Consider the following 57,671-nt stretch of genomic DNA (forward strand, 5'->3'; position numbering starts at 1 on the left):
CAATTTTTCAGCAAGATGGAAAGCGAATAGCGATCGTACATCCATTGATGAACTTCTCCATTTTGACGATAGTAGCCAATTTTTAGGGCTGTCCAAAATCTAGCCAGAGGTTTGGGCAATAGCTGATGCACCTTGGTGCCAAAGGCTTTAATTTGCTTGACTAACAATTTAGCAGAGCGATCGCTTTGGGGAACTTGTTTTAGTTTGCTGGCTTCCAAACCAAAACGCTCGAAAACAAATTCTTGATTATGAATTTTTGATTGAGCAAGATAGATTGCCATATCACCACCACGACTATTTCTCACCATTTGATCCAGTAACTCTAGTATCATCCATTCGTAATTGGCAGCCCATTCGGCTGAATCAGCAGCTTTCTCTAGGGATGCTAGATAGAAACGAGCAATTTGCTCCAAGTCGGGAACAACAACTCTTAAAATTCCTCCAGGGCGTAATACTCGACAGCATTCTTGCATAAAAGATTTAGCAGCAGCTTGGGAAAAATGTTCTAGTACATGAGAATGGTACACTAATTCAAACGTTTGATCGTTAAAAGGAATACCTTGACCTAAATCGTGTGAAATCACGCCCTTTCCAGTAGCTGCAAAATTTACGTTAGTCCACTTACCGTCAAAACGATATCCGCAGCCCAAATTTAAATATTTAAGGTCACTCTTGACTTGGTTGTATTTCATAGTTAATTATCTATAAAAACTGAGAATTATTAAATTATTTGTAGATTTATATTTAACAAATATTACAACTAAAATTCATTTTTATTTATTATTTTAGTTTAAAACTGTTTTTCCAACTATTTATAGCTGTACAAAGTTAGCGATAGACAATTAGGGTGATCGGCTCTTAGATAACAAGTAATAGGTAATAGATTTTAGTTAAAAAACATCCTAACATTGTCTAATATTGCTATATATTTAATCAAACTTTTGTTTGGTGCAATATCTTTACTTTAGATTGAGCTATATAGTCATTTTTTAACGATTATATAGCTAAAAGTTGGGCGATTTAAGTTAATAAAAAATCAAGACAATTATATTTGATACTATAAATAACCTAGTTGTTTCATAGTATTTGCCCAAAGAAATTCAATTTGTTGTACCACGGATTGAGGTAATTTTACACGACCTTGACCAGAAACAGCTTCGCGAACAAAGGCAATGTTTTGTTTCGTATACTTATTTGGCCACACATCTGTTTGTGTACTTTCTAATTCACGCATTCTTTTGAGCGAACTTTTTTCGATTGCCAAATTAAGATCGGACTCTAAACAATCTAGATGCATAAAGTTAGTAATTTTAGCTAACTGCATAGTAATATCGGTTTGAAAATCTTCGTAGCGTAGCAATAAAAAGTTGTCATGATTTTTATCTTTCATCGCCCCAAGCCAGCTACCTGTATTTTCCGCCCAAGAACCTAAAGGATTGGACTTGCTCACAAAATGATAGTGATTTGATAAAAACCCCTGACTAAACTCTTCTAGAGAAGTTGTTTCAGTAATCCGACCGTATTTAAGAAAATGAAAGTAGGCTGAAAGAGTAATGTCTCTTGGATCTCGGGTAATCAAAATAACTTTTTTGTATCTAGGGTCAAAATATTCATGACTTTTTAAAATACGCGATCGAGAAATTTGTAGTAGTTCGCGGTTAGATGCCAAATAAATATCAGGAATTATGTTTTGGACACTGGCAAAGGTAATATCAACTTCTGGATAAAGTAAATTACTTATCAAGAATCTAATCCAAGTATTACCCGATTTTGGATAGGAAACTAAGAAAACATCATCAGGAAAAACAGTTAATTTTCTACCCACCGAATGAGGCTGAATTCCCAAAGTTTGTTTTACTTTAGTACCGATGTTAGTCTTTAAAGATCTCATAAATATTTGCTTCTAGTTTGAAACTTTAGCTGCTGCATAAGATAGTTTATTTTAAGCTTTACGCTTAACTCAATAAATACTCAGATCAAATTATTTTGACGAGGGTAGTAAACTTTTGAACCTAAATGGTATTAATAAAGCTTTGGTTAACATCCATCCTGTTTGATGCATGGCAGGAAAAATCATACAGCTTAAATAAGAGGAAACAGCATAAGAAATTAGAGTTGCAATAGCTGCGCCGATCGCACCAGATTGTTTAATTAAAAATAGATTCAGAACCACATTGGTTACAGCGCCCATCAGCTGTGTAATTAAGCTCAGACGAGTCATATCTTCGATCACCAGCCAGTTACCACGAGCTACCCCAAAAAAGATAAAAATTCCTGACCAGATATGCAGGAGCAAAATAGTGCCAGCACTAGAGTATTCTGCTCCTAACAGGTTGGTTAAAACATTTTTAGAAGTAAAAGCAACAGCAAGGGCAATACTTAAAGAGAGGAATGACATAAAATCATAAAGCCGCTGCATCTTAGCATAATATTCAACTCTACTTTGCTGTTTGGCTTGAACAATGGCGGGAAATACCGAAGAACAAATTACCGTCGGAATAAAATACCAGACCTCAGAAAACTTGACCGCAGCAGCATAATTACCAAGTTCCTCACTAGTAGACATGTTGCCCAACATAACCTGATCGATATTCATGTTGATTGTCACCATTGCTCCCGATAAAATTAGTGGCCAAGAATTTAGGAGTAAATCAACAGCGATGGATTTATCGAGCTGCCAACGACCAACTAGCTGCTGTTGATCCTTGAGGTATACCCAAGTCATGCCAATTGCCCTAATTATGGTATCAGCGACAAATAGATAAGCAAAGGAAATTAGCGGTAGGTGAAACCAAATAAAGCCCAATTTAGCTAGGGAACTAATCGCAAATTGAATACTTCTGACAATGGCGATCGATTTAGATAATACTTGGGATTGAAACCAAAGATCTAAGATGTCAAAACAGGTGAAGATCATGCTAAATGCAATGATGATCGTCATCCAACGTACTAGCCAATCATCGGTGGAGATGATAATTCCTGCGCTCACAATAAAGAAAGCTAGCACACATCCAATTAGTTTAAGGACAAAAGCTGTACCTAAAATTTTGGCGCTAGTATCTTCCTGTTTAACTAGATTGCGTACGACTATTTCGTCTAATCCTAGTTTAGTAATGGCAAGAAACAAAAAAACAAAGCTGGTGCTATAACTCAGTTTGCCAAATTGTTCGGGCCCTAAATAACGAATTACATAAACCCCGACGATAAAAGACAGCGCCATTCTAATCAAACGCTCAGCAGATAACCAACCGATATTACGAATGATTTTTCTGAATCCTGGGCTTAATTTCTGGTCTGCTGATTTTAATTTATCAAGCATTTTAACCTTCTTGCATTTACCCTGTTAATTTGCTGCCTCAAGGTACTTGCGATCTGGATAATAAGACTCATAACCATAAGATTCATTGTTTAGGTCAACTCCGTTAGCAACAACTCCCAAAACATTAAAGTCTGTTAATACTTCTTTGGCTGCCTCGAGGCTAGCGTAATTCGCCACTCCAGGACGAACCACAAAAAGCAACCCATCGGCTAGTTTACCCAAGATCTTGATATCGGCTAGCCCAACTACAGGAGGTGCATCAATAATAATACAGTCATAGCGATCGCCTGCACTGAGAATAAAGGCTCTCATCATCGATGAATTGAGGAGAGAAATAGGGTGCTTGGGTATATTCCCCGAAGTCATCACATCCAGATTTGGCATCATCTCACTGACAGTATCTACCCAAGCTATTTTCTGCTCTAATACTTCAGTCAAACCTGAAACATTCATCACTTCCCATAAAACATGTTGAGTTGGACGACGTAAGTCGCCATCAATTAATAAAACCTTCTTACCACACTGTGCTTGGGCTACAGCTAAATTGGCAGAAACTGATGATTTACCCTCCCCTGCTATGGCACTAGTAACCAGGATAACTTTGTGAGCTACATTACTATCGAGCAAATTTAACTCGATCTGAAGATTGTGAAAAGCCTCTCTAATGGGTGGCAAAGTCATATTAACCATCGCTAAATTAGTCAGTTTGGCGTTAGCATTTAAGCTACCAGGTAACAGCAATTGCCTGTCTTCATCAATAAGATTAATGTCGGGAATCACACCAGCTAGGGGATAGGGTAATAGACGCTTAAGCTCTTGAGTATCTTTGATCGTTTCATCTCGAAGATCTAGCAGAAATGCTACTGCTAAACCGAAAAATATACCAATGATGCCAGCACCAGCAATAATAATTTTTTTGCGCGGAGCAACAGGGTCTTCAGGAACTTCCGCATCGGAAACTCGACGAACATTACCTATTTTTTGTTGTTCAATAATTCCTGTATCTTGGGACTTTTTCAACAGGGTTTGGAAAGTAGATTGAGCAACCTCTACCTTTCGTTCTAGCTCTCTTTGTTGCTGCTGTAAGCGAGGTAAATCATCAGATTTTTGCTGATAAGTATTTTTAGTGTTAGTTAAAGCAGCGATCTCTTTTTCTAGACCCTCTTTTTGTAAACCTAAATCAGCAAATTCGGCAATCTGAGCCTGTTTAAGTTCTCCTAGACTTAAAATATTTACTTTTGACAATACATTTTCTGACGACGAGCCTAAAGTATTGGCAATTTGTTGATTTAGTAATTGAGTCAGATCAGCTTCTTCTTCCTGTAGGGCAATCACTTGGGGGGCTTGATTAGATAAGTAATTGCGTTTTTGCGCCAGTTTAATCTTGACACCCTGTAGCTGTTCTAAAACTTTTTGAACTCCCAAAGATTGACTCAAAGCGCTAACAGCGGAGGCTTCTTGCCAGGTCATATTTAACTGGGCGCTTAAGCGGTCGTAGCGAGCATTAACGTTTTCTGCTTTAGCGACCACTTCGTCTAGTCGATTGGCAACGCTGCTAATGGAGGTGATGTTCGCGGTGGTTTCTTCCCCCAGGCTGGCAGTTCTATTTTCATTTTTAAACTCTCGCAAGTTTGCCTCTGCTTGGCGCAGGTTTGCTTCCACCTGGGGTAGCTGCTTGTTAATAAATTTTCCAGCAGCAGCACTAGAGGAGCTGTTGTTGAGTGCATCGGCGTTAATATATAGCTCAATTAGTTTATTGACTGCTAAAGCGGCGATTTCAGGATTTTTGTTTTTATAGCTAACTTGTAAAACATCTGTGCCAACTATTGGCTCAATGGTTAAATTTTCAACAATATCTTCATACTTTAGCAACTTGCCTTCATCATCTCGGAGGTTAAGGTCTTTGACTAACTGTTTAACAACTGGTCGAGACTGCAAAATTCTCGCTTGAGTAGTAACAGGATTACTATCAATAGTTAAGCCTTCAATTTTACCTAAGCTATCTTCAAGACCAGTCAGTCTACTAGTGTTGTCGCTTTCGATCAAGAGTTCGGCTTCAGCTTCGTATATTGGTGGTGACAAAAATGAGCCAGCAGTAGCTACTCCAACTACACTGGCAAACGTTACTAACGCTGGCACCCAGCGACGCTTTAAAACCTGCCAATACTTGTAAAAGTCGAGATATTCATCTAAATTTACGTTGGAAGTCATAAAAAGTTTTCCCCCTAACTTGCTTGTCTTGTTTGTCTATTTAAGTTTTGGTTTAATCAGCCACCCTGCTGTCAATAATGGTGTTGATAGTTTACCTCCAGATTAATCAATGTAGATTTACTAATTACATCAACTTATCAAGCTTTATCAGGATCGCATTTAAAACTACTAAAAATTTGCTTAGAGAATATTAAATCTTTAAAATTCAGCTGGATAAATAAAGTTATCGTAAAGATTGGTTAGCTATCAATCAATAATTTCAATCTCGAAAGAATATTACATCTAAATATTTTGACTTGTTTGTTAAGTGTAAAACTGTTTGAGCTGATACTAGCTAACTAGAAAATAATTTATTGCGCAAATTAAACAAGAACTCTTCTATGAGCAATTTGGCGATAAACCAAGGCTCGACCAAATATCTACGCCACAATCTTTTAGGCTCAGTAGCTAAACGATATAGCCACTCTAAGCCGACTTGTCCCATCCAGCGAGGAGGTGTGGCAACTTCTTGGGCAATGTAGTCAATGCAAGCGCCGCTAGGCAGCACAATATTGGTTTTGAGCTGGTCAATATTGGCTAAAATCCACTCTTCTTGACGGGGCATTCCCATGCCAACCATTAAGATATTAGGTTGATAAGAGTTAATTTGGTCGATAACTAGTTGATTTTGACTACTAGACGAAAAATAGCCGTGAGCAGTAGTAATCTTTAGTCCAGGATATCGATCGCGTAAAACTGTTGCTCCGCGCTCAGCCACCCCTGGCTTAGAGCCTAAATATAGCACCCGCCAATTGTCAGCAGCAGCTTGCTCCATCAAAGACCAGACCCAATCAGCGTAGGTTACACGATGTTCTCTTTTAAAAGGAAGATTGAGCAGCTTGCCTAAAAAAATTAACGCCATGCCATCAATATGAATATAATCTACTTTATTGTAGAAATCTTTCATGGCAGAATTGTGATGGAAAATATAGAGACTATTGAGGTTATGATTAGCGACAATCCATTTAGAATTTGATTTAACAGCTTCTTCAATTAATTCATTGAGCTGTATCATACTAAGTAAATTGACTTTCACACCAAGAATCTCATACCACTTAGTTTTCATACTTTAAGATCGATAAGATTGAAAAATAAACTTGAAAATGCCTGCTCTTGATTACTTTATGTATTTGCTAATAAAGTTATGCTTCATAAGTAATTATGAATATATATCTTCTGCACAATACCGCCTAAATTAAAATAATACAACCATTTAAGGTATTCTAGCAGCGAGTAGAAAAATTCTCGCAGGGGCTAATTGTAAATACCAAGGTGTAGCTAATTGCTGTAATTGTTGCCATTTAGCTAGATCTACTTCGGCGATCAGATGATAGTCTTGGCGATAATTAGGAGCAGAATGTAGCTTAAGATTTAGCATCACCCGATCGCTTAATTCTCTAAAAGCAGTTAACCAGACAGGAAAGGTATTGACTCCTTCGGCAGACTCAACCAACTTGAGATGATGGGCATGAATTCCTATATGGGATAGAGTTGCGGGAATAGGTTGCTCAATCTGCAAAATACATTGCCAATCTCCAGCTTTGATTTTTTGGGGAGTAATTGCTTTAGCCTGAGAAAAATTCTGACAGCCAATTAAACGAGCCGTTTGTAGGTTGGGTGGATAGTTGAAAATATTCTGTTTGCTGTTAAAAGCGATCGCCTTACCGCGATCGATAACTAGTAGTTGGGGGCAAAGATCGTAAGCTTCCTGTAAATTATGAGTAACGTATAAAGTCAAGCCTCTATAGCTGTGCAAACGCTGTCGCAGTAGCTGAAGTAATCTCTGTTTGAGGTTAGTATCTAAAGCTGAAAAAGTCTCGTCTAATAGGGTTAGCTGAGGTTTACTCGCTAAAGCCCTAGCTAGGGCGACTCTTTGTTTTTCACCACCTGAAAGTTGTTGGGTTAGGCGCTGCTTGATGGTGATTAATTCTACCTGTTTAAGCTGTCTGTCGATCTCTTGCTCAACTAGCGAACTACTTTGATCGGCAGACATCCCAAAAGCAATGTTTTCGCCGACGGTTAAATGAGGAAATAAAGCATAATCTTGCCACACTAAACTTACTGCTCGCTCTTGAGGTGGTAAATTGATTCCTTTAGCTGAATCAAATAAAATTTGGCGATTAAGTAAGATCACGCCTCGATCTGGAGTTTCCAAACCTGCGATGCAGCGTAACAGAGTAGTTTTTCCTGCTCCAGAAACTCCTAAAATACCTAATGGGTTTTGTGTGCCATCGATCTGAAAAGCAATATTTAATAAGAAGTTTGGTAATTGCTTTTGAATATTTACTTCCAGGTGAATATCTGCTGATGGCTGCTGGTTTTTTTTAGCACTTCGCCCTCGATAGCTTTGACGCCAGTAATTACTTTTTTGCTTATTTTCATAATTTATCCCCAGCATAATAACGAAAGAAATAGCTAGTAAAATAAGCACTAGTCCTATAGCTCTATCCATTGCGCCACTTTGTGATGCGAGATAAATGGCGATGGGAATAGTCTGAGTTTTACCAGGAATACTACCAGCTAACATCAAAGTTGCCCCAAACTCTCCTAAAGCGCGAGCAAAAGCCAGTAAAGTACCTGTAAGTAGCCCTGGTTTAGCCAAGGGAATAATAATTTGCCAAAAAATCGTAGTTTCCGATGCTCCTAAAGTTCTGGCACAGGCAATCAAATTATCGTCAACCTGCTTAAAGGCGCTCAAAGCAGATTTATACATCAAGGGAAAAGCTACTACCGTCCCCGCAATTACTGTGGCATACCAGGTAAAAACCACTCTGATTCCTACAGTATCTAAAAACTGTCCGATCCAGCCATTTTTACCTAAAGTCAGTAAGAGTAAGAAGCCTACTACCGTCGGGGGTAAAACCAAAGGAGCGGTGAAAACCGTCTCCAAAATACTTTTACCTTTACCCTGATAACCACTCATCCACCATGCCGCCATAATCCCCAAACAAAACGTAATTACCGTTGCCGATATAGTCGTTTTGAGAGATATCTCCAGGGGAATCAGAAAGTCAGAATACATAGAAGATTAAATCCAGCTAAAGACAAGAGCATGGATTTAACACTGTAAGCGATCGCTTGTACTCATGGCGAAAGAAGGATAGGTAACCATGACAGACTAATAGGATTAATAAACAAATACCTGTGCTTCATATTCAGGAAGATCGATTGTAATTTGGCGATCGATCGCTTCTAAGTCATAGTTACCAGTCCATTCATGCCAAGTACCATCAGCAGGAAAATTAGGCACGGTATAGTCGGCTAAATATTGGTCGGAAAAGTTGGCTACGACGACAACGCGAGAACCTTCGTCATTCCAGCGAGTATAGGCAATTACCTTCAATTCTGAATCTTCATGGAAAAATTCAATATTTTCCCCATACAAAGCGTGATTATGCTTACGCAGATTAATCAAACCTCTGTAATGAGCGAACAGGTTTTGGTTATGATCGCCTGCTAATAATGTCCAGTCAATCTTTCTGGCTTCTTGACTCAGCGGATTATAGTCGCCAAACTCTTGACCCATCCACAGCATCGGTATACCAACGGCAGTCAGCATTAAAGTTGCCCCTAGTTTAACTCGTTTAAAAGCAGCTTCCCCAACAATACCGCGATTACCCAACTCCACCATTACTCGCTTATGGTCGTGATTGCTTAAATAGTTAACCACATTGGTTGCACCCATAAATCCACTGCGTTTACAGTCCAACATGTTTTTTAATTCTTCTGGGTCATAGCGATCGCCACAAATATAAGCCATCACGTTAGCATAGAAGCTATAGTGCCAACAGCTATCCATTGGCCCATCAAGATTAGTAATCGCTGGATCTTCAGGAATATTTTCCGCAATGTTGATAAATGGCTTCATTCCCGCATGTTCTTTGGCCTGCTCGACAATCCAGTGTAAGAAATCATAATTAGCGATTTGTTTAGTCGCATCATAACGAATACCGTCGATGTGATACTCTTCAATCCAAAACTTGACGTTATCACCCACGTATTTCCAAGCTGGTTTAACATCTAAATGCTCATCATATTTTTCATAATTGAACTCTGGGCCCCAGCTATTATCAGGATCGGTAGGGGAGTGATGATACCAATAATCATGGTCGATTTGGGTTAGCGGACATTCGGTGTTGGAGTGGTTATAAATCCCGTCTAAAATCACTCGGATACCCTTGCCATGACATTCATCAATCAGGTGCTTCAGTTCATCAGTAGAGCCATAGTTCGACTCGGCAGCAAAGAAATGTTGAGGACTATAACCCCAACTGTATTCTCCTGGGTTTTCTTTTACAGGCATAAGTTCGATCGCATTTATACCCAAATCCACCAGATAATCTAATTTATCGATGACATCCTGATATTTACCTCTAGCATCAGCATCATCTTCCCCTCCTGAAAAATCTCCCACATGAAGCTCATAAATAACTAGCTCATGGTCTGCGGGTAAAGGCTTGTCGTCGTGCATCCAGACATAGGTATCAACTATTACTTCACCATCTTTGATCTTTATAGTGCCATTTTGAGTTTCTGGGGCAATATTCACTGCATAGGGATCGACTACTTCTACCCATTCGTCTGGTTCTAAAAACCAACTTAAAGATCTGACTTTGAATTTATATTCATATTCACCATCTTCTAGTTTAACTTTGGTTCTAAAATAACCATCATCTCCTTTCTCCATCGCGATCGCCTGCCAGTCGGAAAAACTGCCAATTACAGCAGCTTCTTGATTGTATGGAGCAAATAATTGAAATTCTATTAATTTAGCCATCTTAATCTTAAAAATATCCCAAAATAAGCGGACTTTTGGGGAATATTTGCAAGTATAAAAAAATTAATAATTGCTCAACATCTATCAAGAGTCTGAATCCTGACAAATTATGAAGAAGTTTTAGGATCGATTCTGGCTTAAAAGCGATATCGCCATTTCTCCTCACAAATTTTGCTCGATTTTCAAACAAGCCTTCCTTATTTAGATAGTTTCATCATGAGCATTTTAACGCTATATTCTAAACTCAGTTTATGAATCCCACTAATGAAAAGCTATAACTGGCGCGCTCAATTCGATCTACCACCTATATTCTGGTTAATTGCTTTAATTGCATTAATCAATGCCATTAGCTTTACGATTATTATCCCGCTGCTCTATCCCTATGCCAAACAGTTTGGTTTAAGCGATCTCCAGGCAAGTTTTCTCACTACCGCTTTTGCTCTGGCGCAGTTTTTTGGTACACCTGTTTTAGGTAGATTATCCGATCGCCTGGGTCGCAAGTATATTCTGATCTTCAGTCTCTTGGGAACAATGGTAGCAAATCTTTTGGCTGCGGTGGCTGCGGTAGCTTGGCTGCTTTATTTTGCCAGAATGTTGGATGGTTTGACTGGAGGCAATACTTCGGTAGCTAGTGCAGTAATTAGCGATATTACCACCCCAGAGCAGCGTCCGAAGGCTTTTGGTATTTTTGGCGCAACTTTCCGTTTGGGGTTTGTAATTGGGCCTGTGTTGAGTTACTTTGCCCAACAGTTACCTACCTTGCCTGGAGTTTCTGCCTTGGGTATGAGCTTTCTCGTTAGTGCAGCGATCGCTGCTTTGGCTGCTTTATTAACACTATTTTTCTTACCAGAGACTACAACCTCAAGCAAAGGAAACTTTAAATTAAGTTGGGATGACTTCGCCTTTGGTAAAATCGCTAAATCGGCAACTAGACCTAAACTAGGTAACTTGTTTATTTTGACCTTCCTCAGCGGTGTTACTTTTACCATTTTTACCTTTGCTTTTCAGCCCTTTTTTCTGTTTGTGTTAAAGCAAGATGCTAAAAGTTTGGCGATCATGTTTGCCCTGATAGGTGTCTTGGGCTTCATCTCTCAGGTGTTTGCTTTGGAGCCTTTAAGCAATAGATTTAATTTGATTGATATCATTGCCGTGTCTATGGCACTGCGTGGGGTGGCTTTTTTACTGATGCCGGCTTTTCCTACCTATGGTGCATTTGTCTTGATTCTCGTGTTCTTTGGTATAGTCAACTCTTTTCCCATGCCTTTAATTGATACGGTGGTGTCGCTCAATACAAAAAATCAAGAACAAGGAGAAGTATTAGGGATTAATTCTTCTTATTTGAGTATGTCAAACGCGATCGGGCCAGTCATTTCGGGTTTGTTGGTCAGTTTAAATTACACTGCTCCTCTATGGATTACGGGAGGATTAACTATTCTGGTTGCTGGCTTTGCTTTTAATTTGAAGTCGCAGTTTAAGTGCAATAAAGCAGTGGTCAATAGTTAATTAATTAAATTAATTAATTAAATTCGGCGATTAGGCTCCCCTAAAGGACTAGCTTCGCGTCGCGCTTACGCTTCGCGATCGCTCTTGAAGCTAGATCTAATGCTAAAAATAGTCGAAAATTTTGACTTGGATTAACTGTTTGTGCCATCTTTTTGCCAAAATTCGGCTAAAGTTGAACTCAGTTTTTAAGTCAGAGAACCATTACAATAATCTACAATGATCTTTAATTTATCGGTTACAAATAATACATAGTTTGGTAATAATAATAGACCAGTACGGAAACTCAACAACCGATGGATAGGGAAAATAAGGTAATGAGCGAGTCGAATGTGGCAGATATTTTAGTACAGTGTCTAGAAAATGAAGGGGTAGAATATGTCTTTGGTCTACCAGGAGAGGAAAATCTCCACGTCTTGGAAGCTTTGAGAGATTCCCCAATTCAGTTTATTACTACTCGCCACGAACAGGGTGCAGCATTTATGGCTGATATCTATGGTCGCTTAACGGGCAAAGCAGGGGTCTGCCTCTCCACCCTAGGGCCAGGAGCGACTAATTTAATGACAGGTGTTGCTGATGCGAACCTTGATGGTGCGCCTCTAGTCGCGATTACAGGACAAGTAGGTACGGATCGGATGCATATTGAATCTCATCAATATCTAGACCTGGTAGCCATGTTTGCCCCCATAACTAAATGGAACGCTCAGATTGTTCGCCCAGACAATACCGCTGAAATTGTACGTAGAGCCTTTAAAGTAGCCCAAGCTGAAAAACCTGGTGCGGTTCATATCGATTTGCCCGAAAATATTGCAGCAATGCCCCTTAACGTCAAACCCCTGTTGAGAGACAATCGAGAAAAGACCTACGCTTCCACTCGTAGTCTGAATGCTGCTGCTGCTGCCATCTCTAAAGCGAAAAATCCCCTAGTTTTGGCAGGAAATGGCGTAATTCGCGGTTCAGCTAGTGAAGCTTTGACTGAATTTGCGACTCAATTGGGTATTCCTGTGGCAAATACATTTATGGGTAAAGGTGCAATTCCCTATACTCATCCTTTATCATTATGGACAATTGGCTTGCAGCAGCGAGATTTAATTAGCTGTGCTTTTGAGGAAACAGATCTAGTGATTGCGGTTGGTTATGATCTGATTGAATATTCGCCGAAGAAATGGAATCCCGAAGGCAATAAACAAATTATTCATATAGATGAAAGTAGATCGGAAATTGATAGCAGCTATATTCCTCAAGTAGAGGTTTTTGGCGATATTTCTGATTCCCTTAACGATATTATGAAGCGTTGCGATCGCTCTGGTAAATCCATTCCTTTGAGAGTTAGCGATCTACGAAGTCAGATTAAAGCCGACTATGAACAATACGCTAATGATGATGGTTTTCCCGTCAAGCCACAGAAAATTGTCTACGATCTCCGCCAGGTGATGGCTCCCGAAGATATCGTGATTTCTGATGTGGGAGCGCATAAAATGTGGATGGCTCGTCACTATCATTGCGATTGCCCCAATACCTGCATTATCTCTAATGGTTTCGCGGCGATGGGTATTGCCATCCCAGGAGCATTGGCAGCTAAATTGGTTCATCCAAATCGCAAAGTCATCGCAGTTACAGGAGATGGCGGTTTTATGATGAACTGTCAAGAATTAGAAACGGCATTACGAGTCAAAACTCCCTTTGTTACCCTGATTTTCAACGATAATGGTTATGGCTTAATTGAGTGGAAGCAGATTAATCAGTTTGGTCACTCTACTTCGATTAGTTTTGGTAATCCTGACTTTGTTAAATTTGCCGAGAGCATGGGATTGAAGGGCTATCGAGTAGAATCAGCTGCCGATCTAATTCCCACCTTGAAAAAGGCTTTAGCGGATGATGTCCCCTCAGTAATTGACTGTCCCGTGGATTATAAAGAGAACCTCCGTTTTTCCCAAAAAGCAGGCGATTTAAGTTGTAAAATTAGGCTTTGATCTCTAACCGAGAGCAATTGCGATCGCAAATTTGATTGATTGCTATGGGGTAGTAGGGAGATAGGTAGTAGGTAGTAGGTAGTAGGTAGATAGGGAAATAGGGAAGTAGGGAGATAATTATTATTACCCCAAATCCCTAAGTCCCCGACGCGAAGGACGCGAGCTTGCGAGCTTATCCGAAGGTGTACCCTTTAGGGAATCCTTTAGGGCTAGTGCTTTAGGGCAAGTCCCCAAGTCTTAAACAACAATCGTTAACCGAATAACAATGTGACTGAGAGTAGGTAAAAGAGAAGTTATTAGTATTGTTAAAACTAAACTAAACTTATCGTTTTTGCTTGGGGTTTGACGCTAGGATTTAGGTATATGTTATATATTCAAGTGATTTAAGAACTAAGTATGCCCCGCACCCAGAGAAACGATAACTTTGTCGATAAAACATTTACCGTCATGGCAGACATTATTCTCAAGGCGCTGCCAACTAACAAAAAAGCCAAGGAAGCTTTTGCTTACTATCGTGATGGCATGTCGGCACAGGGAGACGGTGAATATGCAGAGGCTCTAGAAAACTATGAAGAGGCGTTAACTCTAGAAGAAGATTCTAACGATCGCAGTTATATTCTCTACAACATGGGCTTAATTTACGCCAGTAACGGTAGTATCGATAAGGCAATTGAATTATATACCGAGGCGATCGATCTCAACCCCAGAATGCCCCAAGCTTTAAACAACGTGGCGGTGATTTATCACTACGAAGGAGAGAAAGCCAAAGAAGCGGGAAATGTTGAACAAGCAGAATCTTTCTATGACAAAGCTGCGGAATATTGGAAGCAGGCAATTAGAATTGCACCCAATAACTATTTAGAAGCTCAAAACTGGCTTAAAACTACAGGGCGATCAGAAATGGATGTATTCTTTTAGCAGTAATCAGAACAATGTAGGGTGGGCATCGCAAATAATCAGAATAAAGACCGATCACTTAAGATAATGCCCACCAGTTGATCGGTAATCAGTAATCAGTCCTAAAGGACGTTGTATGCTAAAGCCCTAAAGGACTAACTTCGTGTCGCACTAGCTTCGCGCCGCCCTTGTGGTATAAGCTTCGCAAATAATCAGTAATCAAAATATGATCGATCGCCAAGAAGTCAGAAAAGTAGCAAATTTAGCTCGACTAAATATTACCGAGACCGAAGAGGTGGAATTTACCACCCAGCTAAACAGTATTTTGGAGTACTTCGATCAGTTGAGTGAGTTGGATACAACCGATGTACTACCAACCACTAGAGCTATTGAAACGAGTAATATTACTCGCGCCGATCGAGTAGTTCCTTTTCCTGATAAACAAGAATTATTGAAGGCTGCACCTGAACAACAGGGTGATTTTTTTCGTGTACCTAAAATTATTAGTGACGATGAAGGTTAGAATTGGCGATCGCTATTTAACTTTAACTTTAATCTGAGGGAAGCTAATTAGTTAATAAATATTTACAATATAGGTAAGGTGTACAGTAAACAAGCATGATGAATCTTACTTATTTTGACAGCAATTCCTGGTTAATAGAAATCGATCGCCTGAGAATTTTGCTCGATCCCTGGTTGGTGGGCAAGTTGACTTTTGGCAATCAGGCTTGGCTCTTTGAAGGTAGTAAAAATAACCCCCAGCCAATTCCGCCAAATATTGACCTGATTCTGCTTTCTCAGGGGTTAGAAGATCACGCCCATCCTCCGACGCTAAAAGAGCTTGACAAGAGTATTCCTGTGGTGGCATCCCCCAACGCAGCCAAGGTAGTCAAGGAATTAGGCTATACAAATATTACTGCCCTAAAGCATCACCAGACTTATCAATTAGGACAGGTAGAAATTCAAGCCGTTCCTGGTTCACCAGTTGGCCCTACTCTAGTAGAAAATGGCTATATTATCAAAGGTTTAGAATCTGGCAAAAATATCTACTATGAACCCCACGGATATCATTCTGACTCGCTAAAGGAAGCAGCGCCAATTGATGTGATTATTACACCGATTATTAATCTTAAGTTGCCTTTATTAGGAGCAGTAATAAAAGGGCAGCAAACTGCACTACAAATATGTCAACAGTTAAATCCACAGGTAATCTTAGGTACGGCTGCGGGGGGAGACATTGATTTTAAAGGTGTAATTACCTCGGTGCTTCAAGCGGATGGGACAGTGGCAGAATTTAATCGTTTATTAGAGCAAAACAATCTCTCCACCAAAGCGATCGATCCTCAGTCGGGGCAAACTATTGAACTATGCTTGGTTTAATTAATGTTTAATAGTTGAATTAACGATCCGCAAAATGTCATAAGTTTGACATTGCATTGACATATCTAATTGTTAGCCTATAAATATCTAAACTTCTCACTACACTAACAGGCTGATGCTCACACTATTTAAACCTAGAGCTTTATTTTCTGCTCCAGAAAAACTGTCAGAAACTGCTAACCAAAATTGCACTTTAGTTCAAAATAATAGTTGTAATCAAACTCGTGCCGTCGTTGTCTTTTCTCATCATCGAGATTTAAAAGTAGCATTAGATGAACTACATCATGCAGGATTTTCTAATGATTGGATTACCTTGATTACTCGTAATACCAAACATTGCTCATGGTGTTCTGAATTAATTGCTAATAATTATTTTGAGGCGAAATTTAATTGTAGCCAAGTTGCTCAAAAGTTTTTTCGGCGATTATTTCAGCGAGGAAAATATTTAGTCCTGCTTTCAGGGAGCGATCCTGATGTTGATGCTGCCAGCAAAATTATGTCTCGTCGTCAAAAACATGCAAAAGTTTGGCGCTTTGAGTAATTTATCAAGCAACAATTACATAAATGTTATAAGAAGATAAATAATTAATTTAAGCAAATTCTAGCTAATGTTCCAGGTGAAATAAAAAGTAGTCCCTTGATTTAATGCGGACTCTAACCAAATTTTTCCTCCCTGATTTTCAACAATCTTTTTGACAATTGACAAACCAATACCAGTATTTTCTTTAGTATCTTTAGCAGCTAAAGTCTGAAAGATAGTGAATATTTTTGCTTGGTCTTCTAGGGCAATACCTATGCCATCATCTGCTACGGAAAACTGATAATATTTTTCTTGTTCGACAGCAGCAATTTTAATTGTGCCATCATCGCGGTGGTGATGTTTGATGCTGTTACTAATTAGATTACTAAATACCTGTTGTAAGGGTAGTGCTTCCGTTTGAATAACGGGCATTTTGCTTTGAATCTCAATTTTAAAACTGGGAGCAGGTGCTAAAGAATCAATAATGTCATGTAGTAACTTTTGTACGTCAACAGTAGTTTTAGTTTCCTGATATTTCCCCACACGAGAATATTCTAAAAGTCCGTCGATAAAACTATTCATGCGCTGCACGCGATCGCGCAACAGGCTCATATTCTTGCTAGTATCTTTATCTAGCTTATCTTCGAGATCTTCTTCAATCCATTCAGATAAGTTGGCAATCCCTCGTAAAGGCGCTTTTAAATCGTGGGAAACTATATAGGTGAACTGGTCTAACTCTTGATTACGCTCGTTTAAAAGTTGATTAACAGCAGACAAATTTTGATTAATTTGCGCTAGTTTTTTTGCTTTAAATTCTGACTCTTTTTGAGACTGTAGATAGAGTTTAATGGCTAATCCATAGCCCAAAATAATGGTAGAGGCGCTTATCCCTAAAGCAACATCACTAATTTTCCCAATCTTGGCTATTTTCTCTTGACGAACATTTAATAGCCGCCATTCTTCGTCGTTAAAAGTATCAATTGACTGGCGTATTCGATCCATTTTTACTTTGCCCTCAACTAAAACTGGTGTTAGCTGAGAAGATTTGTTTAAATCTGGTTGAGTTTGTAGTTGGCTTAGAATCTGTACTAGTAAACTTAAGCTGGTTTTGATTTGCTGTTTAGTTTGCTGGAAATGGAGTTGCTGTGAGGGATTGTCGGCAGTTAGTTCTTCTATTGCGCCTAGATGAAGAGGTATTTCTGTCTGCGCTGCTTCATATGGCTCTAAAAACTCAGGGTTTCTGGTGATCATATAGCCACGAATTCCAGTTTCTGCATCTACTATACCTTTCATCAGTAAGCTTGTTTCGCGGATTAACTCTTGAGTGTGGCTAACCCATCCCTGAGCTTCACTTTTAGACTGATATGACCAAACCCAAGTGGCGATCGCTGGAATTACAGAAATGACGGGAATAGCAAAAATAATTACCCCACGATACATCACTGGCAAGTTAGACCACAATTGATTTAGTCCTCTCAAGAGATTGATACCAAGCTAATTCTAATTATATCTAAGGTCAATCAGAGATCGCTTTTAAGCCAACCCAAGCGCCAAAAATAAACAATCAAACTAGTGGCGATCGCTAACATAATCCCTATACATACAGGATAGCCCCAATACCAGTCAAGTTCTGGCATGTTCCAAGGAGAAACTTCAGTATTAAAGTTCATCCCGTAAATCCCTGCCACAAAAGTTAAGGGAATAAAGACGGTGGAAATTACCGCCAGTAGCTTCATCACCTGATTCATTTTGTTACTCACTGCTGAAAGATAGACATCCATTAACCCTGATGCCAGTTCACGATAAATTTCCAGAGTGTCAATGATCTGAACTGTATGGTCATAGCAGTCTTTGAGATATCGCAAGACATGATCGCTAATCAAAGGATGACCGTCTCTAATTAAAAGATTTAAGACATCTCGTTGAGGCCAAACAGCACGGCGTAAAGATAGTAGTTCGCGCTTAATTTGATGAATCTTGCCAAGAGTGGCTTGTGTGGGCTGGGTTAAGACTAATTCCTGTAATTCTTCGATTTTTTCACCATATAACTCTAATACAGGAAAATAACTATCAATCACCGTATCCCAGAGAGCATAGGTCAGATAGTCGGCTTTTTGCTGGCGAATGATACCTTTACATTTTGCTATGCGATCGCGTACGGGGGTAAAACAGTCTTGCTGGGGTTCTTCCTGTACGGTTAAGAGATAGTTTTCACCCAAAATAAAACTAACTTGCTCTAACCAAACGCCTTTGGTATTTAAATTGACCATCTGGGTAATGATCACTAACTGATTTTGATAGTCTTCTAACTTCGGACGTTGAGGAACATTAACAATATTTTCAAGTAACACAGGATGTAAATCAAACACCTCTCCTAGCTTCTCTAAAATCAAGCGATCGCCTAATCCCCCTACATCCACCCAAGATACCGAATCGGTAGTCAGATGAGTAGTACATTCCTCTGGGGTTAAGTTAGTTGCATAATTATGTTGATGCCGATCGTAATCAATTAAAGTAATTTGTGGAGGTTTGGCTCGATCGGCGATCGTCATCGTTCCAGGTATACTACCTGGTTGATTATAGGCGTAATTTAGTGGCATTGATTGATAGGAGTTACCACTTTGATTTCGATGGAGAGAGCTAGTCTTGGCAAGCATAATTAGTAATCATCATGTGCAGTAACTAATTGTCTCTTAACCCACCCTTTTTTAGTCAAACTATTCTCGATCAAATTTCTCTCTATTTAAGTGATTAAATTGTATGCCTTATGAATTAATTGATGTAATGCTATGATTGTCGGAATATACGTACTCTTTAATCAATTTTAATCAACAGTAAAAAATTTTATGACTACAAGTGTGCCTAATTCAGCTACAGACAACTCTCTTTTGGATTTAACTACGTTTACTCAAGCTTTAGATTCCCTGCGCAATGATGCTGATTCATTGCGCCAATCTTATGCAACAGCAAAGCCTTATCCGCACTTAGTAATTGATAATCTTTTTCAACCTGAACTGCTCGATCGCTTAGCGGCAGATTTTCCTAAACCTGACCAGAGAGATTGGTTACTTTGGGACACCCGCAATGAGTTAAAGAGTACTTCTCGGGGTATTGAAGGATTATCAACCTTTACGCAAATATTTTCTCTTTGGCTTAATTCAGTAGATGTAGTTAAAACTATTGAATCAATCGTGGGCATAGACAACCTAGTGGGCGATCCCTCATTCCATGGTGCGGGATTACACGAAATGCATCGCGATGGCTGGTTAGCAATGCACGCTGACTACACCAGACACTTCAGTATGCCTCTGATGCGTCGCATTAATGTCTTGATTTATCTCAACCGAGATTGGGATGCTAGCTGGGGAGGAGAACTAGCATTGCAAGATGCGACCAACGAAGATACTAGAGTTAGTTATCCTTGTTACTTCAACCGAACTATTATTTTTCCTACCACATCCCAAACTTTTCACGGCGTTCCCACTCACCTATCTTGTCCACCAGATCGTAGCCGTAAACTACTTTCAATTTACTATTGGAGTCCTATTCCCATGCCCTTATGGTCAAAAGTGGGAACTCCCTTACTGTGGGCATCAGATAATAAAAACAAACTCAAAAGATTACTCAAAGGAGTCTAAATACTAAATTCTGTTGGTAGACAACATTTGAAAGTTGAGCAAAGATAATAGGTAATGAGTAATGGGTAATAAAATTTCAGCGGATTTAGTCTAATTTTAGGTTTAATCGTGTATTAAGTACTATTTCCTATTTCCTATTTCCTATTTCCTATTTCCTATTTCCTATTTCCTATTTTTTACTTACAAGCCGATTATCTTAAAAAATCTTAAACTTGCTGCTCAATCGCTGCTTTGTATACCTGCCGAATTTTCCGCAAGATCCGATCCCAAGTTGAATTTTTGCAATCTGGGTTGGCAGGATCGCAACTTTGAATTGCTTCAACTAGTTTTGCTTCCCTCACGTCTACATAGCCATCGCTGTAGACCAAAGCGCTAATTTTTTCTAGTAGTTGATGATAATCTTCAGCCGAGTGGTTTTGACCAAAATATTCTTCTAGCCATTGATAGCATTCAGCAGCTTTAACTGGTCGTAATTCTGAGAGTAGAGGTCTAATTTCTGGATCGTCAGCTAATTGAAAGTCTTGGGCTACACGACGCAGGTACGCTCTTTCTTCTGGTTGAATTACACCATCAATCCAGGCAGCAGCAATGATAATTTTAAGAATTTGCTTCATCTTTCTTGTCCTTGTTTCACCCATCTCAACTATCTCGCACTAGTCTCACCATAAAAAATCCATCCATATTAGATTGGTGAGGATAAATTTTAATCCAGCCTTCAGAGGTTCCCCAATTTTGCGCGATCGCATTATTAGGATCTATACTCCAATGCGAATTATTTGTCAAAAACGATTGTACTACTTTTTCATTTTCTAAAACATTAAGAGTGCAGGTGGCATAAACTAACACACCTTTTGGTTTGACGCAAAGTGCTGTCTGTTCGATTAGTTCTGTTTGCAACTCAACCAGTGACTCAACGGCTTGGTTAGTCTGTCGCCAACGGATATCAGGACGTTTGTGTAGTGTACCCAAGCCCGAACAGGGTGCATCTAGCAATACTCGATCTGCGAGATTATTAAAGCGCTCAAGTTTGCGACTGTCTCCTACTTCTATTTTAATTGAGTTTAACTGTAACCTCGCTGCATTTTCCCTAACTTTATTTAAGCGTTTAGCAGCGCGATCGCTAGCAATAATTTGACCATTATCCCCCATTAATTCGGCTATATGAGTGGTTTTACCACCTGGAGCCGCGCAGGCATCGATTATCATTTCCCCAGGCTGTGGATCGAGCAAATGCGTGACTAACTGAGCGCTACTATCTTGAATCATCCACCATCCCTGCTTATAGCCAGGTAAATCGGTGACAGCTCCTGGGTTTTCCAGTCGTAATCCTTGAGGTAAGTTGGGTATGCGCTCAACAGATATACCCGCATCGCTCAAAGCTTTTTCTACCTGTTCAATGGAGGCTTTTAGCAGATTAACTCGTAAATCAATTTTGGGCGATCGATTAAACCAAGCCAGTAGTTGATCTACTTCTTCCATCGGTAACTGTTCTAACCACGTCTCGACAATCCAATCGGGAAAACTGTGCTTGATTCCCAAGCTGCTAATGGGATCTGCTGGTAGCTGTAAGGGATCGCCCAATTCTGCCTGACGGATATAGCTGCGCAATAAGCCATTAACCACGCCTCCTAGTTTAGATATGCCATTTTCTTTAGCTAATTCGACGCTGGTATTAACTGCTGCTGAGTTGGGGATGCGATCGAGATAGCGTAATTGATATAAACCCAAGTGCAGAATAATCCGTAAATCTGGGGGTTGCTGCGCTGCTTTTTTCTTTCCCAGTAAATCGATCAACGTATCTAAGGTACGCTGACGGCGCACAATACCATAGACTAATTCACAGGCAAAATTACGGTCTGTTTGACTAACTTCTAGGGATTTATCTACCGATTTAAGGACACGGTTGAGCGCCATATCTGTATAGGCTTTCTGTTGATAAACATTTTTGAGGGCGAGGAAAGCCAAAGAGCGAGAATTAGGAAGGGATACCATGCACAAAAGAGAAGATTGCCCTATTTATCTTACAGCGATCGCCTTGTAAGTAGGAAATAGAAAATAGGAAATAGGAGGTAGGGAATTAGGGAATTAGGGAGAGATAAATAATTCCCACCGCATAAGTATGATTATTCTTCAACAGTGAGTTCTAAAGGACTAGCTTCGCGTCGCACTTCGTTATCAATTGTTCAATGATCAGTGATCACTGATCATTGATAGCTTCTACCCCGCCAGGAAGTCGGTTTTTTCAGAGAAGATAAGAAGATGCGCAACACTGCTAGTTGGTCTGCCAAGGGGGATAACCAGAAGAACCAAGACAAGCTGGAATAGGAAGGAGCGATCGCTATTAACATACCGTAACGCAATAAAAGCAGAAAAGCGTTTAAACTAAATAAAATAAATATGATGGGGTCATTATTGCCCAAATACAGCAGATAGCCAGTCAATAGCAATAAAGGTAGGGGTAAAGCCTGAACACACAGCAAAAATAAAACATCTCCCCAAACTTGAGCAGGATTAGCTGCATCTTTAAGATCGAGCGATCGCCCCCATTCATTCCAGGTTTCTTTCGCCCCCTCATACATTCTGACTTTAATTACTTTTGAGCCATCAAAAAAGCCAACTTTATAGCCAGCAGCTGCAATATTGCGCGCTAAGGTAACATCATCGCAAAATGAACCCGCAGCAGAGGTATAACCATCAAGTTGCTCCAATACTGCACGGCGACATAAAAAGCATTGTCCATTTGCCATTACACGACTCGGACTGACAGCATCTACCCCTGCTGAGTCAAAACGATACAGCAACGTCATTAGTAAGGCAGGTTGTAGACACCATTCTCCAGGGTATTGCAGAATAAACTGGGGTGCGAGGGACACCATGTCGTAGTTTTCTGCTGCTGCCACCTTAACCAAGCTAGCAATTAAACCAGACTGAGGTTCAGTATCCGCATCAATACCTAAAAACCACTCACTATGGGCAGAAATATGCAAATATCCTGTATGTAGCGCCCAAGGACGACCAACCCAGCCAGTCGGCAAAGGATCATCAGTAATCAGACGTAACCGAGGATCGCTTTGCCTGGCAGCTTTAACAATGTCTGGTGTGCCATCTTGAGAATTACTATCGACGATAATCGCTTCCCGTAGTTCATAGCTTTGCTGACTCAAGCCTGTCAGACAGGGCATAATTCTCTCTGCTTCGTTAAGAGTAGGCACAACCACACTTACTTTACCCATAAGATCGGGTTCTGCTGCTTGGGGTAGTAAAGGCGATCGCCTTTTAGCTCCTTTGAGTAAACGAGATAATAAAATTGCGGTAGCTACTATCTGGGAGATTAAAATCCCCAAAAAAAAGCCGTAGAAAAACTCCAAGTTCACTCTTTAAATTAGCTAATAGTTAATTATTAATTAGTAGTTGCTAGAGTGTTACCTTCAGTAGCCTTGTTTTGATTGGTGGCAATCCAGTAAAGAACTAACAAAGGCAAAATACCAAGCACAACACCTAACAATACAGGAATATAGAAACCTGCTGCCAAACTTAATACAGCAGCAAAGACAAAATTAGCTAGATAAATGAACACGGGAAGCTTGAGATCTTTACTATTAATGGTTAACGGTTTCACCTTCCACAGCAAAGTAGCTACCGTCATAAATAGTACTCCTGTCCCCATCCAGCCTGCAAAATTTTGATAAGGCATACCGAAAAATGCTCCAGGCTGATCCCAAACCCAAAAAGGAACTGGTGCTTGACTCATAGCAGGATCGAGTACAAAATCCCAGGAGGTAAGACATAGTGAACCACAAATAATTGCCCCTAGTTCACATAACCAGTTGTTAATCTCCAGTCTTTTCAATCCAGCCAGCGCAATAATATAGGCACTGAAGCCGAGATAAAACCAAGATAGAGGAATAGTAAACGGTACTAACCCAGCAATTTTATAACCCAATCCACTCAAATAACGATATTCACCAAAGGGAAACCCTGTGCTAGTACCCAATAATTCACTACCCAGGGATAAAGCGATCGCTGGAATCATAAAGCTTAACCAATGCCATACTCCTAATGTACGATAGGCATACAAAGCTACCGCAGCCGTTGCTAACAGCATATAAACCACCCCGCCACCAGCCATTGACCAGCCAAAAATCTGAGAACCCCAGGCAAATTCAGCTAGCTTTGCCTGAAACTCAATATTGGGCAATACCAGTACAATTCCCGCTAGGCCAAATGCCATCGCTAAAACGTGACCGATCAGTAAGTAATTTTCTGTTTTGGATGCTCGCTTCATAAATTAACTACTGTAAACACTTATTGTATAAAAATTAGACTCATAGATCAGTTTACAAATATTCATCAAAAAATGTATAGCAAAACCAGGAATTAATTCTTAATTCAAGCTATCTTGCCAAAAAAGCAGTTAAAAATCATCAGTAAGCAAGGGTGTCTCCTAAAATAGTACAGTGATGATAAGTATGGTTAACTCTAAATTATTAAACATTATCTAGTTGCCAAGAGTGACCAGAAAAAGGTAAAACAACTAAGTCTTAGTAGGTATAAAAGAAGGGTAATTTGATGTACCAAGGAAGTATAACAGAGTTACATCAGCAGTTAGTTAACAAAGAACGTTCGGCAGTAGAAATTGCCCAGGCTACTTTAAAACAGATCGAAGCAGTAGAACCAAAAGTAAAAGCGTTTTTGGCGGTAACTGCCGAATCAGCACTAGCCACCGCTAAAGCAGTAGACGATAAGATTGCAGCAGGTGAAACCATTGGCATACTTGAAGGTATTCCTGTGGGAATCAAGGACAATATGTGTACTAAGGGGATTAAAACCACCTGCGCCTCCCAAATTTTGGCTAATTTTGTGCCTCCTTATGAATCTACCGTTACGCAGAAGCTCAAGGATGCAGGCACAGTAGTCGTCGGCAAAACTAACCTTGATGAGTTTGCTATGGGGAGTTCGACGGAAAACTCTAGTTATCAAACTACAGCAAATCCTTGGGACTTAGAACGAGTACCAGGAGGTTCTTCTGGTGGTTCAGCCGCAGCCGTAGCCGCAGGAGAATGTGTCGTTTCTCTCGGTTCAGATACAGGGGGATCGATTCGTCAGCCAGCCTCTTTTTGTGGGGTTGTGGGGTTGAAGCCGACTTATGGTTTAGTGTCTCGTTTTGGCTTAGTAGCTTATGCTTCTTCCCTAGATCAGATTGGGCCTTTTTCTCGTACCGTGGAAGATTCAGCGATTTTGTTAAAAGCGATCGCTGGGTATGATCCCCATGATTCTACCAGCCTGAAGGTAGATATTCCCGACTATACTCAATATCTCCAGCCTGAACTCAAACAAGGCTTAAAAGTAGGCATTATAACCGAAACCTTTGGCTCAGGATTAGATCCAGTAGTCGCCGAGTCGGTGCAAAAAGCGATCGCTAAATTAACAGAACTTGGTGCAGAAGTCCAAGAAATTTCTTGTCCTCGTTTCCGCTATGGTCTACCTGTCTACTACATGATTGCTTCTTCTGAAGCCTCGGCTAACCTTGCTCGTTACGACGCGGTCAAATATGGGGTACGCGAAGCATCAGAGAACTTGCTAGAAATGTATACCAATACTCGTGCTGCTGGCTTTGGTGCAGAAGTTAAGCGTCGAATCATGTTGGGTACCTATGCCCTCTCGGCGGGATATTATGATGCTTATTATCTCAAGGCGCAAAAAGTACGGACTTTAATCAAACAAGACTTCGATCGAGCATTTGCCGACGTAGATGTTCTAGTCTGTCCAACTTCTCCTTCGACGGCTTTTAAAGCAGGGGAGAAAACTGATGATCCCCTATCAATGTATCTTTCTGATTTAATGACTATTCCCGTTAACTTAGCGGGTTTACCAGGAATTAGTATTCCCTGTGGTTTTGATGCTCAAGGCTTACCGATTGGCTTGCAGCTAATTAGCAATGTGCTAAGAGAAGATGTCTTGTTTCATACTGCTCATGCCTACGAACAGGCGACACAATGGCATCAAAAACAACCAAGTCTGTAAACAAAATCTTGTAGGGGCGAACGGCTATTCGCCCTTACGTCTCAAATTTCGTCGGGAATCACCCATTTCGGCGGTTCAGATATCTTCTTCATGCGGGCTATTTCCGCCATTTCTAACATCTTGTCTAACGAAGTATCTTTAATAAAATTAGCAGCCTGGTTTTGATACTCTTTATGCGGACAGCGATCGCCTAAAACACAGCCTTGAGCGCAATCTACCGCACAGTTTACTTGATCGGGATTCATGTTCTCATTTTAAAACTCATCTTTAAGTATTTTAAGCGATCGCAACTAGATTGATCTTCAGGAAACTTAGCACCTACCAATCCTAAGCTAGATGAGACTAAACACAGATCGAGATTCATTTCATTTCATCAGAGAAATCAAAGCGGGTACAATAAGCCAATAAAACCATTAGCCCAATAAATTTTGCGAAGTATCTCTAATTCAATAGTTATAAATAGAGGCTCATGAACCTGACACCAATTTGGGGTTCTCTAACCGTATTTATTGTTTGTCCTTTGCTGGGTGGGTTGCCCTTAATTGACTGGCTGACCTATGCTCTTACTGGTCGTCAATTAGGCAAACTAGGCACTGGGAATATTTCAGTATCCGCAGCCTTTTATCATGGCGGTAAAGTAGCTGGTGTGTGCGCTGTACTCTCCGAAGCAGCCAAAGGAATTACTGCGGTTTTCCTCACTAGAGTATTTTTCTCGACAGGTTCAGCTTGGGAAATTATCGCCATTATTGCCCTGGTGATGGGACGTTACTGGATTAGTAAAGGTGCGGGAACAACCAATGCTGTCTGGGGCATTGTGGCTCATGATCCGCTCTCAGCAGGATTAGTCTGGTTGATTAGTCTAGTGGGATTTACAATTATTCGCGATCGCCTCATGGGGAAATATGGTGCTTTAGTATTATTAGTGGTGATGATTGGCTTGCGTCATCCTTACCAACCAGAATATGCTTTTGCTACTTTTGGCTTGGCCTGTTTATTGGGCTGGATCTATCAAAATATCCCCGATGATTTAGATTTGGCTGCCACTACCGATAAATCTAGTCAAAGCAAAATGTTTCGTTTTTTTCAGGGAGACAAAAATATTATTAGTCTAAATAGCAAATTAGATGCCCGCGAAGTCGGGGCAAAAGCGGCCAACTTGTCTCGGCTCAAACGTCAGGGATATGATGTAGCTGAAGGCTGGATCTTACGTCCTGGAGACGATCTAAAAGCCTTGATCCAAAAGCTCGAACCCACAGTTCAAACGCCCCTAATTGTACGTTCTTCAGCAATTGGCGAAGATTCTGAATCAGCTTCCGCTGCGGGACAGTATATTAGTATTCTCAACGTTACCAGTAAAGATCAATTAGAATCAGCCATTATTGATTGCCAGGCTTCCTATCTAGACAGCAGTGCGATCGAGTATCGTCGCCAAAACCAGCAACAAGAGTCATCGATGGCGATCTTAATCCAGCGACAGATTGAGGGTCAATATAGCGGGGTGGCATTTAGTCGCGATCCTGTAAATCAGTTACGAGATACAGTAGCGATCGAGGCATTACCAGGCAAAGCAACCAAAATCGTCTCAGGTAAATATACTCCTCAAAGATATCAGGTGGAGATTTCTCAGACCTCTTCGGCAACTTCATTAGAAGAGCAGACAATTACTGTGATTGCCGAAAAGTCACAGCAGAGTAACGTTATTCCCCAGCACATTATTGAATCGGTAGCACTTTTAGCCAGGGAAATGGAGGATTTATTTGAGGGAATTCCCCAGGATATTGAGTGGACTTATGACGGCACTAGACTATGGCTATTGCAGGTACGTCCTATTACAACCATGCAGCCGATTTGGACGAGACGCATCGCTGCGGAGGTGATTCCTGGCAAAATTCGTCCCCTAACCTGGTCGATTAATCAGCCTTTAACCTGTGGTGTTTGGGGTAAAATCTTTACAATTGTCTTAGGAGATCGCGCTAAAGATTTAAACTTCGAGCAAACTGCTACCCTACACTTTGCTAGCGCCTATTTTAATGCCTCTTTGTTAGGTACGATTTTCCGTCGCATGGGTCTGCCACCCGAAAGCCTAGAATTTCTGACCAGAGGAGCAACATTTAGCAAACCACCCTTGAGTTCGACCGTGAGAAACTTGCCTGGACTCTGGCGACTTTTAAAACGAGAATGGCGCTTAGACACTGACTTTGAGAGCGATCGCGTCAAGCTTTTTCGTCCCATTCTGGCGGCAATTGCCAACCAACCAACCACAGAATTATCATCGACAGAAATTATTGAAAGGATTAATACAATTCTGGGACTACTGGATAAAGCGACCTATTACAATATTCTCGCTCCTCTCAGCTTTGCTATTCGCCAAGGCATGTTTAAAGTTGCCGAAACTGAATTAGATAATAGTCAAGCGCCAGAAGTCATGGCAGTAAGTTATTTAGCCGAAATAGCGACTGAAGCCCGTAAACTTTTAGCCACCGAACAAATCACCTTTGACTCCAGTGCCTCCTTATTTGCTCATATTGCCGAAAATTCCGAAGGGAGCAGCGTCATGGAGCGATTCAATCTCTGGCTAGATCAATATGGCTATTTAAGTGAAGTAGCGACAGACATTGCCGTACCGCGCTGGCAAGATAAGCCTGGTATTCCGCGACAGATGTTTACTCGGTTTTACTTTGATGTCCACGGTGCCAAAATTGCCCAAGCCAAATCTAGTATTTCTTCACAGTCTTGGCAGGCAAAATTAGTCCAAAAAAGATTAGACCTTAAAAGTCAGGTAGGAGAAATATACAACAGACTATTAGCACAATTGCGTTGGGCTTTTCTAGCTTTAGAACAACAGTGGCTGGATTGCGGTTTAATTGCTGAAGCAGGAGACATTTTTCTACTCAAGCTAGAGGAAATTACTACTCTGGTAAACAATAGCGCTCAACATCACCCACTCAAACAAGATTTACCCGAACTAATTCAAACCAGAAAGCAACAGTGGCAAGCAGCAGTAAAATTAAATCCTGTCCCTAAATTAGTTTATGGCAAACCCCAAACCATTACCTGGCAAGCGCCTACAATTAACCTACCCAATCAGATACAGGGTATTGGTAGTAGCTCTGGTCAAATTGAAGGAGTAATCAAAGTTATTTCTAGTCTGCAACAAAGCGATAGCGAAGCGTGGGCTGCGCCCAATCGCATCAATCGCCAAACCATTATCGTTGTTCCCTACACCGACGCTGGCTGGTCACCTCTTCTTGCCCGTGCAGGGGGGTTAATTTCGGAAGTGGGAGGTCGTTTGTCTCATGGTGCGATCATCGCTAGAGAATACAATATTCCTGCGGTTATGGACGTAGATAATGCCATGAACTTATTTCATGATGGCCAATTAGTCAGACTAGATGGTCAGACAGGAATTATCGAAATACTTAACTAATCCTACAATGAACTTAAAGATCATCCTTTGGATACCGTGCCAAAGTGAATAATGATCATGCTTATTTCTCTTTTTGAACTATATTAAAGATTAACTATTATCTTGTTATATGCTTTCTCTGATTATCGTTGTCGCCGTGGTCTTATCTGGTTCGGCCTTTTGTTCTGGGGCGGAAGCGGCAATACTGTCTATTTCGCCGATTAAAGTTAGGCAATTAGCTCAATCTAAAAAACCAGCAGCTTTAGCTCTGGCAAGTATTCGTTTGCATATTACTCGACCCATAGCCACGATTGTTATTCTCAACAATATTTTTAATATTGTTGGCAGTATTCTGGTTGGTAGTCTGACTACGAAGATATTAGGCCTTAAGTGGTTAGGACTCGTGTCGGGAGTTCTCACGTTTTTAATTATTATCTTTGGCGAAATTACACCTAAAACCGTAGGTCAACGCTATGCTGAACCAATCAGTTTATTTGTCGCCATTCCTGTTAAGTTTTTAACCATAATTTTTACGCCCTTAGTGTGGCTAGTTGAACGTGCCACTTCTCCTCTGGTTAAACGTCAGAGCCTACCCACTACTGATGAGGCTGAAATTAAATTTTTAACTAACATCGGTTATCAAGAAGGGGTGATCGAAGACGATGAAGCAGAAATGATTCAGCGAGTATTTCAGCTAAACGACCTCAACGCTTCAGATTTAATGAGTCCGCGTATTATTGTCACTTATCTAAAGGGCGAACAAACCTTAGCTGAATGTCAATCCGAAATTATCAAATCTCAGCATACTCGCATCTTAGTAATTAACGAAACTATTGATGATGTTACGGGTTTGGTGCTAAAAGACGAACTTCTAACCGCTATGATTGAAGGACATGGCGATCGCCAAATTAATACTCTTCAGCGTCCCGCCCATTTTGTTCCTGAAACTAATCGTGCCGATAAACTTCTTAAGGTATTTCAAGAAAACCGCGAACATTTAGCAGTAGTCCTCGACGAATACGGTGGAATGGCAGGAGTTGTCACCCTGGAAGACGTTTTAGAAGTGCTGACAGGAGAAATTGTTGATGAGACTGACCGTAATGTAGATTTACAAGAGATTGCTCGTAAGAAGCGTCTACGCTTACTTAAATCCAGAGGAATTAACAACGAGTCATTAACTTAAACTTACCCTGAATTAGCAATCCCGATAAATAATAAGCAAAACAATTACTTAATTGGCGATCGCCAGCTATATTTCAGCTAAATAATCTGGCGAATTGTTAATCAGAAACTTTTAAGATCTTAATCTAAAAAGTTTTTAAAAAAATCGATTACCTCTAGTAGTAAAATTAATATTAATCTTAGATAAATTTAAGATAAAGATTAGTTTAATTTATTTTTGATGACTTTTATAGATGCTCTTTTGCCATTATGATTATAAAAGTTTTGTTACTACTTATATAATTTAACTTTTAATAAGTAAAATCAAAAATTTTAAACTTTTTTAAGATTTTTTTAACTCACGATCATGTATAGACCCGATCGAGTTCTTACTCAAGAACAGCAAGATCTTTTGCCCACAGAAGAAGATGTTTGCTTTTATGAGTCACACGGCTGGTATATCTCCCCCCCCGTAATTCCTGAAGTCGTAATCGATCGGGCGATCGCTGGTAGCCAAGCATTTTATCAGGGAGCTAGGGATGGAGTGCTTCCCATCGCTACAGGCTATAGCAACTGGAAACCAGAAGACGGCGATATTATCCGCAACAACGAATTTGTCTCACTGCAAAAAGCCGAACTAAAGCAGTTAGCACTTCAACCAGTCATTGGCGCGATCGCCGCTAAATTAGCCAGGACTAGTGAGATTCGGATTTTAGACGATCAACTAGTCTACAAACCTCCTGCTAAGTCGTCGGCAAGAGTTAGTAGCGCGGTGGGGTGGCACAGCGATCGCGCTTACTGGAGTACCTGTAGTTCAGATAATCTTTTGACTGCCTGGATTCCTTTCCACGATTGTGATGAAGCAAGAGGCCCTTTAGTAGTTTTAGACCAAAGTCATCGCTGGCCTGGTTTACAGTCAATGCGCCATTTTAATAATGCTAATTTAAGGGAGCTAATCCAAGAGTTACAAGCAGCAGGCAAACAAGTAGTTGAAATCCCCATGACTCTTAAAAAAGGTCAGGTTAGCTTCCATCACTGCTGGGCAATCCATGGCAGTTATCCTAATCATAGTCAACAGCATCGACAAGCCTTGGCAGTTCATCTTCAGGATCGAGATAATTGTTATCAACCCTACACCAATCCACAGGGCAAAGAAATTCATATTTTCGATGAACAACTCTGTCGTAAGCTAGCCAACGGCGATCCTGATTTTAGCGATCCCCAAGTATTTCCTGTGGTTTGGGTTGCGCCGTAACAGCTGTTTAATTAGACCTCGATGTTAGCTCAAATCAAGCTGAAGCTTATAAAATTTGTAATTTTAAGACCAATTATTATATTAATATCATTTGATCGGCAATGGACATAGTTACTTTAGATGTAAATCATCCTTTGTGGTTGGCAACCCTCGAACAATTGCCTCACGATGTATATCATCTACCAAACTATGTTGCCTTAGATGCTCGACGTACAGAGACTCTTCCCGAAGCATTTCTCTTACAGGATGACGATAAAATATTTTTTGCCCCCTATTTACTCCGTTCTTGTACTGATATTGCAAATTCTTTTGGGGCAGAAGTTTATGACATTATCTCTCCTTATGGTTATCCTGGCATCTTAATGAGTGATGCTGCTGCTAATCATCCAGAATTCCCTGATTTTGCCCTTCAGCAGTTTCTCCACACTTTACAGACCAGAGGAGTATGTTCAGCTTTTCTGCGATTACACCCAATCTTGGGAGAAAATTTTGCCAAAGTTTTTCTGTCAAATCCTTTAATCGAAAATGGTAAAACTGTCTCAATTGATTTGACTTTAGATGAAGCTAAGATTTGGGCAAAAACTCGTAAGGGACATCAAAGTACAATTAATAAATGTCTAAGATTAGGATTTAGTGCCAAAACAGTATCCTTCACCGAATATATCGATGAATTTATTTCTATCTATGAAGAAACAATGAATCGGGTTAAGGCAATAGATATTTATTACTTTAGTCGTGATTACTTTGAAGGGTTATTAAAATTAGGCGAGAAAGTTCACTTAGGGATAGTTGAACTGCAAGGAGAAATTGTCTGTGCTTGCCTATTCTTTGAATCATGTGGCATTGTTCAGGCTCATTTAGGTGGCACCAAGAGTGAGTTTCTCAAGCAGTCTCCTTTTAACTTACTACTACATCAGATGCGACTTTGGGCAAAAGAAAGGGGAAATAAGTATCTACATATTGGCGGTGGCGTAGGTGGCAAGCACGATAATCTCTATACTTTTAAGTCAGGCTTTTCTAAACAGAGACATGAGTTTTTTACATTGCGCTCAGTGGTAGATTTAGAAAAATATAACGACTTACTACAGTTTAGGGCTAAGGCTATCAATAAATCTGTAGAAGAGCTACAGCAGTCCCAGTTTTTTCCCGCCTATCGTGCCAATTAGTAAATAAAGATCCTCCCACGATCCTAATGGTAATTAATTTTTGTAAAGTATCATTGCGACAGGTTTAGTTTTCTGGCTTGATAGGAGTAGCCAAATATCTATCGTGTTTTATAGCTCCTGTATATTTAGCTGGAGCTAAAGATAAGCAAAATTCGATCGCAGTCTTTTAACTAAGGATGAGCTAAATACTTTTGAATTGGGATATCGCACCACCCAAAAACAATTTTTCAGCCAACAAAAGACGATCGACAATAATTATCTTGATTTAGCATCGATTCTTTAGTCTTATTAATAGGAGTAAATCTACACCATGCAAATGCTTAAAAAAATATTCAATTCTGACAATAAATATTATTTAGAATTAGATGAACTGAAAGATTCTGAAGTAGTCCAATCGGCGTTAAAAACGGCGGAAAAGGCAACAGAAGTAGTTAAGGAAAAGGCGGTAGAAATAGCCAAATCTGAGCCAGTACAAGAGGTGGTAAAAACGGCTGAAGAAGCGGTGGAAACTGCCCAGAACAAGCTAGAATCAGCGATCGCTACTCAGGGTAAGCCTGCTCAGACTAAATCTACCAAAGCTACTACCGCCAAGGGAAAAGCGTCAAAAAATGGCAAAGTGACTGAGTCTCAAGCAGTAAAAAAAGAGGTTAAGACTACCCCTCAAAATGGTGCATCATCATTCGAGCCTCCATTTTGGGTTGCAGCAATGAGCAAGACCAACTCAACAAATAATAGTAATGGTCAAATGGCGGAAGCAACCTTTGCTGCTAGCGATAACTTAATGCCTATTACAACTAAATATCGTCGCCGTCCTGGGGGCAGTTTAGCTAAGTTTAAAGCTATGGCTAAAACAGCTAAAACACCCAGAAAATAAGCAGTTATTATTATCAAATTGTTAGCTTCGTTGCTCTGTTATTTGATAGTTAAACAGCGATCGCCGAAGGAAGAATTACCTGCCTCAAGGTATTCTTCCATTTTGATTTTTTCATTAATGATCTTTTGACACGAATTAAAATTCGGGAATTTTCTATCTTTAAGTTTTGCAGGGTAAAGCAATTGCCAGATTAGCGACAAACTTTGTCCCCCTTTCCGATAAGATGAAAGTTGCCGCTTTTTTATTGAAGCTAGCGCTTAGTTTAGTTAGGAAACCCGTCTAATTTAACTAGGCTTTTACATAGTTTGAAACGGGTTATTTAAAAGGAAAAATCAATGAATCAAGAAATTTTTGAAAAAGTAAAAGGCATCGTCGTCGATCAACTAGAAGTAGAAGCCGATCGCGTTACTCCAGAGGCGAGCTTTGCTAATGATTTGGGTGCTGATTCTCTAGACACAGTAGAATTAGTTATGGCTTTAGAAGAAGAATTTGATATTGAGATTCCTGACGAAGCAGCAGAACAAATAGATACCGTCGGCAAAGCAGTTGAGCATATTGCTACAGAGACTGCCGCAGCTTAATTCTCGTCATTCTGTTTAAGGGTGTCGATCGAGGCTGCCAACTTTATTGAAGTAATCGTCAAAAGTGTTCCAGCTTAATCGAGGATGAACATAATCAAGGGCAGCCTGAATCAATAAGTGCTACAGCAAAAGCGTATTAAAGAGCAAAAATGACAAATAGGCAAAACAAGCGGGTTGTAATCACGGGCTTGGGTGCAATTACCCCCATTGGTAAAAATCTAGCGGACTATTGGGATAGTTTATTGCAGGGGCGAAGTGGAGTAGGTGCAGTAACTCTATTTGATGCCTCAGAACACGCCTGTCAAATTGCTGCGGAAGTTAAGAACTTCGATCCTCACGAGTATCTCGATAAAAAAGATGCCAAACGGATGGATCGCTTCGCTCAATTTGGTGTTTGCGCCAGTATACAAGCGATCGCCGATGCCCAACTGGAAATTAATGAGCTTAATGCCGATCGGGTGGGAGTCCTAATTGGTACAGGGGTGGGAGGTCTTAGAGTAATGGAAACTCAAAATGAAAATCTGCTCACCAAAGGGCCCAAAAAAGTAAGCCCCTTCACAATTCCCATGATGATCGCCAATATGGCAGCGGGTTTGACGGCAATTCATACGGGAGCTAAAGGCCCCAATTCTTGCACGGTAACGGCCTGTGCTGCGGGTTCTCATGCCATTGGTGATGCTTTTCGGTTAATTCAGGGAGGCTATGCCGAGGCGATGATTTGTGGAGGCGCAGAAGCGGCAGTGACTCCTCTTTCCTTTGCTGGTTTCAGCTCGGCAAAAGCACTTTCTACTCGTAACGACAGCCCAGAAAATGCTAGTAGACCATTCGATCGCGATCGCGATGGTTTTGTCATGGGGGAAGGTTCGGGGATTTTATTGCTGGAAGAACTCGAACAAGCGCTTAAGCGTGGTGCCAGAATTTATGCGGAGATTGTCGGCTATGGTATGACCTGTGATGCCTATCACATGACCTCTCCTGTACCTGGGGGACAGGGTGCTACTAAAGCGATTGAGCTAGCGTTAGCAGATGGAAATTTAAATCCTAATCAAGTTGATTATATTAATGCCCACGGTACTAGTACTCAGGCTAATGACTCCAACGAAACTAAGGCCATTAAAAAGGCGTTGGGAGAAAGAGCAAGTCAAATCACAGTTAGCTCTACTAAGTCGATGACTGGTCATTTATTAGGTGGTTCTGGGGGAATTGAGGCCGTGGCTACAGTAATGGCGATCGCCAATAATCGAGTTCCACCCACTATTAATCTAGAAAATCTCGATCCAGATTGTGATTTAGACTATGTACCTAATTCTAGTAGAGAGCAGGAAGTAAACGTTGCCCTATCAAATTCCTTTGGTTTTGGCGGTCATAACGTTACTCTAGCTTTTAAAAAATATAGCTAAATCATTCAAATTTATTTTAAGCACAGATCGACGAATTAAAACTCTATAGTTTATGTTTTAATAGCCTCAAGCTAATAGTTAAGCAATTAAATTATTGATTGGCTGCTCACGGGGTGATGAGTCGATCTAAATTTTAAAATTTTAAAAGTGTTGGAACTTGCTAGCCGTTCCGATAGGATGAGAAGATAAACACAAGACTTGACATCAGAACCTTAAAATCTAGTCTGAATCAAAGCTCCTTTAGTAGTGTCCAAGCATACCCAAATTTTTTGTTTGCTCAGTAGTTTATTTATATAACCAATATGGTAGTTGCCACCCAATCAACTAAATCAGTTGAAGAACTTTGTATTAATTCGATTCGTTTTTTGGCAGTAGATGCCATAGAAAAAGCTAGTTCTGGACATCCAGGATTACCGATGGGCGCAGCGCCGATGGCTTTTGTGCTGTGGGATAAGTTCATGCGTTATAACCCGAAGAACCCTAAATGGTTCAACCGCGATCGCTTTGTACTTTCTGCTGGTCATGGGTCGATGTTGCAGTATGCTCTACTCTACCTCGCAGGCTATGATAGTGTCTCCATCGAAGATATTAAGCAGTTTCGTCAATGGGGTTCAAGTACCCCTGGACACCCCGAAAATTTTGTAACATCTGGGATCGAAGTTACTACAGGGCCATTAGGTCAAGGTATTGCTAATGGTGTTGGCTTGGCGCTAGCAGAAGCTCATTTAGCAGCGAAATTTAATAAGCCCGATGCCACTTTAGTCGATCATTACACCTATGTAATTGTGGGTGATGGCTGCAACATGGAGGGTATTTCTGGAGAAGCTTGCTCGTTTGCGGGACACCAAGGATTAGGTAAATTAATTGCCTTTTACGACGACAACCACATTTCGATTGATGGATCGACAGATGTAGCCTTTACTGAAGACGTTTCTAAGCGTTTTGAAGCTTATGGCTGGCACGTATTGCATGTTGAAGATGGGAATACAGATCTAGATGCGATCGCCAAAGCAATTGAAGAAGCTAAATCCGTCACCGACAAGCCAACTATGATCAAGGTGACGACCATTATTGGTTATGGTGCGCCAAATAAGCAAAATACTGGTGGTATTCACGGTTCTGCTTTAGGTGAAGACGAAATCAAGCTCACCCGCGAAAACTTAGGCTGGAACTACGAACCATTTGAAATTCCTGACGAAGCTCTTAGCCATATGCGCAAAGCAGTAGAGCGTGGTGCAGCAGATGAGCAAGCTTGGAATCAGGTAATGTCTGACTATAAAGCTAAGTATCCCCAAGAAGCAGCAGAATTTGAGCGTTTCCTTAGTGGTAAATTACCCGACGGTTGGTCAGATGTCTTACCAACATTTACCCCCGAAGATAAAGGATTGGCAACTCGTAAGTATTCAGAAGGTTGCTTAAACAAATTGGCTCCTGTGGTTACCGAATTGATCGGTGGTTCGGCAGATTTAACCCACTCTAATTTGACTGAGTTAAAAGGCTTTGGCGATTTCCAAAAAGGTGCTTATCAAAACCGTAACATTCACTTTGGTGTACGGGAACATGGAATGGGTGCAATTTGTAACGGAATGGCGCTACACTCTTCGGGATTAATTCCTTATGGTGCGACCTTCCTCATCTTTACCGACTATATGCGGGCGGCAATTCGCCTTTCTGCATTGTCAGAAGTAGGAGTAATTTGGGTCATGACTCATGACTCCATCGGTCAAGGTGAAGATGGGCCAACACACCAACCCATAGAAACTATCGCTTCTTTAAGAGCTATTCCCGACTTGACAGTTATTCGTCCTGCGGATGGCAACGAAGTTTCAGGAGCGTATAAAATTGCGATTGAATACGCTAAACAAAACAAACCAACATTGCTTGCACTATCTCGCCAAGGCGTACCCAACCTAGCAGGTAGTTCCATCGAAAAAACGACTAAAGGTGCTTATGTTCTTTCCTGTGGTTTTGCGCCTGAAGAATTAGATCTAATTTTGATTGGTACTGGTAGTGAAGTACAGCTTTGCGTTGGTGCTGCCGAAAAACTAATTGCTGATGGTAAGAAAGTGCGGGTTGTCTCCATGCCTTCTTGGGAACTGTTTGAAGCTCAAGATCAAGCCTATCGAGATTCAGTACTACCTAAAGTTGCTGCCAAACGTCTTTCTGTGGAAGCGGGAACTAGTTTCGGTTGGCAAAAATACACTGGTAGTGAAGGTGGCTCCGTCAGTATTGAGCGCTTTGGCGCATCCGCTCCTGGTGCTACTGTGATGGATAAATTTGGTTTCAGTGTTGATAATGTCGTCGCTAAAGCCAAAGAAATTATTGGTTAGTTTGAACCCAGTAACATTAGTTTGATTAATTTGATTATTTAGCCCTGTGATTACACAGGGTTTTTTGCTGATTATTTCTAATTATTTTTTGGTTATTTGCCGATCAGTGAACCAGCGCGAGCAAAAGGATAAAATCGCTGAGTAGCCTTGCCGATAATATTCTGACGGGGAACAAACCCCCAGTAATGGCTATCATAGCTATTATTGCGATTGTCACCCAAAACGAAATAAGAATTAGCTGCAACTACTTGAGTTTTGTATTCATAGTTAGGCAAATCTTGAATATAATTTTCCTGTAATGGCCGATCATTAATATATACTTTTCCGTCCTCGATCTGGATTTTATCCCCTGGTAGCCCAATAATGCGCTTAATAAAAGCTTCGTGGTAGTCTTGCTGCTGTAATGCTTCAGTTGGTGAAAAGATAATAATATCTCCTCGTTGAGGTGGACTAAATCGATAAGCCAACTTGTTAATGATCAGGCGATCGTTAACTTGCAAAGTTGGCAGCATTGATTCTGCGGGAATGTATCGAGCTTCAGCGATAAACCCACGGATAAAGAGCGCCAAAAATAGGGGATACAAAAAGATAGCGCCAATTAATCCAGCGATAAATCCGACGATGATTTTTCGCGATCGCTCTCGACGCATCGGAGCAGAAGCATAAGCGTGATATGGAGCAAAGAAGATTAAAAAAATCTGCAATAAGGCTGCAAGTATAGTAATAACAATTGGTATCTGCGGACTAGATACAAAAAAAGTGGCGATAAAAGCAGCAACAAATAGACTACCCAGCAACCATTTTTCGAGATAAGCATGTCCTAATCCAGGAATAAATCCCGATAAAAAAACCCCTAACCAAGCATCTTTATTTTGCTTGCGGGCAGATTCAAACTCTCGCGAATTTCTTCTTCTCGCCGTCTGATGGGCATCAAATAAATTCCAGATTGGTAAGATTGCTAAGGCAATTATTAAGACAGCAATACCGAGCCAATAGTTACCCTTGGAGTTAATCAGCAGCAAAATAGCGATGACGAGCAAAAGAAAATAGCTGAATAAAATAATGTATCCTTTAAGAACCTTTCCCGCATAAATTTGCCCTATACCTGGCAAAAGCTTGGATAAATTAACGGCAAGCCACGGTTCTTTATTGTTTGTTTCTTGAGATGAAGGTTGTTGAGATTGATTCATAAACTCATGCTTATTTAAACTGAGCTAAATTTTATCAAAAAGATTTTAGCTTTTTGTCCAATAAACTTATCTGAACCTTAGCAGTAGCAAGACGTGACGAAAGAGAAGAAATTAATCCTGTTTCTAGTTTGCGATCGCTATTATCAATCATTACTTGGTATAAACTAAAACTGAAAACGGCTGTAAAACTTTAATAGCGCGATCGCACAATAACCATAATCAACCTGAGCTTAATCAGTGATACCCCAACAAGTTAGTAAAAAAGCATACTCAAAAGCAGTTTCTTTAAGTTGTTCGTAACGTCCCGATGCACCGCCATGTCCTGCATCCATGTTGGTTTTTAGCAGTAGTAAATTATTGTCGGTTTTAAGATCGCGCAATTTGGCCGTCCATTTAGCTGGTTCCCAGTAAGCAACGCGAGGATCGTTCAAACCAGCAGTGATTAATAAATGAGGATAGTTTTGAGCTGTGACGTTATCGTAAGGGGAATAGGATTTCATGTAGTCATAGTCAGTTTTTTGTTGGGGATTTCCCCATTCTTCCCATTCAATCACCGTCAGAGGGAGAGATGGATCGAGAATAGTAGTAACTACATCTACAAAAGGAACATCGGCGATCGCAATTTTAAATAAATCGGGACGCATATTCAGCACAGCACCGATTAATAAACCACCTGCACTACCACCATTGATGGCAAGATGTTGGGGAGAAGTCCATTTTGATTGGATTAAATGTTCGGCACAGGAAATAAAATCGGTAAAAGTATTTTTTTTATGTAATAGTTTGCCCTCTTCGTACCATTTGCGTCCTTTTTCCGAACCACCTCTAATATGGGCGATCGCATAAACGACACCGCGATCTAGTAAAGATAGACGAATTGAAGAGAAATACACGGGATAATTTGCCCCATATGAACCGTAAGCAGTTAAGAAGCAAGGATTTGTACTATTTTTCTCCATCCCTTGTTTGTAAACTAGAGAAATAGGGATAGAAGTTCCATCAGAGGCTGTGGCATAGACTCTTTCGCTGACATATTGGGTGCGATCGTAACCTCCTAATACGGGAGTTTCTTTTTTTAATTCTCTTTCTTTGGTATCTAAGTTGTAATCAAAAATAGAGTTTGGAGTTATCAAAGAAGTGTAGCTAAAGCGAAAGATATTGGTGTTGTATTCGAGATTACCCGCATCACCTGCTGAATAAATCGGTTCGGGAAACGAGATATAGTGTTCTTCCCCTGTAGAAAATTTATGTATTCTAAGTTTGGGAACTCCTTCTTCTTGTTCGTAGATAATTAAATGGTCGCTAAAAGCACTAACACCTAAAAGATAAATTTCTTCTCGATGGGGTATTACCGTCTGCCAATTTTCTTTACTAATATTATTAACTGGGGTTTTCATTAATTTAAAATTAATTGCCCCTTCGTTAGTGGTGATGTAAAAATATTCACCGTGATGGGTTAGAGAATATTCAATTCCAGTCGATCGCGGTTGGAAAATTTGGAAAGAACCTGTCGGTTGATTGGCGTCGAGATAATGAACCTCGGATGTCACCATGCTACCCAAACTGAGAATGAGATAAGCATCACTGGCGGTTTTATCAACAGCTAGAAAGTAAGCTTCATCTGTTTCTTGATAGATTAAGACATCATTGTCAACAGCATCTTCTAAGGAATGACGAAATAAGCGATCGGGTCGATTGGCACTATCAACTTTGATATAAAATACAGTCTGGTTGTCATTTGCCCAAACGAAAGAATAATAAGTGTCGGGAATACTTTCGGTATAGACTTCTCTGGTATTTAAATCGAGAAAATAGAGAGTATATTTTTCTGCCCCAGTAGTGTCTATCGAGTAGGCTAAAATTTGATGGTTGGGACTGACAGAAAGTACTCCCACAGCAAAATATTCATGTCCTTCGGCAAGTTGATTTTGGTCGAGTAGTATCTCTTCTGGCGCGTCCACACTACCTTCTTTGCGGCAAAAAATCCCATAAGCTTTGCCTTCTTCTGTACGAGTGTAGTAATAATAATTATCCTTGCGCGAAGGAACAGAAAGATCGGTTTCTTGGATGCGAGATAGCATTTCTTGATAGAGATCTGCTTGCAATGACTCTGTATGTTTCATCATTGCTTCTGTATATTGATTTTCCGCCTCCAAGTAAGCAATGACTTCAGAATTTTCGCGCGTACGTAACCAGTGATAATCGTCGAGCCTTTCATCTCCATGAATCGAGTGGATATGAGCATGTTTTTGGGCGATAGGTGGGGAAAGTTGCTCTCGATCGGTCATTTTGATAGAGTTTTAATTTTTACGAGTTTAATGCGGTCAATTTTTAGTTTAACTCTTTAACTCTTTAGCTCTTTAACCATAAACAATAAGATTCACGGACGATAGAGCCACAGTGGTAAACCATTGGTAGATAGTTCAAATTGAAGTTCATCGATCGCCATACCGATACCTGAGTTGGCTTGACTTCTACCAGGAATCAAGCGATTAATCAAAGGCTTAGGTTCTTCAATATTAAAGCATTCAGTTTTATCGGGGTCTAAGCCAGCTAATTCTGCTGCCCAACGACGGGCATCTTCTTCTGTACCTAAGCGGTCTACTAAACCCAATTCTAGAGCCTGTTCTCCCGTAAATACTCGACCATCAGCAAAGCCTCGGACTATCTCTTCGGCTAACCCCCGTCCTTTAGCTACGGTAGCCACAAACTGACTATAGCTCACATCAATTAGCTGTTGGAGAATTTGTTCTTCGGCTTCAGTAGTCTGGCGATCAAATGCCAGGATATCCTTATAGGGCCCAGACTTAATTACTTTGAAAGAGACCCCCACTTTATCCAAAAGCCGTTCTAAATTATTCCCCCGCAGAATTACGCCAATACTGCCTGTAATTGTGCCTGGATTAGAAACAATATGTTTTGCCCCCACACCAATATAGACTCCACCTGAAGCGGAAATATTACCAAAGCTGGCAACGACCTTAACGTCCTTATCTGACTGTAGTCGTTGCAAAGCGGTAAATATCTCATGAGAATCTGCTACTGTTCCGCCAGGAGAATCGATTCGCAATAGTAGAGCAGGAAACTTCTTCTCTTCAATAGTTTTGAAAGCTTTGAGGACTTGTTTGCGGGTCTCTGAAGCGATCGCACCAGTGATTTCAATGCGCGCAATTTGTTTTTTGGTTTTGTTAAACGGCCAGATCATTAAAAGCTATCTACTGTTTTAAGTTAAAAGGGGACAAGATATCAATACTAACTTAGTCTTGATCTGCCTCCCGTTGAATTTTAACTGATTATTGATTACCTTTAACTGTTGATAATCTAAGTAAGTAATTAGTACTAATCAGCAGATCTTAAATTAAATTATAAGGCGATCGCGATCGCGGTTTACCTATTGTAATCTGAACAGTTTTATATTGCTTTATATTGCCCTACTTCACTAAATCGTTTACTGCTATGCCTAACACAGGAACATTAGAAATTTTTAATTGCTCGACGGCTTTAGTCAATAATGTTGTGTCTATTTTGCCCAAACCTGTAACCAGAATAACTCCATCTGTTTTACCTGCTAAGAGATTAACATCGGCATAGCCAACCAAAGCGCATAAATCATAGATTACTAGATCATAATTACTTTTTAGCTCTTCCATTAGCTTATACATTCCACTAGATGCCAGCAAAAGACTACTTTCATAAGACATCAGTTCATTAAAGCCAGAACTCAAAACAAACAAGTTATCATCAAAGGGTGATTTTTGAATATGTTCTGAAACCAGACTCGGATCATGTTGACTGAGGATGTTTTTTAAACCAATTGCAGATTCTAATCCCAAACTTTCAGTCAAACGTACTTTACTCCGCAAATCTGCATCAACCAATAATACCTTTCTACCCATAGATGCTGTTGCTCGGGCAAGATTAAGGGCAACAGTAGATTTACCCTCTCCAGATACGGCAGAGGTAATGGCAATAGATTTTAAGCTGGTGTCAAATTCTGAATACTTTGACTCAGCAGTAAAATTTAGTAACCCTAAATTGGCTGCAAAAGAACAGAATGCTTCGGTAGAAGAGGAAAGAAAATCTGGAAAGGCTAAGTTGCTTGTATTGTCTGGGTCACGATAGATATCTGAAGCTGGTAGTCGCTTGAAATTTGTTGAACCTTTTGTCGCAGCAAATAACGATAGCTGTTTTCTTTTAGGGGTATAAGGGATATGACCTAAAACAGGTAAATTAGTTATTTCTTCTATTTTGGCAGAAGAATAAATAGTCTTTTGTGTCTTGTCTAGCATTAAAGCTAGACCCACACCTAACAATAATCCCAAACTAGAGCCAAGCAATAAGCGATTGTTAGGACTAATATCGTTGTTTTGTGGTTCTTCCGCAGGTGCTAAAAGTTGCCAGGGAGACTGCTGTTTTGCTGCATCGATCAATAGAGTTTCTTTCTTGCGCGTAAATTCATTAAGCTGAGTTTTAGCTATATCTAGCTCTTGCTGAAATTTAGTATAGTCATTAGAGACTGTTGACCAGTTTTTAAGTTGCGATCGCAACTTAGCTGATTCACTTTGTGCCAGTCGCTGGCGATTTTCTAGAGTTTGAATATCATTAACTAACTTTTGTTGAATTATTTCTGCCGCTTGTTCAATCAAACTAATAATTCTCTGTCTTTCTTCTTTGAGAACTTGAATTTCGGCATTCTGGTCGGAATAAATAGTAGATTTTTGGCTGAGTTTAATGTCAATTTCTCGCAGCTGATTCAGCAGACCTTGATACCTCGGGGTTGCTAAATCAATTGCTGTTGGAGCAGTAGTCGGCTGAGTTGATAGTTCACGTTCTAAATTGCTCAGTTTTAGGCGCATTTGCTGTAATTCGCTGGTTACTCGATCTTGCTCTTGATTGATCAACTGAGTGCGCTCGGCTATTGGCGTGAGAGATACATCAGGATCGATAAAGTTATATTCGTCTCTCAAGCGCTGCATCTTATTTTCTAAGCGCTCAACATCTTTACTGACTTTAGGAATTTGCAAATCTAGGACATCTATTCCTCTTTTGATACCTTCGGAACGGGTATTGGCACTGTAATCTAAATAGGTTTGAGTTAAAGCTTTAATCACGTCCGACACCTGCTGTTTATCAGAATGCTCATAGCTTACCGATAAGACATTTTTTTTGTTTTGGCTATCTCGAATAAATTCCACAGTCAAGTTTTTAACTAACTCTTGATAGTTAAGCTGAGGATATTTTGCCTGCAAAGATTCAACTGCTTTAGACATAGTACTAGGACTTTTAAGGATTTTAAGTTGAATATCGTCAAGCTCAACCTCAGTAATCTTTTCCCGATCTTTAATATAATCGATAGATGTTACTTTGGTTTCTACATTAATTGTTTCTGGTAATAGCTCAAAGCTAGCAACATAAACTGGGGGAAAGAATCTAGGTTTGAAAAAAGCTAAAGCTGTCATTGAAATAGTAATGCTAGCAATAAGAGGCAATCTTCTGACAACCGTAGTAGTTAGGTCAAAATAATTTAAACTTCCTTCAGTATTTTCTACAGTAGGAGAACTTTGAAGATAATAACCTTTTTGATTTTTAAAACTCTGATTCATAGCTTTTATTTATTCTATATTTCAGTACTATTATGTTAATTATTAATACAATTGAATTATATTGATATATTCTATGGCTTTTATTATTCTTTAAAAAGCTATTATTTTGATAGTATTTTTAAAGTTATTACTATAGTAATTAAAACACAAGTTTTTTTAGATGTATATTCATTGATAGTTTATTATTGATAATTAAGCAATAACTTATGTACTATCATATTATCTGTAAATCAATAGAATATATTAATTTGTACTCGTATAACTACGTAAATTTAAGATAATCTAAAATAAACTTTTTGTGATTTTAGATCATTTATATTGAGCATATTTTCAACTAATCTTTATAATTAACTAGCTTTTGATAAATTTTTTGTTGAGTTTGAAACTGGAAATTGACGCTCAGATAAAAAAAAACTATTATCTTAGTTAATGCAAGATTAAAGCATTGTATCTAAGTAATAATCTTGATTAAGATTATTCATAGTATTAGTTTTAAAACTAATTTTGTAAGAACTATTTTTCATTTTGGGCTATTAAAGATAAGTACAGCAAAACTCATCTTATTTACTAGTTATAAAAAAATCAGAAATATTATGATACCGAAGAAAGAAGTAATTGATATTGGTATTACTTGCGTACCTTTCGATGAACAAATGATGCTTATTTTGCGTTGGGCAAAAAGTAGAGCAAGCAAAGCTGTTTGTCTAGCAAATGTTCACATGTTGATGGAGGCACGACGAAATCCCTGGTACCAAGAAGTACTTCATCAAGCTGATTTAGTTACTCCAGACGGTAAGCCTTTAGTAATGATGTTACGTGGCTTGGGAATTATGGAGCAAAACCAAGTTTCTGGGATGAATGTTTTTGAACATCTCTGTGATTCAGCAGAAAAAGCAAATATATCCATTTATTTTTTGGGTTCTACCCCAGAAATTCTGGACAAGATGAAACAGAGAATCTCTAAAGATTATCCTATTCTCAAAATTGCTGGGATGAAATCTATTCCTTTTATGTCGGTTGATGAAATTCGCACCTCAAAAGACGAAGAGCTGATCGAAGAAGTCAACAATAGTGGTGCAGGAATTATTTTTGTCTGTCTGGGGTGTCCTAAACAAGAAGTCTGGATGTCTCAATATAAAGGCTCAATTAAAGGTGTGATGATTGGCGTAGGTGCTGTGTTCGCCATGTATGCAGGAATTACTCCCCGCGCACCCCATCTAGTTCAGGAGGCGGGAATGGAGTGGCTATATCGTCTGGCTCAAGAACCTAGTCGTCTCTGGCATCGATACAGTTCAACTATCCCTCCGTTTATGTATCTTGCTGCTAAGCAACTATTGAATCCAGGTAGTGTCAAGAGTATATTTTCTCAAGCAAATCTCTCTTTAGATATTGAAAATCTAGATTTTTCTCCAGAAAAGATTGGCAAAATTCTCCAAGAGCAAAACCTGTTAAGTACTCAGGAATTAGACCAAGCTTTACTACTACAACAACTAAACCCTAATCTAAAGCTTGGTGAGATTTTAGTCCGCAATAATTCATTGTCTTTACCTCAACTTAAGTTTTATTTAAAAAACCAAAATGTCAAGCTTGGTCAATTATTAGTAGAGAAAAAAATATTGAAAGAAAACAAGCTGCAAGAACTTTTATTATTACAAAGTACTACAGAGCGAAGACTGGGAAGTATTTTAATAGAAAAGAACAATATCTCTAAAGAACAGATAGAGGATATTTTGATTGAACAATATCTAAGACGTAAGGGCTTATTCTTAGCAGATTTAGTAGATTAGATTAATAAAATATGACTAGATAAAAAATTTATAGTACTTTAGCTTACCTTGATTAATTATGGCATTATTACCAAGCAAATAGTAATTCAATGGATTTTTTAGCTTGAATACTTAAAATAATTATGTGCCTAAATTTAAAACTACAGATGTTTAGCTTATCAAGAAAAATAGTTTTAATCAAATTTGAGCAATGAATTTAAAATTTTAAATATATTCTTTCGAGATATTAAAACAATATTTTTATTTGTTTTGATATTAATTAATGCTGTGCCAACTATTTCTCAGATTACATTTTACTATTGAATATTTATTATTTATGATTGCAAACAACATTAAATCCCCTAAAGTTAGTATTGGTATACCTGTATATAACGGAGAAAAATATCTTAAATTAGCTATTGATTCATTAATTAAACAGTCTTTTCAAGATTTTGAGATTATCATTTCTGACAATGCTTCAACAGATAAAACAGAAGAAATTTGCCGTTTGTTTCAATCTCAGGATAAAAGAGTTGTATATCATAGAAATCCTGTCAATATAGGAGCAGCAAGTAACTACAAGAAAGTATTTGAGTTGGCAAAAGGAGAATTCTTTAAATGGATGGCTCACGACGATAAATGTTCTCCTAACTACCTAGAAGAGTGTGTAAAAGTTCTAGAAGATGATCCTAACGTTGTGATGTGCTTTCCTAAATTCGTGCTTATTGACGACAGAGATAACCCTTTTCCTCTGATTGAAAAGAATACTTATATTACTCCAGGAAAAAGGATTATCACTACTAACTTGCAGCGCAATTTTATGTCAGTCCATCCAAGTGAGCGCTATTGGGAGGTTTTGTACCAGACAACCGAATGTTATGAGTTTTTTGGTTTATCTCGTAGAGACATAATTGAAGAAACTTCTCAACATGATGCTTTTTATGGTTCAGATAAAGTGCTTCTTTGTGAACTTGCAGTGATGGGTAAACTTAAGGAAGTTCCGAGTGCGACTGGCTATTTTAGAATTCATAATGAGCAGTCTCAATCACTTAAAAGCTCGAAAGAACGTGCCGAGTGGATTTCACCTAACTTAAACTATGGTGCATTTATGTCCCGGCTTAAATGCCTTCAAGGATATTATCACAGTATATTCGCTTACTCTATTTCTTTGTCTGAAAGAATTAAGTGTTTATGGATATTAATAATATGGTCAATTAATTTAAATAATTGGCAGTCGATACTTTATGAGGTATTACGATGGGACTTCAATACTAGGAAGTCTTTACAAGACACTGTAGGCAAGGCATAAAGCTCTACATCAGCTAAAACGTAACTAGAAAAAGAAAAAGAGGGAGTAGCAAGCTAAATGTATCTGATTTAGTACTCCCATTTTTTGCTTAGGTTAAGCGATAACCTTAAGGAATAGCCTGTTTACACTAATTGAGTTTGAGGGCAATTGTAGCAAAGGTTGGGAGCGTTCTACAAAAGGTTCTGTTGGAAAAAATTGAATTAAACTTTGCGCAGCTAAATTATCAAGGTTATAACTGAAATATACTATTTAATCATAATCCATATTAAGCTTTTTAATCAAAATATTATTTATTTGATTGGTAATTTTGCTAACAAATAAAAGATTGAAATTACTTAAACAAAAAATATTAAAAGGCTTGAATATCTAGTTGATAATTTTGTAAATATGAATGAGTTTATAGCTAAGTTTTTATATGTTACTACAGGAAAACATCGAGCATTGTTAATAATGTTTGGATTGTTTATTATTAGTTCATTTTTAGAAATGGTTGGATTAGGATTAATTGGCCCTTTTTCAGCAATGGTGACCAAGCCAGACTATATTAGTAGTAACGTTTGGCTGCAAAGCTTATATGTCAAATTTTCGATTAATTCATCGGAAATTTTCATACTTTATTTTGGCATATTGACTATTCTTATTTTTTATTTTAAAAGCGCATTATCGTTTTTTACTCAAAAAGCTATTGCCGAATTTTCTCATAGTTTAAAAGGCGATTTATCTTCTAAGTTAATGAAGTCATATTTATCTGCTCCTTACACACTTCACTTAAGTAGAAACTCCGCCGATTTAGTCCAAAGTATCGTTACATTTACGGATCGATTTTGCATTGGTTTAGTTTTATCTTTGCTAACGGCGCTATCAAATGGAGTAGTAATAATTGCTCTAGTTGCTCTATTAGTATCAACTAATGCGGCTGCCTCGTTTGGCATTACGGTGGTACTTTTTATCTCTTTGTTAGTCTTAAATCCCTTAAAAGATAAGTTGGCTTATTGGGGTAAACAGGGGTTTGATGCTGAAGCGGAGATAATTAGAATTCTCAACCATGGGCTAGGTGGACTGAAAGAAACTAGAATAATTGGTTGTGAACCCTACTTTGAAGCTCAAATGAATTGCGCAGCGAAAAAGTATTCTACTAATATGGGTTTGGCTTCTGGTTATTCTAACCTTCCTCGCTACATTGTCGAAGCTGTAATTATTAGCTTTTTGATTGTATTTGCCTTTTTATTTGTTACCTTCAATCAGGATGATAGTCAAAATATTACCTCAATATTTGGGATTTTTGCGATCGCCTCGATTCGTTTGCTACCAGCTACTGGCAATACCATTTCCTGTATCAGCGTGATTCGCTATAACATTCATTCTCTTGATTCTCTATATGCTGAACTGAAAGAAGCAAAAGATTTTGAATTGCAAAACGAAGAATTAAATACTTTGTCTGCACATCATTCTCAACTACAGTCCAAGCTTGCTTTCCAATCGCAGATCACGATTAAGAATTTAGTATACAAATATCCTAATGCCCAGAAGGATACCTTAGATTCCATTAGCTTAACTATTGAAAAAGGTCATTCTATCGGTTTGATTGGTAAGTCAGGATCGGGCAAGACAACTTTGGTAGATGTGTTAATGGGTTTGCTTTCTCCCCAAAGTGGAGATATTTTGGTGGATGGGATTTCGGTTAAAAATCAAGTAAGGGCTTGGCAGAACTTAATTGGCTATGTTCCTCAGTCGATTTTTTTGATTGATGACACTTTAGAGAGAAACATTGCCTTTGGTGTCCCCGATAATCAAATCGATCGCCAGAAAGTTCAAGCAGCGTTACAGGCAGCTCAACTAACCGAGGTAGTTGAAAGACTCCCTATGGGTCTAAATACTGCTGTGGGAGAAAGAGGAGTGTTGCTTTCTGGGGGTCAACGACAAAGAGTGGGGATTGCTCGGGCGCTATATCACGAGAAAGAAATTTTAGTCTTTGACGAGGCAACAGCTGCTTTGGATAACGAAACTGAAAATTTAATTACCGACGCCACTAAGGCGCTTTCAGGCAGTAAGACAATTATTATCATTGCTCACCGCTTGAGTACCATCGAACATTGCGATCGCATCTATCGTTTGGAGCAAGGCTGCATCACCCAGTCGGGTAATTATCAAACCGTAATTTTAGATCAGTAGCTTAGATCTTTTGCAACATCATGGTGCCAAAAATAGATTTTTACCCTAAATCTCCCACAGACCCACCTGAAGGAGCTTATTTTCGAGAATTAAAGGATCTGCAACAACTTCAAATAGAGGCAACTTTATCAAAATGACCCCCAATATTTTAGTTAGCATAATTATTAATAACTACAATTACGCTCGCTTTTTAGCCGAGGCAATTAATAGTGCCTTAAATCAAAGTTATGAGCAGATTGAGGTAATTGTTGTCGATGATGGTTCTACGGATAATTCTCGCCAAATTATTGCCGAATATGGCGATCGCATCATTCCTATTTTACAACCTAACGGTAAGCAAGCGGAGGCTTTCAACAGTGGTCTTGCTCGTAGTCAAGGGGAAATTATTATCTTCCTCGATTCAGATGATTATCTGTTTCCCCAAGCTGTGGCGGAGATTGTTAAAGTTTGGAGACCCGATCTAGCGAAGGTACATTATCGCTTAAACGTCGTGAATGGTGTGGGTGAATCTCTCGGCTATTCATTACCCCAGGGTACGATTCCTCTTACTCAGGGAAAAGTTTGGCAAATGCTGCTAGAAACTGGCAGTTACATTAGTACACCTACCAGCGGCAATGCTCTAAGTCGTCAGGTGTTAAGCAATTTGTTTCCCATTCCCAAGGAATACAAGCTGAGCGCTGATGATTACCTATCTTTTCAAGTGCCATTTTACGGTGAAGTAATGGCGATTGACCATGCTCTAGGCGTTTATCGAGTTCACGATAATAACCAGTGGGCATTGTCTACGGTGACAGGCGATCGCTTTTTACGGTTTGTCCGTCATGATCTCCAAAATTTTGCTTTGCTAACCAACAAAGCTCAAGAACTGGGTTATCAGGTTCCTCCAGACTTAGAGCAGCGTTCTATTGGTCGGCTGTGGTCAAGAATTATTTCCTTAAGGCTCAATGCCCAGACTCATCCTGTGCCGAGCGATCGCTCAGTAAAGCTAATTTATCAAGGAATCAGAAGTCTTTGGAAATATTCTAACTTTAACTTGCCTAAGCGCATCTTTTATAGTCTTTGGTTTATTTGGGTGGGCTTAATGCCTTTAACCCTAGCCAAGCCAGCTATTTCCTGGTTGTATGCTCCCCAACATCGTCCAAAATTGATTAGCTGGACGACTACTAAACTTCGAGCTTTAATCAGTTAAAAACCTTGGCAACATTTGTCAGAGCTTTATCTTGGGGATATTAAGCAAATGTAAATGAGATCTGATCATAGATGAGAACGATTCTAATTGCAATAGTTATATGTAACTGTATCGATTATGTTTAATAGTGCCGAATCAATTAGTAAAAGGTCGAAAGAGAATTTAGCTGGGGCAAATAATACTAACTTCATCATTTTTGCTTTTTGCCTTGTTTTTTATGGGCGAATTTTTATTACTTTAACTTCGGCTCCACCAATTTTGATTCATGCTCATTTTGTCATTGTTCCTCTGGTTCTGGGAATTGCTTTAGCTACGGCAACTGCCAAAAATCCACAGCAAACTATACTAGTACGTTCTTTGCTCTGGGGCATGTTGATTTTTCTGGTCACAATTTTAGTTAGTGCCATCTGGAATCGAGCTGGCTTTATCAACGCCGTTGTCAGCTTCATGATGCTGGGGGAGCCAATGATGTTTTTAGTGGCTATTGTCTGTATTCCAATGTCAGCAAGATTTTTTAGGCGGCTTAAAAGCTGGTTTATGGCATCGGTAGCGATCAACTTTTTGCTAGCTGCGGGGCAAAAACCGCTGATTGATGGCGGAAAAATTGATGCCCAAGGATTTGATGGTACTGATGGTTGTGGTGGAGTATTTTTTGTCTCAGGCGCGGGTAATTATGTATCGGCATCGGTATCTATTGCCTTTGCTATTTACTTTTTGGCAAACGGCAAAAACTTTCCCCTTTGGATTAGAGTTACGACGATTTTGGCAGCGTCTTGGCAACTACTATTTTCTGATTCAAAACAGCTGATCTTAGCCTATTCTTTAGCCTGGATAATTCTAATTATCTTTAATTTTCAAGACGTGGGTAAAACCATCAAGCTGCTACTGGGCATTATGGTTACTGGGTTGATTTTCTTCTGGTGTGTGCAAAATTTAGAGGCGTTTAATGCTTTTACCGCTTGGGCGAGACCAGAGTTGTATGGAAAAAATGGCGATGCTTGGTTCACTAAATTTTATTCCCTCAAAGCAATCTTGGCTGAGTTTAAATCTCCAGCCAACTGGCTATTTGGCTTGGGCCCTGGTCATACTGTAAGCCGTTTGGGAGCTTGGTTTATGCAGGACTACAGCCTGATTCTTGAACCTTTAGGGGCAACTAGCACCTCTATTGGGATAAGGTCTCGCGAGTTTATTGATAGTTTTTGGTTAGCTACTGGTTCTAGTCTATTTAGTCCTGTTTTTAGCTGGGCGGGAATTTGGGGTGATATTGGACTATTGGGTCTAGGAGGCTATCTGTATTTAGCCTATGTAATTTGGCAATCTTTTGGCTTAGATAATTCCTTAAAAATTACTTTACTGGCGACTCTGGTTTTAGGGTTTATTTTTACTCAGCTTGAAGAACCTGGCTATATGCTGTTTCTTTCGATGTTGCTGGGGCTAGCCTGGCATGAAAGACGGCTGAAATTTGAGCAGCAGGCGCAAGTTTAAATTTATTAATATTTTATCTTCTTATGTCTAATACTATTAAGCTCCACAATGACCCAAAGCTTGAAAAAGCTACTCCAGCAACAAAATTACGGGTTTTGTTTATCAGCCATACCTACGTAGTAGGAGTTAACCAGGGTAAGCTAAAAGCGATCGCCGATACAGGAGTAGAGGTTGCTTTGCTAGCTCCTAGTAACTGGCAGGCTCTGGAATGGAAACGTGTCATTAAGCTGGAAACTCCCTTTCCTGAAATCAAAACTTACTCGGCACCAGTTTTGTTCTCTGGCAGAGTCGGAGCGCATATTTATAACCCCTGGAAGATTTGGCAGGTAATTAATGACTTTAAACCTGATGTGATCCAGGTGGAAGAAGAGATTTTTTCGCTATCTGCTCTGGAAGTCGCTTTTTGGGCTAAGTTATGCCGTAAGCCGATGGTGGTATTTGGCTGGGAGAATCAATTGCGCTCTTTATCGTTCCTGCGTCGTGGGATACGGAACTTTGTCATGGGGGCGACCAACCTCTATCTAGCTGGTAATCAGGATGGTGCTGAGGTGATGCGAAGCTGGAATTATCAGGGACAAATTGAGGTCATGCCGCAAATGGGAGTGGATACGGAGTTATTTACTCCCCCTGCGCAAAAATCGCCAGAAGATCGGGATCGGGTAAATATTGGTTTTCTGGGGCGATTAGTTCCCGAAAAAGGGCTAGATATCCTATTGGCTGCCGTGAGCCAGCTTCAACAGCAGGATTTAGATTTTCAGGTTACTCTGTGCGGTTCTGGCCAGAGCGAGGCAGACTTACGTGAGGCAGCTAAAAATCAGCAGATTGCCGAGCGGTTAACCTGGCGTGGTGCTGTACCTCATGAAGCGGCACCCATTGAGTTAAGCAAATTTGATGTTTTGGTATTGCCTTCTCGTACTATTGCTACCTGGAAAGAACAGTTCGGTCACGTAATTATTGAAGCCATGGCTATGGGTATTGCCGTAGTAGGCTCTAACTGTGGAGAGATTCCCCATGTAATTGCTAGGGATGACTTGATTTTTCCTGAAGGAAATCCAGTAGCTTTAGCCGAAATTTTAAAACGGCTCATTTGTGATCGCAATTGGCGCGAGGAAATGGGGAACTATGGAATAGAGAGAGTAAAACAACATTATTCTCACGAACGAATTGCCCAAAGATTAGTCGAGCAGTGGCAAAAATTAATTCCCGCATTAAAGTAATTTATGAGCGAAACATCTAGAGCAGCAGGTATCGATCTGTGTCGTGGGTTAGCAGCCTTCGCCGTGATTTTAGTCCACTCAGGAGATGAAACTTGGGGAGTCCCAATCAGCGATCGCGCTATTCAATTTCGCCATTTATTTTATTTTGCCGTACCGTTTTTTTTGGCAGCATCTTTTTACTTTAGTACGAAAAGAACGCCGTTAAAGATTAATCGTGCTTTTTGGCAAAAAAAAATCCAGCGGATCGTCGTGCCATATCTATTGTGGAGCTTACTTTATGTTGTGGTTAAATTGGCGATCGCTTTTCTAACTCAAGAAACAGCACAAATCCCGCAATTACTAGCAGATCCTGTAGCGATTGTTTTCCTGGGAGGCGCTTCTTATCATTTATATTTTATGCCTCTTTTAATAGCTGGGACGACGCTGTTGTATCTGGCAAATTATCTTAGCCAGGTAAAATATTCAGTTTTTCTGCTGTCGTTTTTGACTACAGTCAGCATTTTGCTCTATCAGCTGTTGATCGTCTCTAAAAATGACTTTAATCTTGGTGACTATAATGCTTTTGCGCAGTTATTTCCAGTTCTTGGGGATAATATTTTGGCTCAAATCTGGAGATGCATTTTAGTTAACCTGGCGTGGTTAATTAGATGTTTTCCTTACTTGGCGATCGCTCTATTGCTCCAGGCAATCTTGAGCAAAGATCGGCAGTGGCTCTATCAACCAGCAAATGTAACTGCAATATTTTTGGTTTTTTTACTAGTTGATATTCTGGGTGCTAAGTATTTACCTGATGCTTTGAGTGAGCTATTAATTGCTTACTCTTTGTTGCTGTTTGGGATTGCGGTTTCTCAATTTATTTCTAACAGCAAGTTAATTACTAATCTCGGCTTGTGTTCTTTTGGGATTTACTTGATACATCCTCTGGTCAAAAGTGTAGTCGAGATTTTACTGGCAAAAATACCGCAAGTTACCCAAAGCGTTTCGATTGTATCAATGTTGATTTACGCTATCTCTAGTTTTTTACTTAGCTGGCTGGCGATCGCCTTAATGCAAAAAAATAAGCTGATTGCTCAATATATCTAGCATCTCTAGATTTGATTTTGGTAGTAAAAATAAAGGTTTTAAATTATTGAGGAGGATAAATGAGGATAGCGATTGTCAGACGAGAGCCAAAAGTTGCTTTTAGTATGGATGTTTATGCTGATAACTTGGTTGCTGAACTAAAAGAGCTTAGACCAGATTGGGAGATTCTAGAAATAGCTCCTCAACCCTGGAGTAAGAATCTAGAGAATCTTTGGCGTACAGGCAATCCTATCCGCAAGTATTATGAGCGTTTTTACCATCATCCGAAAGCTGTTAAACAAGTAGATGCCGATTTGTTCCACATTATCGATCACTCTGATGCTCACATTGCTTATGGACTAAAAAAGATCGGCAAGCCTGTGGTAGTTACCTGTCACGATTTAGTGCAGTTTATCTATCCTGAAATTATGAAAAATCAAGCTCGCTTTCCCGCCTTCAGCCTGGCGGTTTGGCAATATTGTGTCAAGGGAATTACTTTGGCCGATCGCACTATTGCTGTTTCGAGTAACACTGCCAAAGATGTCGCTCATTGGTTAAACATCGCTCCAGATAAAATCGCGGTCGTTCCTAATGGTGTGGATACAGTATTTGATCTAATAGACAAGAAAGTATTAGCTGACTGGAAGCAACAACATACTAAATCGCCAGACGAGATTTGTCTGCTGCATGTAGGCTCTAATCAACAGCGCAAAAATATTGAAACGGTCTTAAAAGTAATTAAGGCGATCGTCGAGCAAGATATCCCTGTTCGTCTGTGGAAAGTTGGCGGGGATCTTTACCCCGAACAGGAGCAATATATCGCAGCTAATAATTTAGGCGAACATATTACTTTGGTCAGCAATCCAGAACCACAGACTTTGATTAACTTTTACAATGCTGCTGATGTTCTAGTCGCTCCTTCTCTTTATGAAGGTTTTGGGCTGACTGTTTTAGAAGCCATGGCTTGCGGTACACCGACAATTACTAGCAATGTTTCCTCAATCCCTGAAGTCGCAGGGGATGCCGCCGTTTTAGTCGCTCCTACCGACGTTGTTGCCATAACTGAAGCCGTATTGCGCATCAATCGAGATCGGGCTTTTCGTCAAGATCTCATTGACCGAGGGTTAGCCAGAGTAAAAGAGTTTAGCTGGAAAAAAACCGCTGAGCAAACAGCCCAGCTATATGAGCAGGTCGTTAAATCAAAAAGTAACGCACTTATGGGTTAGATCGACAAGTTTATTCTTATTTACAGCGAATTTAAATATTAAACATTATTAAACATTTATTGTTACTGCCTAAATCAAATGAAAGTCTTATTATCAGCATATTCATGTGAACCAGGAAAGGGGTCGGAACGAGGAGTTGGCTGGAATATCGCCAAGGAAGTGGCGAAACATCATCAGGTCTGGGTTTTGACTCGTCCAGATGAGAGTAAAGACGCGATTGAGGCAGAGTTAAAACAAAACCCCATTCCCAATCTTCAGTTTGTTTATTTTACTCTCCCCTTTTGGCAAGATAGTTTACGCTGGGGGCAATCTGGAGCGATACAGCTACACTATTATCTCTGGCAAATCCAGGCATACTTTGTCGCACAAAAACTACATCGGCATATAAACTTTGATCTGGCTCATCATATTACCTTTGTCCGCTATTCCGTTCCCAGCTTATTGTCTTTATTGCCAATTCCCTTTGTTTGGGGGCCTGTGGGTGGTGGAGAATCAGCTCCCGCTAAATTTTGGGTTGATTTTAGTGGCAAGAACAAGCTTTACGAATATCTGCGGCTAATTTGGCGTGGTATTGGTGAACTAGATCCCCTGACTCGCTTGACCGCTCGCAAGAGTGCGATCGCTTTTGCTACCACTAAAGATACGGCAAAAAAACTCAGTAAATTGGGCGCACCACAGATTAAACAAGCTGCTGATACGGGAATTGCTCAGATAGAAATTGAACGACTCAGGCAATGTCCTTCCCCCACAGTTAATCCCAGTCGATTTATTAACGTTGCTCGTCTGCTGCACTGGAAGGGAATTTATTTAGGGTTGCGAGCCTTTGCCGAAGCTAACTTAACCGATGCGGAGTATTGGATAGTCGGGGAAGGGCCAGAACAGAAAAAGCTTGAGCATCTGGCGCAAGAGTTAAACATTGCCGAACGAGTAACGTTTTTTGGCCTGTTGGATCGCCAAGAAGTTTTAATCAAGCTGGGACAGTCTTCTGCTTTAGTTCATCC

General features: G+C 39.8%; 43 protein-coding genes (2 of these 43 cut by a window edge). 25 read left to right on the forward strand and 18 right to left on the reverse strand.

Going from position 1 to position 57,671, the window contains the following annotated elements:
* The 7 genes from KME09_14865 to KME09_14895 all read right to left on the reverse strand — a co-directional run.
* On the reverse strand, positions 1 to 692 hold the 5' portion of the coding sequence (locus KME09_14865; GenBank protein MBW4535214.1) for a methyltransferase domain-containing protein. 169 nt of this gene lie to the left of the window's left edge; 692 of the gene's 861 nt are visible here — the first part of the coding sequence; its start codon is at positions 690 to 692; its stop codon lies off the left edge, out of view.
* A gap of 365 nt (positions 693 to 1,057) precedes the next feature.
* Positions 1,058 to 1,891 carry a sulfotransferase domain-containing protein gene (locus KME09_14870; GenBank protein ID MBW4535215.1) on the reverse strand — a complete coding sequence of 278 codons (834 nt, stop codon included), beginning with the start codon at positions 1,889 to 1,891 and terminating at the stop codon, positions 1,058 to 1,060.
* Between the two features lie 90 nt (positions 1,892 to 1,981).
* Positions 1,982 to 3,319, reverse strand: a complete 1,338-nt coding sequence (locus KME09_14875; protein ID MBW4535216.1) for a flippase — start codon at positions 3,317 to 3,319, stop codon at positions 1,982 to 1,984.
* 24 nt (positions 3,320 to 3,343) lie between these two features.
* Positions 3,344 to 5,530 carry a polysaccharide biosynthesis tyrosine autokinase gene (locus tag KME09_14880; protein MBW4535217.1) on the reverse strand — a complete coding sequence of 729 codons (2,187 nt, stop codon included), beginning with the start codon at positions 5,528 to 5,530 and terminating at the stop codon, positions 3,344 to 3,346.
* A 334-nt stretch (positions 5,531 to 5,864) separates the two neighbouring features.
* Entirely contained in the window at positions 5,865 to 6,635 is a 771-nt protein-coding gene (locus KME09_14885) for a WecB/TagA/CpsF family glycosyltransferase (GenBank protein MBW4535218.1), read from the reverse strand.
* A 147-nt stretch (positions 6,636 to 6,782) separates the two neighbouring features.
* Positions 6,783 to 8,591 carry a molybdate ABC transporter permease subunit gene (gene modB, locus KME09_14890; GenBank protein ID MBW4535219.1) on the reverse strand — a complete coding sequence of 603 codons (1,809 nt, stop codon included), beginning with the start codon at positions 8,589 to 8,591 and terminating at the stop codon, positions 6,783 to 6,785.
* Positions 8,592 to 8,696: 105 nt separating this feature from the next.
* On the reverse strand, positions 8,697 to 10,346 hold the full coding sequence (locus KME09_14895; protein MBW4535220.1) for an alpha amylase C-terminal domain-containing protein: 1,650 nt from the start codon (positions 10,344 to 10,346) through the stop codon (positions 8,697 to 8,699).
* A gap of 264 nt (positions 10,347 to 10,610) precedes the next feature.
* On the opposite strand from KME09_14895, the gene KME09_14900 reads away from it, so the two are divergent.
* The 6 genes from KME09_14900 (at position 10,611) to KME09_14925 (ending at position 16,637) form a co-directional block, all read left to right on the forward strand.
* Positions 10,611 to 11,849 (forward strand): MFS transporter, encoded by a 1,239-nt coding sequence (locus KME09_14900; GenBank protein ID MBW4535221.1) that lies wholly within the window; start codon positions 10,611 to 10,613, stop codon positions 11,847 to 11,849.
* A gap of 314 nt (positions 11,850 to 12,163) precedes the next feature.
* Positions 12,164 to 13,819 (forward strand): acetolactate synthase large subunit, encoded by a 1,656-nt coding sequence (locus KME09_14905; protein ID MBW4535222.1) that lies wholly within the window; start codon positions 12,164 to 12,166, stop codon positions 13,817 to 13,819.
* A 396-nt stretch (positions 13,820 to 14,215) separates the two neighbouring features.
* Complete coding sequence (locus tag KME09_14910; protein ID MBW4535223.1) at positions 14,216 to 14,737, forward strand: photosystem I assembly protein Ycf3; 522 nt, start codon at positions 14,216 to 14,218, stop codon at positions 14,735 to 14,737.
* A gap of 205 nt (positions 14,738 to 14,942) precedes the next feature.
* Positions 14,943 to 15,239: an Asp-tRNA(Asn)/Glu-tRNA(Gln) amidotransferase subunit GatC gene (gatC, locus tag KME09_14915; protein MBW4535224.1), complete on the forward strand. Its 297-nt coding sequence runs from the start codon at positions 14,943 to 14,945 to the stop codon at positions 15,237 to 15,239.
* 98 nt (positions 15,240 to 15,337) lie between these two features.
* Positions 15,338 to 16,096, forward strand: coding sequence for an MBL fold metallo-hydrolase (locus KME09_14920; protein MBW4535225.1), 759 nt, complete (start codon positions 15,338 to 15,340; stop codon positions 16,094 to 16,096).
* A gap of 115 nt (positions 16,097 to 16,211) precedes the next feature.
* Complete coding sequence (locus KME09_14925; GenBank protein MBW4535226.1) at positions 16,212 to 16,637, forward strand: hypothetical protein; 426 nt, start codon at positions 16,212 to 16,214, stop codon at positions 16,635 to 16,637.
* A 60-nt stretch (positions 16,638 to 16,697) separates the two neighbouring features.
* On the opposite strand, the gene KME09_14930 is transcribed toward KME09_14925, so the two are convergent.
* A complete protein-coding gene (locus KME09_14930) occupies positions 16,698 to 17,618 on the reverse strand; it encodes a GHKL domain-containing protein (protein ID MBW4535227.1) in 921 nt (306 codons plus the stop codon).
* A 518-nt stretch (positions 17,619 to 18,136) separates the two neighbouring features.
* Positions 18,137 to 19,273 carry a magnesium/cobalt transporter CorA gene (corA, locus tag KME09_14935; protein MBW4535228.1) on the reverse strand — a complete coding sequence of 379 codons (1,137 nt, stop codon included), beginning with the start codon at positions 19,271 to 19,273 and terminating at the stop codon, positions 18,137 to 18,139.
* A 189-nt stretch (positions 19,274 to 19,462) separates the two neighbouring features.
* Between corA and KME09_14940 the strand changes: the two genes are divergently transcribed.
* Positions 19,463 to 20,254 (forward strand): 2OG-Fe(II) oxygenase, encoded by a 792-nt coding sequence (locus KME09_14940; protein ID MBW4535229.1) that lies wholly within the window; start codon positions 19,463 to 19,465, stop codon positions 20,252 to 20,254.
* A gap of 206 nt (positions 20,255 to 20,460) precedes the next feature.
* Here KME09_14940 and KME09_14945 read toward each other — a convergent pair whose 3' ends face one another.
* The 4 genes from KME09_14945 to KME09_14960 form a co-directional block, all read right to left on the reverse strand.
* Complete coding sequence (locus tag KME09_14945) at positions 20,461 to 20,868, reverse strand: TerB family tellurite resistance protein (GenBank protein MBW4535230.1); 408 nt, start codon at positions 20,866 to 20,868, stop codon at positions 20,461 to 20,463.
* A gap of 25 nt (positions 20,869 to 20,893) precedes the next feature.
* Positions 20,894 to 22,246 carry a 16S rRNA (cytosine(967)-C(5))-methyltransferase gene (locus tag KME09_14950; GenBank protein MBW4535231.1) on the reverse strand — a complete coding sequence of 451 codons (1,353 nt, stop codon included), beginning with the start codon at positions 22,244 to 22,246 and terminating at the stop codon, positions 20,894 to 20,896.
* 212 nt (positions 22,247 to 22,458) lie between these two features.
* Positions 22,459 to 23,628, reverse strand: coding sequence for a glycosyltransferase (locus KME09_14955; protein ID MBW4535232.1), 1,170 nt, complete (start codon positions 23,626 to 23,628; stop codon positions 22,459 to 22,461).
* 26 nt (positions 23,629 to 23,654) lie between these two features.
* Positions 23,655 to 24,539 (reverse strand): carotenoid biosynthesis protein, encoded by an 885-nt coding sequence (locus tag KME09_14960; protein MBW4535233.1) that lies wholly within the window; start codon positions 24,537 to 24,539, stop codon positions 23,655 to 23,657.
* A 284-nt stretch (positions 24,540 to 24,823) separates the two neighbouring features.
* Between KME09_14960 and gatA the strand changes: the two genes are divergently transcribed.
* The gene (gatA, locus tag KME09_14965) at positions 24,824 to 26,278 is read left to right on the forward strand and encodes an Asp-tRNA(Asn)/Glu-tRNA(Gln) amidotransferase subunit GatA (GenBank protein MBW4535234.1); all 1,455 of its coding nucleotides are present in this window, start codon (positions 24,824 to 24,826) and stop codon (positions 26,276 to 26,278) included.
* 41 nt (positions 26,279 to 26,319) lie between these two features.
* On the opposite strand, the gene KME09_14970 is transcribed toward gatA, so the two are convergent.
* Positions 26,320 to 26,523, reverse strand: a complete 204-nt coding sequence (locus KME09_14970; protein MBW4535235.1) for a hypothetical protein — start codon at positions 26,521 to 26,523, stop codon at positions 26,320 to 26,322.
* 224 nt (positions 26,524 to 26,747) lie between these two features.
* On the opposite strand from KME09_14970, the gene KME09_14975 reads away from it, so the two are divergent.
* The 8 genes from KME09_14975 (at position 26,748) to tkt (ending at position 38,451) form a co-directional block, all read left to right on the forward strand.
* On the forward strand, positions 26,748 to 29,705 hold the full coding sequence (locus KME09_14975; GenBank protein MBW4535236.1) for a glycerol-3-phosphate acyltransferase: 2,958 nt from the start codon (positions 26,748 to 26,750) through the stop codon (positions 29,703 to 29,705).
* Positions 29,706 to 29,814: 109 nt separating this feature from the next.
* The gene (locus tag KME09_14980; GenBank protein MBW4535237.1) at positions 29,815 to 30,867 is read left to right on the forward strand and encodes a hemolysin family protein; all 1,053 of its coding nucleotides are present in this window, start codon (positions 29,815 to 29,817) and stop codon (positions 30,865 to 30,867) included.
* Between the two features lie 345 nt (positions 30,868 to 31,212).
* A complete protein-coding gene (locus KME09_14985; protein MBW4535238.1) occupies positions 31,213 to 32,100 on the forward strand; it encodes a phytanoyl-CoA dioxygenase family protein in 888 nt (295 codons plus the stop codon).
* A gap of 101 nt (positions 32,101 to 32,201) precedes the next feature.
* Entirely contained in the window at positions 32,202 to 33,266 is a 1,065-nt protein-coding gene (locus KME09_14990; GenBank protein MBW4535239.1) for a GNAT family N-acetyltransferase, read from the forward strand.
* Positions 33,267 to 33,576: 310 nt separating this feature from the next.
* Positions 33,577 to 34,140 (forward strand): hypothetical protein, encoded by a 564-nt coding sequence (locus tag KME09_14995; GenBank protein ID MBW4535240.1) that lies wholly within the window; start codon positions 33,577 to 33,579, stop codon positions 34,138 to 34,140.
* A gap of 335 nt (positions 34,141 to 34,475) precedes the next feature.
* A complete protein-coding gene (gene acpP, locus KME09_15000; protein ID MBW4535241.1) occupies positions 34,476 to 34,721 on the forward strand; it encodes an acyl carrier protein in 246 nt (81 codons plus the stop codon).
* A gap of 149 nt (positions 34,722 to 34,870) precedes the next feature.
* Positions 34,871 to 36,121: a beta-ketoacyl-ACP synthase II gene (fabF, locus tag KME09_15005; GenBank protein MBW4535242.1), complete on the forward strand. Its 1,251-nt coding sequence runs from the start codon at positions 34,871 to 34,873 to the stop codon at positions 36,119 to 36,121.
* A 302-nt stretch (positions 36,122 to 36,423) separates the two neighbouring features.
* Positions 36,424 to 38,451 carry a transketolase gene (gene tkt, locus KME09_15010; GenBank protein ID MBW4535243.1) on the forward strand — a complete coding sequence of 676 codons (2,028 nt, stop codon included), beginning with the start codon at positions 36,424 to 36,426 and terminating at the stop codon, positions 38,449 to 38,451.
* A gap of 92 nt (positions 38,452 to 38,543) precedes the next feature.
* On the opposite strand, the gene lepB is transcribed toward tkt, so the two are convergent.
* The 4 genes from lepB to KME09_15030 form a co-directional block, all read right to left on the reverse strand.
* Entirely contained in the window at positions 38,544 to 39,101 is a 558-nt protein-coding gene (gene lepB, locus KME09_15015; protein MBW4535244.1) for a signal peptidase I, read from the reverse strand.
* A 770-nt stretch (positions 39,102 to 39,871) separates the two neighbouring features.
* A complete protein-coding gene (locus KME09_15020) occupies positions 39,872 to 41,929 on the reverse strand; it encodes a S9 family peptidase (protein ID MBW4535245.1) in 2,058 nt (685 codons plus the stop codon).
* 92 nt (positions 41,930 to 42,021) lie between these two features.
* Entirely contained in the window at positions 42,022 to 42,846 is an 825-nt protein-coding gene (sppA, locus tag KME09_15025; protein MBW4535246.1) for a signal peptide peptidase SppA, read from the reverse strand.
* 226 nt (positions 42,847 to 43,072) lie between these two features.
* Positions 43,073 to 45,244, reverse strand: coding sequence for an AAA family ATPase (locus tag KME09_15030; protein MBW4535247.1), 2,172 nt, complete (start codon positions 45,242 to 45,244; stop codon positions 43,073 to 43,075).
* Between the two features lie 593 nt (positions 45,245 to 45,837).
* Here KME09_15030 and KME09_15035 point away from each other — a divergent pair.
* The 9 genes from KME09_15035 to KME09_15075 all read left to right on the forward strand — a co-directional run.
* A complete protein-coding gene (locus KME09_15035) occupies positions 45,838 to 47,031 on the forward strand; it encodes a WecB/TagA/CpsF family glycosyltransferase (protein MBW4535248.1) in 1,194 nt (397 codons plus the stop codon).
* Between the two features lie 316 nt (positions 47,032 to 47,347).
* Complete coding sequence (locus KME09_15040) at positions 47,348 to 48,319, forward strand: glycosyltransferase (GenBank protein MBW4535249.1); 972 nt, start codon at positions 47,348 to 47,350, stop codon at positions 48,317 to 48,319.
* A gap of 387 nt (positions 48,320 to 48,706) precedes the next feature.
* Positions 48,707 to 50,491 carry an ABC transporter ATP-binding protein/permease gene (locus KME09_15045; protein MBW4535250.1) on the forward strand — a complete coding sequence of 595 codons (1,785 nt, stop codon included), beginning with the start codon at positions 48,707 to 48,709 and terminating at the stop codon, positions 50,489 to 50,491.
* Between the two features lie 133 nt (positions 50,492 to 50,624).
* On the forward strand, positions 50,625 to 51,680 hold the full coding sequence (locus KME09_15050; protein MBW4535251.1) for a glycosyltransferase family 2 protein: 1,056 nt from the start codon (positions 50,625 to 50,627) through the stop codon (positions 51,678 to 51,680).
* 117 nt (positions 51,681 to 51,797) lie between these two features.
* Positions 51,798 to 53,165, forward strand: coding sequence for a hypothetical protein (locus KME09_15055; GenBank protein MBW4535252.1), 1,368 nt, complete (start codon positions 51,798 to 51,800; stop codon positions 53,163 to 53,165).
* 23 nt (positions 53,166 to 53,188) lie between these two features.
* A complete protein-coding gene (locus KME09_15060; GenBank protein MBW4535253.1) occupies positions 53,189 to 54,382 on the forward strand; it encodes a glycosyltransferase family 4 protein in 1,194 nt (397 codons plus the stop codon).
* A 3-nt stretch (positions 54,383 to 54,385) separates the two neighbouring features.
* Positions 54,386 to 55,465: an acyltransferase gene (locus KME09_15065; GenBank protein MBW4535254.1), complete on the forward strand. Its 1,080-nt coding sequence runs from the start codon at positions 54,386 to 54,388 to the stop codon at positions 55,463 to 55,465.
* A gap of 59 nt (positions 55,466 to 55,524) precedes the next feature.
* Complete coding sequence (locus tag KME09_15070) at positions 55,525 to 56,670, forward strand: glycosyltransferase family 4 protein (GenBank protein MBW4535255.1); 1,146 nt, start codon at positions 55,525 to 55,527, stop codon at positions 56,668 to 56,670.
* Positions 56,671 to 56,748: 78 nt separating this feature from the next.
* On the forward strand, positions 56,749 to 57,671 hold the 5' portion of the coding sequence (locus KME09_15075) for a glycosyltransferase (protein MBW4535256.1). It continues 316 nt past the right edge of the window; only the first 923 of its 1,239 coding nucleotides appear in the window; the start codon lies at positions 56,749 to 56,751; its stop codon lies beyond the right edge, outside the window.

It is taken from the genome of Pleurocapsa minor HA4230-MV1 (assembly GCA_019359095.1).
Taxonomy (GTDB): Bacteria; Cyanobacteriota; Cyanobacteriia; order Cyanobacteriales; family Xenococcaceae; genus Waterburya; species Waterburya minor.

Coding starts and splice junctions, on each gene's coding strand:
- KME09_14870 (MBW4535215.1), bottom strand. CDS start 1,891: ATGAGATCTTTAAAGACTAACATCGGTACTAAAGTAAAACAAACTTTG.
- KME09_14875 (MBW4535216.1), bottom strand. CDS start 3,319: ATGCTTGATAAATTAAAATCAGCAGACCAGAAATTAAGCCCAGGATTC.
- KME09_14880 (MBW4535217.1), bottom strand. CDS start 5,530: ATGACTTCCAACGTAAATTTAGATGAATATCTCGACTTTTACAAGTAT.
- KME09_14885 (MBW4535218.1), bottom strand. CDS start 6,635: ATGAAAACTAAGTGGTATGAGATTCTTGGTGTGAAAGTCAATTTACTT.
- modB (MBW4535219.1), bottom strand. CDS start 8,591: ATGTATTCTGACTTTCTGATTCCCCTGGAGATATCTCTCAAAACGACT.
- KME09_14895 (MBW4535220.1), bottom strand. CDS start 10,346: ATGGCTAAATTAATAGAATTTCAATTATTTGCTCCATACAATCAAGAA.
- KME09_14900 (MBW4535221.1), top strand. CDS start 10,611: ATGAAAAGCTATAACTGGCGCGCTCAATTCGATCTACCACCTATATTC.
- KME09_14905 (MBW4535222.1), top strand. CDS start 12,164: ATGAGCGAGTCGAATGTGGCAGATATTTTAGTACAGTGTCTAGAAAAT.
- KME09_14910 (MBW4535223.1), top strand. CDS start 14,216: ATGCCCCGCACCCAGAGAAACGATAACTTTGTCGATAAAACATTTACC.
- gatC (MBW4535224.1), top strand. CDS start 14,943: ATGATCGATCGCCAAGAAGTCAGAAAAGTAGCAAATTTAGCTCGACTA.
- KME09_14920 (MBW4535225.1), top strand. CDS start 15,338: ATGAATCTTACTTATTTTGACAGCAATTCCTGGTTAATAGAAATCGAT.
- KME09_14925 (MBW4535226.1), top strand. CDS start 16,212: ATGCTCACACTATTTAAACCTAGAGCTTTATTTTCTGCTCCAGAAAAA.
- KME09_14930 (MBW4535227.1), bottom strand. CDS start 17,618: ATGGATCGAATACGCCAGTCAATTGATACTTTTAACGACGAAGAATGG.
- corA (MBW4535228.1), bottom strand. CDS start 19,273: ATGCTTGCCAAGACTAGCTCTCTCCATCGAAATCAAAGTGGTAACTCC.
- KME09_14940 (MBW4535229.1), top strand. CDS start 19,463: ATGACTACAAGTGTGCCTAATTCAGCTACAGACAACTCTCTTTTGGAT.
- KME09_14945 (MBW4535230.1), bottom strand. CDS start 20,868: ATGAAGCAAATTCTTAAAATTATCATTGCTGCTGCCTGGATTGATGGT.
- KME09_14950 (MBW4535231.1), bottom strand. CDS start 22,246: ATGGTATCCCTTCCTAATTCTCGCTCTTTGGCTTTCCTCGCCCTCAAA.
- KME09_14960 (MBW4535233.1), bottom strand. CDS start 24,539: ATGAAGCGAGCATCCAAAACAGAAAATTACTTACTGATCGGTCACGTT.
- gatA (MBW4535234.1), top strand. CDS start 24,824: ATGTACCAAGGAAGTATAACAGAGTTACATCAGCAGTTAGTTAACAAA.
- KME09_14970 (MBW4535235.1), bottom strand. CDS start 26,523: ATGAATCCCGATCAAGTAAACTGTGCGGTAGATTGCGCTCAAGGCTGT.
- KME09_14975 (MBW4535236.1), top strand. CDS start 26,748: ATGAACCTGACACCAATTTGGGGTTCTCTAACCGTATTTATTGTTTGT.
- KME09_14980 (MBW4535237.1), top strand. CDS start 29,815: ATGCTTTCTCTGATTATCGTTGTCGCCGTGGTCTTATCTGGTTCGGCC.
- KME09_14985 (MBW4535238.1), top strand. CDS start 31,213: ATGTATAGACCCGATCGAGTTCTTACTCAAGAACAGCAAGATCTTTTG.
- KME09_14990 (MBW4535239.1), top strand. CDS start 32,202: ATGGACATAGTTACTTTAGATGTAAATCATCCTTTGTGGTTGGCAACC.
- KME09_14995 (MBW4535240.1), top strand. CDS start 33,577: ATGCAAATGCTTAAAAAAATATTCAATTCTGACAATAAATATTATTTA.
- acpP (MBW4535241.1), top strand. CDS start 34,476: ATGAATCAAGAAATTTTTGAAAAAGTAAAAGGCATCGTCGTCGATCAA.
- fabF (MBW4535242.1), top strand. CDS start 34,871: ATGACAAATAGGCAAAACAAGCGGGTTGTAATCACGGGCTTGGGTGCA.
- tkt (MBW4535243.1), top strand. CDS start 36,424: ATGGTAGTTGCCACCCAATCAACTAAATCAGTTGAAGAACTTTGTATT.
- lepB (MBW4535244.1), bottom strand. CDS start 39,101: ATGCGTCGAGAGCGATCGCGAAAAATCATCGTCGGATTTATCGCTGGA.
- KME09_15020 (MBW4535245.1), bottom strand. CDS start 41,929: ATGACCGATCGAGAGCAACTTTCCCCACCTATCGCCCAAAAACATGCT.
- sppA (MBW4535246.1), bottom strand. CDS start 42,846: ATGATCTGGCCGTTTAACAAAACCAAAAAACAAATTGCGCGCATTGAA.
- KME09_15030 (MBW4535247.1), bottom strand. CDS start 45,244: ATGAATCAGAGTTTTAAAAATCAAAAAGGTTATTATCTTCAAAGTTCT.
- KME09_15035 (MBW4535248.1), top strand. CDS start 45,838: ATGATACCGAAGAAAGAAGTAATTGATATTGGTATTACTTGCGTACCT.
- KME09_15040 (MBW4535249.1), top strand. CDS start 47,348: ATGATTGCAAACAACATTAAATCCCCTAAAGTTAGTATTGGTATACCT.
- KME09_15045 (MBW4535250.1), top strand. CDS start 48,707: ATGAATGAGTTTATAGCTAAGTTTTTATATGTTACTACAGGAAAACAT.
- KME09_15050 (MBW4535251.1), top strand. CDS start 50,625: ATGACCCCCAATATTTTAGTTAGCATAATTATTAATAACTACAATTAC.
- KME09_15055 (MBW4535252.1), top strand. CDS start 51,798: ATGTTTAATAGTGCCGAATCAATTAGTAAAAGGTCGAAAGAGAATTTA.
- KME09_15060 (MBW4535253.1), top strand. CDS start 53,189: ATGTCTAATACTATTAAGCTCCACAATGACCCAAAGCTTGAAAAAGCT.
- KME09_15065 (MBW4535254.1), top strand. CDS start 54,386: ATGAGCGAAACATCTAGAGCAGCAGGTATCGATCTGTGTCGTGGGTTA.
- KME09_15070 (MBW4535255.1), top strand. CDS start 55,525: ATGAGGATAGCGATTGTCAGACGAGAGCCAAAAGTTGCTTTTAGTATG.